This is a genomic window from Brevibacterium aurantiacum (genome assembly GCF_900169065.1).
GTDB classification, from domain to species: Bacteria; Actinomycetota; Actinomycetes; order Actinomycetales; family Brevibacteriaceae; genus Brevibacterium; species Brevibacterium aurantiacum.
In genome coordinates, this window is record NZ_FXZB01000014.1 from 57,672 (window position 1) to 115,342 (window position 57,671).

Sequence of the window (57,671 nt, forward strand, 5' to 3'; positions counted from 1 at the left end):
GGAACCGCCGGAGGAGCCCACCGAGCCGACACCGCCGCCGGAGGAGCCGAGCCCCTCGGATCCGCCACCATCAGATACCGACACACCGTCGGAGCCTGATCCCACGCAGGATGGCCCCTCGAGCACAGCCGCCACCACGAACTGAGCTGACGCCATCTCGAGCTGAACTGGCGGCACTTCAATCTGAGCTGACGGCGCCTCGAGCCGAGGCATCGACTGCCACTCATCTCCGGTTCGCACGCCCGAATCCCTGTGCCCCGAGCAGTCTCCAATAAGAACAGGTTCTTCTTCGGTAAATACTTCGGTCGCCTTCAGCGAACCCACAGAATATTTACCGCGAGACAATTCATCGTGATTTGGGTCACAAAATTTGTTGACATGGGTGTTTAATCGAGTACAGATGTTCAGCATTGTCGAAAAGCGATCACCCCGTAACTCTCGAGTTAATTACTCCCGAGCTCTTTGGGTGTCAGAAAATCGAATTGCATCTGAAACGAGGAACCACTGATGTCAGAAGGCCAAGCAAACCCGATTCCAGATGGGACGAAGCTGCCCCGCAGGGAGCGGAAAGCACTCAAGAAGAAGCGCTTAGATGTACTGACCGGACACGTTAGTCGGTACGGATCGTCGGGATCGATAACGTGCCGTCAATGCTTCGGCACGCACGTACATCGCATCGCGGACGGATTCTGGCGCTAGTACTTCGGCGTCCGTATCAAGCCGCCACACTGCCCACACCGCGTGGCGCAGGTCTTCGAAGGTCACGTCGAGGCGGATCCAATCATCCGGCTCCGGTTCCTCGGCCCGGACAGCGCTGGCATTCTCCAGCAGTTCCTCACGACGTGAGGTCTTGATGCGGACGACGACGGGGATGTGTTTCTCGGAGAGGAACTGTGCGGTGCGCTCGGCCCAGATGCGGTCGAGATCGACCTGCGCGGGGCGTTGCGCTGGTTCGGGGAGCGCTTCGGCGCTGAGCATCCGAGACAGACGGTAAGTCCGATCGTCTCCAGACCTCGTCGCCAGCAGGTAGGTGCGCCCGCGGACGGTGACCAGTCCAATCGGATCGACGGTTCGACGACTCGGTGCTTTACCAGGTGCCGCGTAGTTGAATCGCAGCCGGCGGCCGGTGAGCACCGCGGCTCGGACCTCGCTCATGACGCCGTCGGCCAGGTCTTCGGTGGGGGCACGGCGAGAGAGCAGGTCGGTCTCCGGCTCCACGAGGAACCGTTTGGCCGCATCGCCGAGACTCACCTGGTGCCCCTCGGGCAGCGCGTCGACGACCTTGCGCATCGCCGAGGCTAGCGGTGCGCTGAGGCCGAAGACCTTCTCGCCGCGGTCTGATCCGGCGGTGAGCAGCGCGAGTGCCTCGTCATGGTTCAGCCCGGTCAGTTCGGTACGGAAGCCGGGAAGGAGTGAATAGCCGCCGTGTCGACCACGGTCGGCGTAAACGGGGACGCCCGCAGTCGAGAGGGCGTCGATGTCGCGCAGCACGGTGCGCGTGGACACTTCGAGCTCACTGGCCAGCTGGTCGGCGGTTATTCGGCCTCGCTGGCGTAGCAGGAGCACCAGCGAGACCAGTCGGTCTGCTCGCATGCATCAATCTTTACCAGAAAACACGACACAAGGTGTCGTGATTCGTTGGGAGGCTAGTAGCGCAGCGTCGAGGACGGCGGCCATAGGGCGGCCGGGCGCTGCGGAACGAATGAACGGAGCAGCAATGGAACGCACGGCAGTAAATCCGGTGACGTGGTCGCAGGAGATGGGCTTCAACCAGGGCGAAGTCATCTCAGGGGAGACACGGACGCTGTACATCTCGGGACAGACAGCGATGAGCAAGGATGGTCGGCCCGAGCATGACGGGGACGTCGAGGCCCAGCTCGCGCTGGCCGTGGCGAACCTCGAGGCCGTGCTCGCCGAGGCCGGTATGTCGATGGAGAACCTGGTCCGCCTCAACGTCTACACCACCGACGTGGACGCGATGTTCCCGCACTACGGCGTGCTCGCCGGGAAGCTCGGGGCGGCAGGAGTCGCCCCGACTACCACGATGCTCGGCGTCACCCGCCTGGCGATCCCCGGCCAGATGGTCGAGCTCGAAGGAACCGCTGTCGCATAACGTTTCCCCCTTTTTGAACCTCATCTCGGACGGTCAGCAGGGTAACCCTGCTGACCGTCCGACAGTCCTAAGGAGTCCCATGTCCCACGCAAATGCCGCTCTGACTCCCCGCCACCGCCTCAAAGTCGCTTGCCTGGTCGTAGATGACGGCTGGCCGATCAGCGAGGTCGCCACTCGCTTCCAGGTGTCCTGGCCGACAGTGAAGCGGTGGGTAGACCGCTACGCAAATGGCGAATCGATGCACGACCGGTCCTCGCGACCGAAGACCTCGCCGCACAAGACGCGCAAGGCGACGACGAAGCGGTGCGTGAGCCTGCGCCTGCGACTTCGCGAAGGGCCGGTCCAACTCGCGAGCAGGCTCGGAATCGCGCCGTCCACCGTGCATCGAATCCTCACGACCGCCCGGCTGAACCGGCTCGCATACGTAGACCGCGCCACAGGCGAACCTGTCCGCCGTTACGAGCATGACTACCCCGGGTCGCTCGTGCACGTGGATGTGAAGAAGCTCGGGAACATCCCCGACGGAGGCGGCTGGCGCTATGTCGGCCGCCGCCAAGGCGACAAGAACCGCTCCGCCACCCCAGGCAAGCCCCGCAGCAAGTGGCACAACCCCAAGCTGGGGTACGCGTTCGTGCACACCGTCATCGACGACCACTCCCGCGTCGCGTACACCGAAGTTCACGACGACGAGACCGCCATCACCGCCGTCGCCGTCCTGCACCGGGCGGTCAACTGGTTCGCCGACCGCGGCGTCACCATCGAACGCGTCCTGTCGGACAACGGCGGCGCGTACCGCTCCCTCCTGTGGCGCGACACCTGCGAGGAACTTTCGATCACACCGAAGCGAACGCGGCCTTACCGCCCGCAGACCAACGGGAAAGTCGAGAGGTTCCACCGCACCATGGCCGACGGGTGGGCCTACGCCCGCTGCTACCGCAGCGAGCAGGATCGCCGCGACGCCCTGCAGTCCTGGCTGCACCAGTACAACCAACATCGTCCGCACACGGCCTGCGGCAACCAGCCGCCCTTCTCACGATTGATCAACTTGTCCGGTCAGTACACTTAGAGGCCGACCACTGCATCGTGATCGAGAAGAAATCCATTCGCACCGCAATCGGCGGCACCACAGTCGGCAACTTCATGGAATGGTTCGACTTCGGCGTCTACGGTTACCTGGCAGTCACCATGACCACGGTCTTCACCGAAGGCATGGACCGGCAGATGGGTCTCCTCGTCACCCTGTTCGGCTTCGCGGTCTCCTTCCTCGTCCGTCCTCTCGGCGGCATGGTCCTCGGGCCGCTGGGTGACAAGATCGGTCGCCAGAAGGTCCTCTTCTTCACCATGGCCACGATGGCCACCGCTACCGCGCTCATCGGCGTCCTGCCCACCGCGGCCCAGATCGGCCTGTGGGTGATCATTCCCCTCTACCTGCTCAAGATGATCCAGGGATTCTCAACCGGCGGCGACTACGCCGGTGCGACCACCTACGTCTCCGAGTTCGCCCCCGACAAGTCGCGTGGCTTCTGGGCCTCCTGGCTCGACGTCGGCTCCTACCTCGGCTTCGCAGCCGGTGCAGGCACCGTCGCCATCACCACCGTCATCTCCACGAGCGTCGCCGGAGAGAACGCTATGGTCGACGGCGGTTGGAGGATCCCGTTCCTCATCGCGATCCCCCTCGGTGCCGTCGCCATCTGGTTCCGACTCAAGATCCCCGAGACACCCAGCTTCGAAGCCAACGTGGCCGAGGGCCTCGATGTGAAGGTCAAGGACGACAAGTACGCTCGCCACGGCCTCATCGGCGTCATCCGCCACTTCTGGAAAGAGATCCTCATCGGCATCGCCATCGTCGCCGGTTCACAGACGGTGGGCTACGCCCTCACAAGCTTCATGCCGACGTATCTCGAGGAGACGGTCAAGGTCTCGAACGTCCAGGCGGCCGTGGCCACAATTCCGGTGCTCGTCGTCATGTCCCTGTGCCTGCCGCTGATCGGACGTCTCTCCGACAAGATCGGCCGCAAGAAGGTCTTCCTCATCGCTGCAGGACTGACGATCGTACTGATGGTCCCGGCCTTCGCAGTCATGCAGATCGGCGAGATGTGGGCCGTCGTCATCGCGCTGTTCATGGTGGCTCTGCCGGCCGGCTTCAACATCGGCGTCTCCCTGTTCGGCGGCACCACGCCGCTGTTCAGCCAGGCGCTCATCGACCTCACCGGCAACTCGTACATGCCTGCGTTCTACATCATGTTCTTCTCGGTCATCGCCTTCGTGGCGGTGCTCCTGATGAAGGAATCGGCGCACAGGCCGCTGCTCGGTTCGTTCCCGACAGTCGCTACACACGAGGAAGCGGTCGAGCTCGTTCGCACCCAGGATGACAATCCGGACCTCGATCCGGACACCATGCCGATCCCGGTCGTGAAGGTGTGATCCGCAGTCGCAACAGGACCGCCGAACAGTCCTGACCATCGCCGAGGCGGTCGCTCCCATCCGTGGGGGCGACCGCTTCGTCGTGCACCTCCCAGTCCAGTTCGCTTCCCCGACCTCAGTGGGTAGCTAGAGGTTCTCGGTCCGCCTGAAGTAGAAGAGATTGTCGATGACCAGGGCCTGCGCCTCGGCCGACCGGCCGGCTTCGATGAGCCCGACGAGGTCGACGATCTGCTGTGCCGATTCAGCGTCGACGATGGCGGCGATCGAGTGGGCCGCGAAGACTCGCGACTGGTCACGCAACCGCAGACTGATGTCGGCTGCCCGGCGGCCAAGACCGTGCTCGAGCAGATGCTCGTGGAAGAGTCGATCGGCAGTCATGAAGCCGATCGTGTCGTCCTCGTGCGCCGCTGCCAAAGCGGCCTCGGCGTGCGTGCGAAGATCGCCGAGGGCGGCCTCACTCGCCGCCGGATCCTCACTGGCCCGGGCACACAGCGCGTCGACCGCAGGTCCGGCGAGCAGGGCGCGGATGCGGATGATCTCCTCCAGGTCCTCTCGCGTGACCGGCACCAGGCGGAATCCGCGGTTGGGCACGGCCTCGACTGTCCCCTCGGCGACGAGAGACATCATGGCCTCTCTGACTGGGCTCAGGGACATGCCCAGCTGCTTGGCCAGTCCTGCCGCCGAATAGATCGTGTCCTCGTCGAGGTCACCGGTCGTGATCGCATGGCGAATGACGATGAGCGCGTGCTCCCGCAGCGTCGGGGCCGTCTCAGGTCGAGCTGGGAGCGACGCGCGACTGCCCGACGCGTGGCCTCCCAATGCACGACTGCCCGAGGCCGGGCCCTTCGCTTCAGGTGCTGCTGATTCGCTGGTGACCAAAATTCTCCTTCGATGACTATTGACAGCATAACCACGACGACTCACGATTGAGTGAAGTAATCGGTTATCGACTACTCTCATTTCGATCAAGTCGAATTGAGCTCGTCGACACCACAGCGTGGTCGCCGCGAAGCGGCCACTGTCGTTCCTGCGAAGAAGGAGGAACCTTGTCCCTCGACCCCCTGCTCCAGCCGTTCACTCTGGGTCCGGTTCAGCTCAAGAACCGCATCGTCTCCACCGCGCATGAGCCGGCCTACACCGAGCTCGGAATGCCCAAAGACCGCTACCGCCTCTATCACCGGGAGAAGGCACGCGGCGGAGTCGGACTGACGATGACGGCCGGATCGGCCATCGTGTCCAAGGACTCCCCCGCCGCCTTCGGCAATGTCGACCTCTCCACCGACGAGGTGATTCCCTGGTTGGCCGCCATCGCCGATGACTGCCATGCCGAGGGCACGGCAGTGATGATCCAACTCACCCATCTGGGCCCGCGCAACTCCAACTTCACCGCCGACTGGCTGCCGCTGATCTCCGCCAGCCGCCACCGCGAACCCACCCACCGGTCCTTTACGAAGGCCATGGAAGAGTTCGACATCGAGCGGGTGGTCGACGATTTCGCCGCAGCGACAGCTCGAGTCAAGGCCGCGGGCTTCGACGGCCTCGAATTCCTGCACACCGGCCACCTCGTCGACTACTTCTTCGCCTCGCGATTCAATGAGCGCGAGGACGAGTACAACGGGGACCTGGCAGCCCGGATGCGCTTCCCGCTCCAGATCATCGATGCCATGCGCGGAGCCTCGGACGGGCTCGCCCTCGGCGTTCGCATGTCCGTGCTCGAACAGCTCGAAGACGGGATCACCGAGGAGGCCTCCATCGAGGTGCTCAAGGAGTATGCCGCCCACGGCGTCGACTTCCTCAACCTCAACGTCGGAAGCATCAGCTCCGACAAGGAACTCGCCGAGGCGATCCCAGGCATGGGCACCCCCTCGGCACCCTGGCTCGAGACCTGCCGTCGCGTCCGGCAAGCCATCGACATCCCCGTCCTCCACGCCGCACGGATTGCCGATGCACCCACAGCCCGCTTCGCGATCGAGGACGGCTGCCTCGACCTCGTGGGCATGACCCGGGCGCAGCTGGCCGACCCCTACCTGGTAAAGAAGATCGAGGAAAAGCGGGAGGACGATATCCGCCCCTGCGTGGGCGCGAACATGTGCCTCGACAGCATCTACACCTCAGGCGCCGCGACCTGCATCCACAATCCCGCGAGCGGACGCGAAGCCGATCTGCCCCAGGAAGTCACTCGCGACGTCGAGTCAGGTCCCAAACACGTCGTCATCGTCGGCGCCGGTCCCGCAGGTCTCGAGGCCGCACGAGTGGCGGCCGTGCGAGGGCATCGGGTGACCGTGCTCGAAGCCGACGAAGCGGTGGGTGGTCAGGTGCGAATCGCCGCCCGCTCGCAGCGCCGCCGTGACCTCATCGGCATCATCGACTGGCGAGCGCAGCAGTGCAAGAAGCACGGCGTCGACATCAGACTCGACACCTTCGCCGAGGAGGACGACATCCTCGCGCTGTCCCCCGACGTCGTCATCATCGCCACCGGAGGCGTCCCCGACTCCAGCTACCCCTTCCGCGAGCAGGGTCCGTCGTTCGACGTCTGGGACGTCATGAACGACTGCCTGCGCAATAAGTCCCGGGTCCTCGTCTTCGACGATCACGGCTTCTACCCGGCACTCGACGCCGTCGAACACCTGGCTCGCAATGGCCAAGAAGTCACCTACGTCAGCCCCGAACGCACCATCGGCGTCGACGTCGGATCAATGAACTCCCCTGCCTACCTGCAGGTGTTCTCCGAATTCGGCGTCAAGGTACACCTCGGCGAAAGGCTCGCAGCGAAGCCGAAGATCAACGGCAAACTGGTCACCGCACGCCTGCGCAATGACTACTCGGGCATCGAGACCGAGCTTGAGACCGACGCTGTGGTCGTCGATTTCGGGACGACACCCAACGACGACGTCTACTTCGCGCTCAAGCCGCACTCGAGCAATCACGGTGAGATCGACATCGATTCCTGGATTCATGGTCAACCCCAGCCCGCCCATCGAATCGGCTCAAACCCGTCCACCACCGCCGAGGCGAGCGCTCCCTTCGCGCTCTATCGGATCGGAGATTCCGTCGCCTCCCGCAATGTCCACGCCGCCGTCCTCGAAGGACTGCGTGTGGGGATGGGGCTCTGAGCGGCCACACGCGAGAGCTCAGTGCTCGAGCACGATCTTTCCGGTCGTCGCACGGGATTCGAGTGCGGTGAACGCATCGACCACCTCGGCGATGGAATAGCGGGCGCCAATGCTCACCTTGAGGTCTCCGTTGCGTATCCAGGCGAAGATCTCCTCTGTCCTGCCGCGGATCTCATCTGCGGTGCGGACGTGGTCGGCGACGGTGGGGCGGGTGAGGAAGAGCGAGCCCGAGGTGTTGAGCGTGTTGACGTCGACCGGGTCGACCGGACCGCTGGCGTTGCCGACGACGACGATCGTGCCGCGGGTGCGCACGGCTTTGAGATCATCGTCGAAGGTGGTCTTGCCGACGCCGTCGTAGATGACGGAGGCGCCGATACCGTCCGTGACTTCCAGGGTCTTCTCCGCGAAGTCTCCGTAGCCGAAGACATGGCTCGCGCCGTTCGCCCGGGCGATTTCGGCCTTCTCCGCAGAGGAGGTCGTGCCGATCACTGTGGCTCCCTTGAGCACCGCCACCTGCGTGAGCAGCTGGCCGAGCCCGCCCGCCGCCGCGTGGATGAGCACGACATCACCGGATGTGACCGGATGGGTGTCCGTGGTCAGGTAGTGAGCGGTGATGCCCTGCATGAGAGCGGCAACCGCGGTCTCATCGTCGATGTCGTCGGGCAATGGAACTGCCTTGGCCGCCTGTACGAGAGCGAACTGGGAGAAGCTTCCCTGCCCACCAGCCATCCAACCGACGCGCGAACCGACCTCGAAACCTGAGATACCGTCGCCGGTGGACACGACCGTGCCGACGCCTTCGACTCCGGCACGAAAAGGCGTGGGCAGGGCCTTGCGACGCTGGACCACGTCGAGGAAGTTCACTCCCGAGACGCTCAGCTCGACGAGAATCTGCCCCTCAGCGGGTACCAGTTCCTCGTTGTCCACCTGCACGTAGGCCTCTGGACCGCCGTGTTGTTCAACCTTGATGAATGTCATCGTTGCCTCCTCGAAATCGATGTCGATGTCTGCCCGCGGACGCTCAGCGGAATCGGCGTCGCATCCTCGACTCTGCGGCACAGCTGCTCGCCGACGAGGGCGTGGCTGGACTGACCATGGACGAGTTGGCCAGGCGAGCACAGGTCGGCAAGGGCACTCTCTACCGGAACTTCACCGACAAAGCTGGAATCGCCTCGGCGCTGCTCGACGATCGGGTGCGGGATATGCACGCGCGGATGCTGCAGGGACCGCCGCCGCTGGGTCCGGGTGCGCCCGGCAGCGAGCGACTGGCGGCCTTCGCCGAGGCATATATCAGGCATGTCTCGAGCAACCTCGATCTCGTCCTCCTCACCGAGGACTCAAGTCCGCGCGGACGATTCGACCGAGTGGGCTATCCCTTCTGGCGCCGCCACGTCGAGATCCTCATCGAAGAAGTCCGAGCAGACGATGCGCAGCTGCGCGCCGAGGCGGTCATGTCCGTGCTTTCGGCCACTCAGTTGGAGCAGTGGCTTCGCATCGAAGGACACGATCTCGAGGATCTCATCCCCCGCGTACAGGGGATCGTCATCAGCATCGCAGACAGCTGATCACCGCTCCACGACGAGGTCGCTCAAGGGGGTCGAGCAGCAGGGCAGGAACTTCCCGGCCGCGATCTCCTTGGGCCGGATCCCGCCGGCGTGGTTCATCTCGACCTCGCCGCTGACCAGGACCGACTTGCAGGTTCCACACATTCCCTCTTCACAGGAGGAGGGGAAGACCATTCCGGCTTCGACGGCTGCGTCGAGCACTGTGGTCTCAGGATCGCAGTCGACGTGTTTGCCGCTGGCAGTGAACTCGATGCCGAAACTCGCCAGCGCCGAGCCGCTGCAGACGCCCTCAGCTGCTTGCGAAGCCGAACTGGCCCCTGACACTGGTGCACCCACTGCTTCGGCTACGCGTTCCTTCCGCGCCAGCCGCTCGGCCGGGGTCGTCGCGAACACGAAGGACTCCTCGTGGACCCGAGAGCCGAGCACGCCGAGCTCGTCGAGCATGATCCGGACCGCGGCCATGTAGTCGGCGGGACCACAGACGAAGGTCTCGCGATCTGCCAACTCGGGAACCACCTCGGCGAGGGTATCTCTGGTGATGCGGCCCCGACGACCAGCCCACACCCGGGCCTCTCTCACTTCGGAATCGGACTCTCCCACCTCAGCAGCGGAATCCCGGGAGCACATCGTCACCACACTCACTCCGGGAACCTCGGCAAGCTGCTCGAGTTCAGGTCGGAAGATGATGTCGGACGGAGTGGCCGCATTGTGGATGAGCACGATGTCGGTCGGCGTCCCGGCCTGCCTGGCCAGCAGGGACCGGACCATCGACATGATCGGGGAGATGCCCGAGCCGCCCGAGACGAACAGGTGCTTTTCGGCTGGGTGGAAACTGGTGCTGAACAGGCCGTAGGGTCCGTCGACGTGGATGCGGTCGCCGACCTTGAGCACATCGTGTAAGTAGGTCGAGACCGCGCCGCCGTCCACGCGCTTGATGGTCAGCGTGAATGTGTTCGTCCCGAACGGCGCCGAGGCGATCGAATAGCAGCGTTCACGCTCGAGTTCGGGAATGCGCACCGTCACGTACTGCCCCGGCTCGAAGTCGATCCTGGCCATCCAGGGCGCGAAGAGTTCGAAGCTCTTCACGTTATGCGTGACCTCGGTGATGGACACGCATTCGACCATCCCAGTCAGTTCTGCGTCGGCTTCCGGGGTCGCCGTGCCAAATCCAGGGGCTGTCGTGCCAACGCCGGGGACTGTTGCGAAGCCAGTGTGCAGTGTTTCCTGGTCGATCGTCATCGACTCTGCCCTCCTGTGCTGTTCTGTGCCCTGTGGGCCTGCAGCCGTTCGATATACCAGGTGCAGAACTCCTCGAGGTCGCTCTCCGTGGGCGCATAGGGTCCCGGAACGTAGGCCGGCGACGAGATCCCGCGATGGGCCTTCGCACACAGTGCCGCGTCCTGCTCGTTCGTCTTCACCCACACGGTCGTGAGGTTCTCGACGTCATAGTCGACGCCTTCAACCGCATCCTCATGGACCAGCCACGTCGAGCGCACCAGCGTCCGGTCGGGGCCCAGCGGGACGAGGGAGAAGGTCACCGCGTGATCGCCCATAAAGTGGAACCAGGCGTTGGGCTGCGTGTGCATCGACAGTCGCCCCAGCTCAGGGGTATCAAGATCACCCAACAACTTCGCCGAGGCGGCCCCACCGTCCATCGTGTACGACTCCCCCTTTCCGTCGAGGGCGGCCCGTTCGATCCGGAAGCCGGTAGCTCGGCCGCTGAGCTCTGCGATGAGCTGCGTGGGCAGGTTGTTGCGTTCGCTGTTGACCCGCAGTCTCTCCTCGGCGTCGAGGTAGCGCTGGTAGGCAGGCTTGAGTCGCTTCGGAATCTCCTCTGGGGCGTAGCCATAGGTCGGGAAGAACGTGCAGGTCAGCTCCGGGTGCCCGGCCTCGCAGTGATAGCACTCGCGGTTGTTCTCCATCACGAGCTTCCAGTTGGAATGCTCGATGAGGTCGACCTGGGCTGCGACCTTGGTCTTGTCCAGGGCGTGCGGTTCGATGTAGGGCGCGATCCGCTCGGCCACCTCGGCGAAGTCCTCGGGTGGATTCTGGGCAAGGCAGATGAACACAAGTCCCGCAACGACGCGGACGTTGACCGAGCGCAGGGAGAAGCAGGTGCGATCGAATCCTGGTGCTTGGACACCTGCTGACATGAGGTCGCCCTCGGGCGAGTAGGTCCACTGGTGGTAGCTGCACACGATGTTGCCCACGGACCCATTGGCCTCGGACAGGAGGCGAGCGCCGCGGTGCCGGCAGACGTTGTGGTGAGCGCGGATGTTCTCATCGTCATCGCGGATGATGATGACTGAATAGTCGCCGATGTCGATGGTGACGAAATCGCCGGGCTCTGGCACCTCGGCGGCTGCTGCTGCGAAGATCCACGTCGAGGCGAACACGGCGTCGATGTCGCGGCGGAAGAACTCCTCGGAGAGGTAGAACGGGGCATCCAAACAGTACCCGGGCCGACGCTCGTCGATGAGCCGGTCGGGGTTGTCAGGGTTGTCTGTCCGGGGATCGACTTCAGGTGCCAAAGTCATCGGTGTCACCGCCTCGCTGCGATTGCTGTAGCTGTTGCTGCTGTTGTTGCTCAAGGCCAGTGTCCGCCGGAAGACCTGCGAAGAAAAGCGAATCTTTTTCCACTCGATCGTGCAACAATATTGCATGATTGATCAGCGTCTCCAGGTTCTCCGAGTCCTCGCCGAGGTCGGCACCCTCACCGAGGCCGCACACCGTCTCGGATACACTCCATCGGCCGTGTCCCACCAGCTGCGATCCCTGTCCAAGGACCTGGGTCTGACCATCCTCGAACAGCGCGGCCGGGGCCTGGTTCTCACTCGCGTGGGTCAGCTGCTGCTCGAGCGGACCCAGGAGCTCTTCACCCGATGGGAGGAGATTCGGGGCGAACTCGCCGAGGCGGACGCGGGCAGTCCGATGCGCCAAAGACGCCTGCGCCTGTGCGGCTTCTCAACCGCGGCGGCAACTCTGCTTCCGCCGACTGCGGAGAAGGTGAATGAGCTCTTCCCCGATTCGCAGGTGACCATCATCGAGGCCGAGCCGGAGGAGTGCTTCGAGCTCCTCGTCACCGAGCAGGCCGATATCGCCGTCGTCGTGGCCACGGATCCTCTGCCGCCCCGGAGCGACGTCAGGTTCGAACAGAATGCGCTGGTCAGCGACCGGCTCGACCTCCTCGTCCACAGCGATCATCGTCTCGCTACTCGTTCTGCGGTGTCGCTGAGCGAGGCCGCAGAGGAGAGCTGGATCCTCGACCGCCCGGGCTCCCCCTACTACCGGCTGGTGCGAACGGCATGCGCGGCGGCCGGATTCTTCCCCGAGAACGCCCATCAGTCCCGGGAGTGGGAGACAGGTGCGGCCCTGGTCTCCGCCGGGTTGGGGGTAGCGCTCATCCCTCGGTTGGCCAGGCTGCCCGAGGGCTACGATGTGGCTCGCGTTCCGCTGCGCGGCGACCCGGTCCCGTCCCGGAAGATCCTCACCGGAGTCCGCAGCGGATCGGCCGGTCAGCCGATCATCGCCGCCGCGCTTGAGATCCTCCACGAGGTCGCCGCCTCGGTGGCTCAGCGCGACGTCTGAACTTCACCGGTACATCGGCCAGCCCATGGCCGCATGCCTGATGCGACGACGCTTCTTCGCGGTGCGGACCGTGAGGACGATTCCGGTGGCCAGCGCCGCCAGGGACACGACGCCCACGATGACTGCGGTGATGACGAAACCGGAGGCGAAGTCATTGAAGGCGTCGACGTTGCCACCGCCACCGAACAGGAACAGCACGCCGGGAATCATGATGATTCCGATCGCCAGCAGCACACCGAGGGCTCCCGCCACAATGAGCAGGATCCCCGGAACCACCGAGGGCAGCCGCGGCATGGGGTACTGCGGAGCAGCGTTCGGCGACATCGGGTGCTGTGGCATCGGTTGCTGCGGCACCGGTTGCTGCGGCATTCCGAAATTCTGCTGAGCCATCGTCACATTCGCCCTTCGCCCCAGGAGCTGGTCTCTTGCAATTGTCCTTTGACCACTATGGCTCTCCATCCTATCCGCGCCTCGGCGCTGGGCAGCTGTGCTCATGTGACCAGACGGTGACGCGCTCACCCGGGCTTTCGCATTCCGAAGAGCATTCACACGCCGACCGGAGGTGGCATAAGGTCGAAGACAAGAGGCCAGCTCCCAGGCCGAATCACGAAGGATGTGCACACTGATGGACGAAGTGAAGAACCTCGATGCCGAAGCTGTCTTCGCCGCACTCACCCCCAGCGAGGCTGTTGCTTCCCTGCGAGAGGCACTCGCGGGCGATTTCGATCCCGCCGACGACATCCCCCGCACGATCAGCGACATCTCCGCCGGGAACATGATCTTCATGCCCTCGGAGATCGGCGACTGGGTCGGGGTCAAACTCGCCGGCGTCTCCGTCGGCAACCCCGAACGTGGCCTCCCACGGATCATGGCCCAGTACCTCATGTACAACAGCGCCACCCTCGAACTACGGACCGTCATCGATGGTGCCGCTCTGACGACTCTGCGCACGCCTGCTGTGTCCTTGGCCGCGATCGAGCCCGCACTGAACAGGTTCACACAGCCGGTCAATGTCGTGATCTTCGGCGCCGGACCGCAGGGGACAGGACATGCCGATACGCTCGCCGATGTCCTCACCGTCGAGCTCGCAGATGTCACCTTCGTCGTCCGCTCTCCCGACCAGGTCACCGCCGATGTCCGTGACCGCGGCAAGGTGTTGCAGGCACAGACCGCCGAGGTGGAGGCAGGACTGCGCGCCGCCGACATCGTCGTCACCGCCACCACCTCCAGCGAACCCCTGTTCTCAGCGGATCTCGTCAAACCCGGTGCTGTTGTCATGGCCTGTGGCTCCCACGATCCCCATTCACGTGAGCTGCCAGCCGAGCTCTTCACCTCGGCGCTGGTGATCGTTGAAGACCTCAGCACCGTTCTGCGAGAGTGCGGCGACGTCGTCCTCGCGATCTCCGACGGCGCACTGAACGCGGATTCACTCGTCACGATGAAGCAGTTCAGCAATGGCGAGGTCAGCGCCGATGCGAGCCAGACGGTCATCTTCAAGGGCTCCGGCATGTCATGGGAGGACCTGGCTGTGGCCACGAAGCTGGTCGGCAAAGCATGAGTTCCTCCGCCGAAGGAGCCACGGGAGCCAAGGGCGCCGCGGGGAAGTCAGGTGAGCTTCACCGCAGCATCGGATTGACCGAACTTGTCTTCATCGGTCTGGTGTTCATCGGGCCGGCGGCTGCTGTCGGTGTCTTCGGCACGCTCGACGCCAACTCGGGCGGGGCGGTTGCGCTCGTCTATGTCGTGGCCACGATCGTCATGTCGTTCACCGCGGTCAGCTATATGCGGATGTCGCGGGAGATTCCGCGGGCCGGGACCGTCTTCGCCTACGCCTCGGCGGGAATCGGACCGCGAGCCGGATTCACCGCCGGATGGATGATCCTCCTCGACTATCTGTTCATCCCGTCCGTGGCGTACCTGTTCACGGGCATCGCTCTGAACTCGATCTTCCCGAGCATTCCCGTGTGGCTGTTCACCGGCATCGCCGTCATCCTCACCACCGGGCTCAACCTCGCGGGCGTGAAGATCGCCTCACGGGTGATCACGCTCGTGGTCGTCATCGAAGTGCTCGTTCTCGGGCTGGTCCTCGTGCTCGGCATCATCTTCCTGGCCGCCAATGGACCCAGCCGTGATTGGCTGTCCCCACTGACCGGCGTGGGCGCGTTCTCGATCACTGCTGTACTGGCTGCGGTGTCTGTGGCCGTCCTGTCCTATCTCGGCTTCGACTCCCTGGCGACCTTCGCCGAGGAGGCCAAAGGCGGGCCGAAGATCGTCGGACGCGCCACCCTGGTGTGCCTGATTCTCGCCGGGGTCTTCTTCGTGGCGCAGACCTGGGTCGGCAGCCTGCTCTCGCCGGTCTCCCCTGCCGAGCTGCAGGCCAATCCCGAGTTGGAGGGTGCCGCCTACTACGATGCCGTCGATGCCACCCTCGGGACATGGGTCCACTGGCTGCTGGCCCTGGCCAAGGCCGTCGGTGCGGCATTCTCGGCCATGATCGGACAGGCCGCCGGCTCCCGCATCCTCATGGACATGGGGCGCAAAGGCCAGGTGCCGAAGTTCCTGAGCCAAGTCTCGCCGCGCACCGGTGTTCCGTGGAAGGGAATCCTCGTCGCCGCTGTCGGCAACGTCATCGTTGCCGGTTGGGCCACGACCCGTGCGGACGGACTCGACCAGCTCACGTCCATCGTCAATGTCGGCGCGCTGAGCGCCTTCATCTTCGTCCAGGCCTCAGTGGTCGGCTATTTCCTCGTCAAGCGCAAGGGTTCTGAGACCCCGAGCTGGTTCACACACGGGGCGATTCCGATCATCGGCGCCATCCTGCTCGCCATCGTCTTAGTCAGCGCGAATCCTCTGGCACTGATCATCGGTGCGGTGTGGTTGGCCATCGGCCTCGTCGTGTATCTGGTGCGCAACCGCCGACGAGTGTGACTGGGTCAGACTGCTGACCTCAGTCCTGGAGCCGGGTTGTGCCGTCGATCCCACCCGAGGTGTTGAGCTGCTTGGCATAGCAGTAGTCGGCTCCCAGTCCGTGTGACGAACACCAGGACAGCGCCTCCTCGGGGTCGTCGTATCCGATTCCCACAACGGTGACCCAGAAGTTGTCTTCTTTGAAGCTGGCGAAGTCGCCAGACCACACCAGCTGCACGCGGGGATACTCTTCCCGCAGCTCTTGGTGTTCGGCGAGAATGTCCTTTTCCTTCCAGACTTTCCCCTCGGCCTCCAGGTCCAGCTTCTTCGAGCTCAGCTGCGGCACCCACTTCCCGTTGAGGTCGGCTTTGACGCTGGGTCTGTCACCTTCGATCAGCTGATCGAGAGCCTTCGCGGGGTCATTCGACAGTGATGGTGACTCCGAGGGTTCGGGACTCTCTGAGGGACCCTGACTCGACGAGGCCTCACCTCCCGGGGTCTTCGCATCCGATGAGGCCGGTGCCGCAACCGTGTCACCGTCGGAGTCATTGCCGAACAGAGTCGCTGCGCCCCACCCGATTCCGAGGGCGACGACCACGATGAGAACTACGCCCAGCGCGATGAGCCCCTTCCGACTGCGCGGCTTCCCTGTCTGTGCGGCGGCATAGGGCCCCTGGCCATACTGGGCATTGGGGTTCTGCACCGGCGCCTGCGGTTGCTGCGGGTACTGCTGTTGCTGCGGGGGCTGTTGATATTGGTCTTGCGGGGCCTGCGCCGAAACGGATTCACTCTGTGGGCGCTTCGGCCTGGGGTATGGGGTCGCGGGAGGAGGCACGGGAGTCGCGGCAGGGCCATTACCCCAACCATTTCCGGCATGCTCGTTCGGCTGACCCCAGCCGTTGTCTGACGGCTGTTCTGGCTGCCCCCAGCCGGTATTAGCCTGTTGGTTCCACCCTGAATCCGACTGCTGATTCCACCCTGTATTTGGCTGCTGCTGCGGAGGATTCGAGCCGTGTCCTTGGTGCCCGTTGCCGTTCCACTCAGGGTCGCGGCCACTCCCGGGCGGAGGGGGATTCTCACTCATCAGCGACTCTCGATCTTTCTTTGCGAAATAAGTCAATTTAGACAACTTCGATGGTGCCACAATCCTAATATAGGATTGCCATTACAAAATGAATATAAAGTCGCACATTGACTTATATCCATCTACAGACCCCTCGCCTGCACCGCTGCAGACCCACCCGGATGAAGGACCTGACATGAGCGACTCATCTCACGACGCCAAAGACAACGGAGCCGCGGAAGAGTCGAGCAGCCCTCCCGCTACGGAGCCGAAGAGCACGGAGAATTCGCCCGTCCCGAAGGAGCCCGAATCCTCTCCCGCGGCCGGGTCAGACGCGGACGCTTCTGCCACTGGCTCCGAACCTACTGTTGCCTCCGGATCTACGGCCGGTTCGAAAAGTGACGACCTTGATTCCACAGCGCGATTCGCACCCGGATGGAACCAGAACAACCAGCAGCAGTCCCACCTCTATGGCTCAGAACCGCAGGCCGGATCACCACAGCCGAGGACGGGATCGCCCCACCCGAACTCGTACTACTCTCACTCGGGCAGTCAGCCGAATGGGTATCAGGGAAACCAGCCAGGTGGATACCCCGGCAGCCAGCCAGGTGGATACCCGGGAAACCAGCCAGGTGGGCACATGGGCAGTCAGCCCGGCGGCCACCTCGGCGGTCACCCTCAGGGAGTTCCCTATCCGCAGCCTCCCCAGTACCCGCAGTCCCAGATGTCTCCGTCTGCGGCGAAGTACCTGTCGGCATTCGGACAGGGGGCCACATGGCGCAGCGCCCTGATGCCGCCGGGGCTGGCGCTGCTCGCCGGAATCATTGTCTCGATCATCGTCTCGGCGCTGCTCACCTCGATGAGCGATTTCACCGCTCTCGCTGAAGAGATCGGCTTCAACACCGACGGAATCAGCTATGCGCTGCCCTTCGTCCTGCTGGCAATGTCCCTATTCGGTTCGGCTGTCTTCCGCTTCAGCGTGCAGGCAGGAGACATGGGGCAGGCGTCGGGCAGCCTCTTCGCCTCGGGAGCACCGCTGCTCATCACCATCATCGTCATCGGTGTGCTGTGGTGGTTCACGAAGCGCAGCGAGTTGAAGTCACCGTCACCCAATCGCGGAGTCACCTGGATCCGCATCGGGATCACGACCTTGTCCATGGCTCTCGTCCTGTTTCTTCTCCAACTGATCTTTGCGGCGCGCTTCTCCATCACGGAAAGCGGCGGCATGATCGATCTCGAATTCTCCGCCGTGACCGTCCGTTCCTTCTTCCTGCCGCTGCTCGCCGTCTTCATCACCAGCATCTGTGCAAGGATCGCCGGGCACTTCAAGGGCAGCGAGGCCATCGGCGCCCCCTTCCTACGGTGGCTCGTCCCGCCGATTCTCGTGACGTGGACCCACCTCATCGTGGCCACACTCGCCCTGTCAGTCGTCGCAATCTTCATCATTCCGCTGTCCTTCGACATGCCCTGGCAGACGATCCCAGCGCTCTTCATCAACGTGGGCCTGATCCTCACCCTGCTTGTCCACCTCGGCGGAGTCAGCGCCTCGGCCCAGGGCGACATGATGGGTTACGACTCCGGCGGGTTCTCGGAATCACTGACTATCTTCAGCCGTGAGGCACCCGGGCAGCTGTGGATCGGACTGCTTGCGGTCGTCGCAGCCATTCTCGTCGCAACTCTTGTCGCCACCGTGACTCGCCGTCCCTATTGGACGATCCCCGGCGAGGACAAGCAGCAATGGGCCACCGCGTGGAAGATTCCCTTGGCGTTCTGTGCCATCTGGGGACTGCTTTCCGTCCTGGCGGTCCCCCTCCGCATCCACCTCGAGGGATCTGCCGCAGCTGCCTCGATGTTCGATGGGTTCGGCACCGCCCGCGCTGGCGTCGGCCCTCTGGCCTGGTCGTTCCTCCTCTTCGCCCTCTGGGGCGTTGTCATCGAGGTTCTGTCGAGGACCCTCGGCCCGCGGCTTGTCCTGACCATTCCAGCCATCGCGAAATTCTTCGCTGGACGGGCCGTCCACCCGCACTGGGGCCAGGCTCTGGGCATGAGCGAACCGCGCCATCCCCTCATCCATCCAGATGCCGTCGCTGGACGTGGCCCCGGAGTCGGTATGACAGCTGCCGGCGCTGGCGCTGCTGCTGGTGCAGCTGGTGCCGGTGCAGCAGGTGCGGCGTTTGGCGCTCAGCCAGGACCGTCTGCCCCAACCCCGGGTTCAGCCGCGACTCCCGGAACAGATTCTGCGGGCTATGCAAATGTCCCGCAATCTGGCGCCCCGACTCATGCAGATCCCGGCTCTTACCCGAGCTCAGGCGCCACCTATCCGATGCCTGCTCACCCAGGCGGCTCCCCGAACGGCGCCTATGCCGTGGCTGGCTCGCCCCCACCTCCCGGAACAGCACCGGCCCAACCCTTCAACAAGAAGAAGGCCACTCTGGTCGGCGTAATCAGCGGCTCGGCGGTTCTCGCGATCATCGCGGCACTCATCGTCGTCACGCAAGTCAACGGGAACACGTTCAGCCCCGAAGCCGCCGTTGAGAAGTACTTCTCCGAACTCTCCGATGGCGACGCCGAGGGAGCCTTGAAGATGGCCGACGTCGACGTACCCTCCGAGCAGAGGCAGCTGCTGACGAATGACGTCCTGAGTGCCGCAAAGGCCCTGCCGAAGGACGTCACCGTCGAAGATGCCGAAATCAACGGAAACTCGGCGACAGTGACCGCGACCTACGACGTAGGAGGAAGCAAGGGCACGACGAACTTCTCGCTGCACAAGGCGGGCAAGAAGGCTCTGTTCTTCGACGACTGGAGGCTGCAGGCGCCCGAGCTCTTCTACCTCTCCGTCGAGACTCCCGGACTGAACAAGGTCAAGATCAACGGCATCGATATCGAGACCAGCCAATCTGGCCTCGCGCTTCCGGCTTTCCCGGGAATGTACACCATCGGACTGTCGGAAGAGACCGACCTGGTTTCTGCAGACGAGATCGAGACACGAGCGTTCTTCGCCGAGGAAGGCGACTCGGAAGGGTACGAGCCGGCGCTGCTCGCGGCCCAGCCCACCGACGCATTCCGCACTGAAGTGAACAAGCAGGTCAAGACCCTCATCGACAGCTGTGCCAAGAAGACCGTCGCCCAACCCGACGGCTGCCCGTTCGGCTCCTACAGCGCCGAAAGCTACGACGCGACGAACCTCAATTGGTCAATCTCCTCGTATCCGACGGCCACCGTGGGCGATCCATCGGGCGAAGGCTATTTCGACCCTGAAGAATCCACTGGCCCCAACGGCGGCCCAGCCTGGCCGATCTCGACAGAGTCGACCGGCGAAGCGTTCCTCACCGGAAAATATGACTCGTACTTCGACGAATCGGAGACCTTCGATGACACCGTGACATTCTCGGTCGACGGCACCGCGGAGATCGTCGACGGCAAGGTCGTCATCAACATCGAAGGCGACCCGTACGGGTTCTGATCAGGCGCTGTGCCTGTGCAATAGGTCAAGGCCCTCTGCAACGTACCGTTCGCGATCAGCAGTGGGCACCATGGCACCGCCCGTCACCCACACCAGATGAGTGGCATTGTCCTGCCCATCAGCACTCCACCCTTCACCTTGACCATCACCGAGGTGGTCCATCGTTCGCCACGGAACGGTCAGTCCTGCGGTCGCCGAAGGCTCGACATCGAGTCCTTCGGACTGGTGGAGCACACCGACGCCGGCCTTGATGACCTCGTCGCTGACCGTGGCGAATCCGGTGATCAGGGGGCTGATCACCGGACCGATGAAGCGGGAAGGCCGCGCCACGGCTAGACCATCGGCTGCGGTGCTTCCGCTCAGCCCGATGTCCTGGACCGAGATCTCGCTGTGCAGGCCGGTCCTCACTCCGAGGAACATTGCGGGTGCTTGGCTGGGCTCCACGAAGATGCAGTGCACATCGTCGCCGAAGACCCGCTTCAGGCCATAGGTCACTCCGCCTGGTCCGCCGCCGATCCCGCAGGGCAGGTAGACGACGAGAGGGTGATCGGCGTCGACGATCACTTGCGCATTCTCAAGTTGGTCTTTGAGACGCAGAGCCGCCACCGCGTACCCGGCGAAGAGACTACGCGAGTCTTCGTCATCGACGAAGTGAGTGCGTGGAGCGCCGGCGGCGGATGCTCGACCGGCTGACACTGCTGCCACAAAGTCCCCGGCATGTTCGATAACGTCGACACCGTGGCTGCGCAGAAGTTCCTTCTTCCACTCGCGGGCGTCGGCCGACATGTGCACCGAGGCCGCGAAGCCGAAGGCGGCGCTGAGAATGCCGATGGACAGTCCCAGATTCCCGGTGGATCCGACGACGATCCGGTGAGTTGCGGCGTGCGCACGAAATTCTTCGGAGCTGTAGGTGGAGGGTTGGTTCGGGTCCAGTCCACGCTCGGCGGCGACCGCCTCGGCGTATTCGAGGACCTCGTGGAAACCTCCACGGGCCTTGATCGATCCGCTGATCGCAAGGGCATCATCGCGCTTGAGCCACAGCCTGCCGGGCAGCACGGCGCCGAGGCGGTTGTTGAGATCTCTTTGTACGACATCCGCTGGGACGAGGGGTGACTCAATGAGTCCGCCAGCAGCCGCGGTCTCTGGGAACGTGTCGGCGAACCACGGGGCGAAGCGGTCGAAACGCTGTGCGGCCCGGTCCATGAGGTCGGGGTCCACCCCGGCCTGGCGATCCACACCGGCTTCGAGGTCCCCACTGGCCGACCGATCCACATTGGCGTCGAAATTCGCGGCCATACTCTGAAGCACCTCGGCTGCGGGGTCGAGATCACTGCGCATCCAGGTAGTCGGTTCGCCGGATGCCAGGGACCGGACGACCGGATCGGCAGCATCGAATTCAATCTCAGGCTGTGATTGAGAGGTCATGGGAACAGACTCCGATTCTGCGCGGTGCCGAAGGACTCAACGAATTGATCCTATCTGTGGCCTCAACCCGGGGCTGACCACTCCCCTGGCGCGCACCAGAGCTTCAACGAGCAGCGCTCTGGCGACCCTCGGAATCTCCGTCGCACAATTTGGACAGGCTACCCTTACCAACTTAACGTAGACTTGTGCATGAACGTTGCACCACATCGCTTGCAGAGAGCTTCTCCCCGCAAGCGGCCGCCACGAGTTCCCCGGCACGACGAGGAACGAAGGAGCATCTGTGCCACAAGCACCCATCACCGCCTTCGAGGCCACCGTCATCGGCATCGAAGATCTCAGTCCCGTATTCCGCCGCGTCACCTTCGGCGGCGAGGGCCTCAAGGACTTCGGATGCAGCGGCCACCCGCGTGACCTGCGGTTCAAACTCATCATCCCCTCGGCCGGAGCGCCGAAGCCTGAGTTCGACCTCATCCGCTTCCTCGATGAGCAGGACCCCGATTCTGGTGTTTCTTGGTATCAGGCATGGTTGCAGCTCGATCCGGGTGTACGCGGTGAAATGCGCACCTACACGGTTCGTGAATGGCGCGAGGACGCCTGCGAGCTCGTCGTCGACATGGTCCTCCACACCGATGATCAGGGCCACTCGGGTCCCGCTGCCGCCTGGGCACAGAACGCCGAGGTCGGTCACAGTCTGCACATCATCGGCCCGTCTCGCCGTGCCGAAGGGCCTACTGCCGGGATCGAGTTCGCGCCGTCAGATGCCGACACCATCCTCCTCGCCGGCGATGAGACCGCGGTGCCCGCGATCGCCTCGATCCTTGAGTCGCTCAAGGGCGCCGAGGTGCAGGGAAAGGCAATTCTCGAGGTCCCCAGCGCCGAGGATGTTCTTGAGTTGGATGCTCCCGCAGGGTTTGAGATCCAGTGGCTGCCCCGTGATGACGCTGACCATGGTCAACTGCTCGAGCCGGCCGTCCGTGACGCTGTCCGAGTCGAGAGCCGAGTACTCGCCAAGGTGGGTGCGGGCACCGCGGGGACGACGCCCGTTGAGCTCGACGACGTCAACATCGACGAACAGATCCTGTGGGACGTCCCGACTGCACTGACGCAGGCTGCTCAGGGCAGCTCGAGTGGCACCGATAAACATACCCGCCCGTTCTATGCCTGGATCGCTGGCGAGGCCGGACCCGTCAAACGCCTGCGTCGCTATCTTGTCCAGGAGGTCGGAGTCGATCGTCATCAGATCGCCTTCATGGGCTACTGGCGTCAGGGCAAGGCCGAGGGCTGATCAGCTGCGCCCTGTTCACTTCGAGGACGATCCGCTATGTCCACGCCCTCAGCGATCCGGGGTATCCCCAACAGGATGTCATCGACGGTGCGATCTCTGCCCTTCGTGAACTTGCAAGCGACGACGCCGTCGCTCGGGACTGAAGCAAGGAACGGTGATGCAGGCGCATACAAATGCTGTTGCGCGATGATGTCGCCACGAGGCCGCACTCTCAATCGTCGAAGAGTGTGTCGATGACTTCTTGAGCCACGAACCTCGCATGCAATATCGGCCGCCTCGCCGGATCAATCGATGCCGGCGGAACCCACGCGGGTCTACCGTCTTTGAGCATCACTGTCTCCCAGTCCGATCTGTCCAGAAGGTGGTGATGGGCAGAACAACTCAACGTCATATTATTGACATCCGTTCGACCTTCTTGTGCCCACTCAACAATATGGTGGGCATCGCACCATCCCGGCGGTGCATCACATCCCGGGAACGTACACCCCTGATCACGTGCAGTCAGGACCGCGATCTGTTTCGCATTCGCGAACCGATTCTCCGTGACCACCTGCATCGTCTTCGCCTTCTCCGAAATGAGTTCGAAGAACACCGCCCCGTTCAGGCCATTGCGAACCAGTTCACTGATCGGGACCGGATTCTCGGTACCCGTGGTCCCGGTACCGGTTCCGTTCGCGAGGTCTTCGGCCTTCGCGGTGACGACTAACGCGTATTGGGCGCCTTGGCCGGTACGAGTCATGTCGATCCTGGAGATGAGAGTCGCGAAGCGTTCGTAGATCCACTCCTGAGCACTCAACCGCTGCCCGGTCATGTCGACGAGGGTGCCGTCTTCTAAGACACCCGACTCGCTCACATCCGATGCGCTGTTGTTGCTGTTGTTGCTGTTGGTGTTTGCGATTTTGGTTCGCGCTGTCAGCAGCCCGTTGAGTTGCCCGCCCGTGACGGGGTCGAGGAGACCCGTGAGTTCCCAGTCACCGTTGTCACGGGCATGCATGGTGACCTTGTACATGGACCGGTCTGTGGCATCGATGGGTTCTTGACCATCGGGATCAATATGGGCCAGGATCCGAGCGAAGATCGCTCGCAGGTCATGAACCCGCACACTGGGTGCTTTTTCCACGAGTGTTGTTTCGGCGTAGTCACGGTTGGCTTGGCTGGTCCAGGTGGGCAGTTTCTTCAAGCAGTCCTTGATGACCGTGGCCTGATCGGCGGAGAGTCTGCCTTCGTTGAAGGCATCAGCGACCTTAGGAAACAGCGGTGCTTGTGGCTGCCCTGTCAGAGTCACCCGTCCGCCGAGGTTTTTGGCCATGTCGGTGCGGCGGTTGGCTTCGCGGCTGGTGATGTTCAACCTGTCCTGGATGAGGGCCTTCGTTGTTTTAGCACCATAATCAGTCGGTGTTCCCACTCGTTCACACACAGCCAACGCCAGAGTCGACAGGGCTTCGTTGACTCGGTTCAGGGCTTCGAGTCCGTCGATGAGTGTGATCGCGTCATCGGGACCCATCAGCCGGTCAAAGGTCCGTAGCCCGTCCTTGAGCCCGCTGAGTGCGGTGAGGCTGGTCGTGACTTCGGGAGCAAAACGTGAGAGATCGGTCCATTCCTCGCTCGAGAGCAGCGGGTGAGGACTTGGAGTACTTTCATCGTCGGGCACCGCTTCATGAACGTCGTCGGTCTCGTCATCATCAGCGGATTCCGCACTGTCGACTGCTGCTTCTACGGCCTCGTTCGCCGTATCGGGTTCACCGGTGGGTACGGCGGCAAGTGCTTCGAAGGTTTTGGCGAGGGGGTGACCGGTGAGGTCGAGGTTGGAGTCTTTGAGCTGGTCGAACAACGTCAGCTCATCATCAGAAGACACATCAGCTGCGTCTGGACCCGTGGCGGCATCACTGGAATCGGAGCGTGGGTCACGCTTTTCCGGGTTTCCTGGGGTGCGGTCGGGGGTGAGAGTCATGGTACTGAAGTCCATTCGCCAACATCGTCGTTGCTCTTCTTTCAATTATACATTTATTTTGACCATTTGCACCTTCTTTTTCGAATCTTGTTCGATCATGATTTGATTCTTGTACCTATTGATGGCCCATAAATCTTGGGATGTTCGCAACGCCCCAGGTCAGAGAGCAGCACGAACACGCTCGCAGACACCCCTTCCCCGACAGCCGGAGTTCCACAAAAATGTGCACACAAAAAAGCCGCGACATTGTGAAACCACAATGTCGCGGCTCTCGAAGCCACACGTCTACTGCCCCGGAGGTCTAACGACACAGGCGCCGACTATCCCCGGCCACAGCCACCTCAACGCCAGCACGCCAGCCCTGACCCAACCCCTCAGAACGCGCTGAGCATCTTTCCGGGGTTGAGGATCCCCTGGGGGTCCAGGGCATTCTTCACAGCGATCTGGATCCGCTTCGAACCCTCGTCGAGTTCATTGTTCAACCAGTCGCGCTTGAGGAAGCCGACTCCATGCTCACCGGTGATCGTGCCGCCCAGCTCAAGGCCGATGCGCATGATCTCGCCGAAGATCTCCTGCGCCTGCGCGGTCTGCTCCGCATCGCTGGCATCGAAGAACACAGACGGGTGCGTATTGCCGTCGCCGGCATGAGCCACCAGTGCGATCATCAGCCCCGAGGATTCCTGCAGCTCTTTCAACCGGTCGCAGAACTCGGGCATCGCCGTGCGCGGCAGGCACACATCGTCGAGCAGCTGCCCTCCCCCATGACCATTGGCGAACTTCTCATACGCGGGCTGGATCATCCGTCGTGCAGCGATGAGCGCGGCCGAGTCGGTCGGATCGTCGGAGTACGCAACGTCGAGTGCACCGCAGGCTTCGGCTACCTCGGCGAATTGGGCCATGACTGCCTGCGAATCCGCAGGATTCTGGTCGACCTGCATGATGAGCATCGAGCCCGCGTCGCCGTCGAGGCCGAAGTCACCGAATTCGTTGAGCATCTTCAGGCTGGAGGAATCGAGGAATTCCATGAGGCTCGGCACGCCGCCTGCACCCATGAAGTCCGCAACCGTCTGCAGGCCGGAGCGCTCGTCGGGGAAGGTCGCGACCGCGGTGAATGGGTCGGGCAGCTTCGGAATCAGGCGCAGGGTCGCCTCGACGACGATGCCCAACGTGCCTTCGGAGCCGACGAACAGGTGGCGCATGTCGAGTCCGGCCACGCCCTTCGCTGTTTGCGGGCCCAGCTTCGTCAGCGTGCCATCGGCCAGAACAACGGTGAGGCTGCGAACATAATCCCTGGTCACGCCATACTTAACGCAGCACAGGCCGCCCGCATTGGTGGCGATGTTCCCACCGATCGATGACAGCGCGACCGACCCCGGATCGGGCGGGTAGGACAGTCCGAAGGGTGCGAGATGATCCTTGAGGTCCTGGTTGATGATTCCGGGCTGGACGGTGACGAGTCGTTCGGCCTCGTTGACGGACACGACGTCCTTCATCCGCGAGACGTTGAGCAGGATCGCCCCAGGTGAGCCGTTCGCTCCACCCGAGATCCCCGAGCGGGCACCCTGCGGGACGACGGGCACTCCATACTCACTGGCGAAGCGCATGACTTCCTGAACATCGGCCGCCGAGGTGGCCCTGACCAGAGCGATCGCCCCTTCGTGGGGGCAGAACAGCGCCTCGTCACGGGCGTGGGCCTCGATGACGTCGGGATCCGTCGTCAGCGCCCCTTCACCCAACCGCGCCGCCAGCGCTTCGAGTTCGGCCGGTCCCACACTGGTCTGGTTCTGTACTGTCATGACATCCTTCCGAACGGAACTGCCGGGGTGGTCACGACCGCCTCGGCGACTGTCTGCTTGTGACGATCGAGCCCATTCGGCCCTACTTCGTCATCTCCGGATTCACCTTATCCGGCGCGGGAGCGGACTTGAGGATGAGGGTGACGATTCCGGCGGCGACCATGGCGGCGCCGACGACCCACATGCCTGCGTTCTGGGTTCCGGTGAGCTCGGCGAGTCCGCCGGTGATGTAGGGAGCGAAGAATCCGGCGGAGTTGCCCAGCGAATTGATCAGCGCGAGACCTGCCGCGGCTCCGGCACCGGCGAGGAAGGTCTGCGGCAGGGGCCAGAAGGTCGGAAGGGCCGCGCAGATGGCCATGCAGGTGATGGTCACCGCGATCATCGTGGTGAACGGCGAGCTCAGGTACAAGGCAATCGGGATCGTGACGCCGCCGATGAAGAGCGGAATCGCGACGTGCCAGACGCGCTCATTGGTCCTGTCCCCATGCCGGGACCAGAAGTACATAGCGAAGGCACCGAAGACATAGGGAATGGCCGTGATGAAGCCGATCTCGACGATCGAGTATTCGACGCCGAAGGTCTCCTGGAAGCCGGAGATGATGGTCGGCAGGAAGAAGCTCATCGCGTAGAGGCCGTAGACCATGCCGAAGTAGACGAAGGACAGCGCCCACACACGAGGCTGGAGCAGGGAGCGGCGGACCGGGTAGTGGAAAGTCTCGGACTTGCCCTTCTCCTCGGCGTCCATCTTCGACTGCAGCCAGTTCCGCTCCTCAGCCGAGAGCCATTTGGCATCGCGGGGGTGATCGGTGAGGTAGAAGATGCACATGATGCCGAGCAGGACCGCGGGCACGCCCTCGACGATGAACATGAAGCGCCAGCCGGCGAAGTTCTCGAAGATCGAATTGCCGCTCGAGATCAGCCACGAGGACAGTGGGGAGCCGATGACGCTGGACATCGGGATCGCGAGCATGAACAGCGCGGTGGCCCGTGCGCGCATTGATGAAGGGAACCAGTAGGTGAGGTAGAGGATGACACCCGGGAAGAATCCCGCCTCGGCGACACCGAGGAGGAACCGCAGGAAGTAGAGCCATCCGTGGCTGGGCACGAACGCCATCGCCGCTGCCACGAGGCCCCAGCTGATGAGAATTCTCGCGAGCCAGATCCGAGCGCCGAACTTGTGCAGCGCGAGGTTCGAGGGCACCTCGAGGAGGAGGTAGCCGAAGAAGAAGATGCCGGCCGCGAACCCGAACTGGGTGGCGGTCATCGCGAGGTCTTCGTTCATGCCACCCGGGCCCGCGATGCCGAGATTGGTGCGGTCGAGGTAGTTGATGAAGTACATCGCGATGATGAACGGAATCAACCGCACCGTGACCTTTCTCAGGGTCCGTTTCTCCATCGCGGAGTCACTCGGCGGTTGTTGGCTCACAGGTGGGTTCACCTCGGATGACATGTGATCTCCCTCGATCAGGCTGAAGCCGGGATTACGGCTCTCGGCACACTACGTCGAACACATTACGTCAGCTTTCGCTCAGGATCCTAGAGATCGGCTCCAAAGTGCCAAATATCGGGACGCAGGTGCTGACGACCGCCCGCCGGGCCTAGGATTGACCCCAAGAACCAGAGGAGGACGCACCATGCAGCCGATGACCGAGCTCGATGCCGATTCCCTGCGTGACTACTATCGGAAGTTCGCCCGATTCGAAGCGAGCGGCACTTCACCGATCTACGCCGCATGGGCCGCAGGCGTGGCCGAGGATGACGAGATCATCGCACTGCTCCTCGAACTGCCCAAGCCCAAGCGTCAGGCCAACCTTCTCTTCGCAGCTGCCCGCCACCTCGGCGCCGGTGAGGGTGACTACCCAACCTTGCGGACCTGGCTGCTCGAGCATTGGGAGCTGACACGGGATCTCATGCTCGCTCGGTCGACGCAGACGAACGAGGCCGGCAGGTGTGCGGTGCTGCTGCCGGCATTGGCGCGGATCGAGGGGCCCATCTCTCTCATCGAGGCTGGGGCTTCGGCGGGCTTGTGCCTCTTCCCGGATCGCTACAGCTACGGCTTCCGCACCGATGCCGGGACTGTGACCCTTCACCCCGACACCGGCCCCAGCCAAGTCAAACTCGACTGCGCACTGGTCAACGCCGAGGCTCCAGACCGCCTCCCCAAGGTCGCATGGAGGGCCGGGATCGACCTCAATCCACTCGACATCACCGATGCTGACCAGCGGAGATGGCTGCAGTCACTGATCTGGCCCGAACATGATGCCCGACGAGACCGGCTGACCGCTGCGGCAGAGACCGCGGCCGCCGACCCGCCGAGGTTGGTCGCCGGGGATCTGCTCGAGACCATCGAATCCCTCATCGCCGAGGCCCCCGCCGACACTCAGGTCGTGGTCTTCCACAGCGCAGTCCTCGCCTATGTCCCAGCCGCCGAACGCGAGCAGTTCGCCGAGCTCATGGCCTCACGTTCCGACGTTGTGTGGATCAGCAACGAGGGTGCTGGGGTCCTCCCCGAGATCGGCAGCCAGGTGCCCGGTGAACCCGACGGACGATTCGTCCTCGCCGTCGACGGTGAGGCGATCGCTCTGACGGGGCCGCACGGTCAGAGCTACGAAGGGCTCTGACCGCCGAGGCGGGCCCGCATTTTGGCGCTGGCCTCGTTGAGTCCGACGATCTCGACGTGCTTGCCGTAGTGCTCGTACTTATCGGTCACGGAGTCCAAGGCTGCGATCGTCGAGGCGTCCCAGAGGTGGGACTGGTGCATGTCGATGACGACGTGATCGGGATCCTCGGCGTAGTCGAACATCGTGTACAGGTCGTTGGAGGAGGCGAAGAACAGCTCGCCGTCGACGGTGTAGCGGGCGCTGGGCTTCCCCTCTGAGTCGACGATCTCGCGGTTGACGCTGACGAAGTGCGCCACCCGATTGGCGAATGCGACCATCGCTACGAGCACCCCGAGGATCACGCCGATCGCCAGGTTGTTCGTCCAGACGGTCGCGATGACGGTGACCAGCATGACCGTGGTCTCCGATTTCGGCATCCGCTTGAGAGTGCTGGGGCGAATGGAGTGCCAGTCGAAGGTTGCCCAGCAGACGAAGATCATGACGGCGACCAGTGCAGCCATGGGGATCAGTGCGACGATGTCGCCGAGGACGACGACGAGGATGAGCAGGAAGACTCCGGCGAAGAACGTCGAGATCCGCGTCCGAGCCCCCGAGGCCTTCACATTGATCATGGTCTGGCCGATCATCGCGCAGCCGCCCATGCCGCCGAAGAAACCGGTGACGATATTGGCCACACCCTGCGCCCAGGACTCACGGGTCTTGTTCGAACGGGTGTCGGTGACATCGTCGACGAGCTTGGCCGTCATCAGGGATTCAAGCAGGCCGACGAGGGCCATCGCCAGCGCGTACGGGGCGATGATCTGCAGCGTCTCGAAGGTCAGCGGCACGTGCGGAATGAAGAGGCTGGGCAGAGACTCGGGCAGCTCACCCTTGTCCCCGACATTCGGCACGTCCCAGGCGAAGGTCACGACGAGAACAGTCAGGACCACGATGGCGACCAGTGGTGCCGGCACGATTGAGGTGAAGCGCGGGAGGACGAAGACGATGATGAGGCCGAGCAGGCACAGGGGGTAGACCAGCCACGGGACGCCGATGAGTTCGGGCACCTGGGCTATGAAGATGAGAATGGCCAGGGCGTTGACGAATCCGACCATGACCTGGCGCGGAATGAAACGCATCAAGCGCGCCACTCCGACCAGCGCCAGAATCACCTGGATCACGCCGGCCAGGATGACTGTGGCGATGAAGTAGTCGGTGCCGTGCGAGGCCACCAGTGGTGCGATGACGAGTGCGACTGCGCCGGTCGCCGCGGAGATCATGGCAGGACGTCCGCCGAGGATCGCCACGGTCACTGCCATCGTGAATGATGCGAAGAGTCCGACCCGCGGATCCACCCCGGCGATGACGGAGAAGGCGATCGCCTCCGGAATGAGCGCCAATCCGACGACGAGGCCGCCGAGAATCTCGGTCTTGAGCCACCCGGGCCGCTTCAGCGTCCGGAGCACACTTTGGCGCTCTTCCGGCGTCGCGGAGTGCTGTGCACTGTCTGGGGGCAGGGTGGTGGACACAGGATTCTCCTACGAACAGGGAGGAATGGGAGACGATGCGGTGAGTGTGAGCCGTCGGCTGCTGGCCGTCGGTAGCGAACTATCGGCTGCGAACTGACGGTTGCCGACCGTCACGAACCTTCACGACACGTCAGAGTTCGAACTCAACCTTAACGTTGCGTTAAAGTTGGTGCAAACCGAATCGTGTGGTGGTTGCCGCGCGGTACGAGCCGCGCAGCTGGGCCGCACGGTGGAACCAGAGCGATACCGCAACTGGATGGCAGAAAGACGTGACGAATCACAGGCGACGAGAGGGCGCGAGGGATGCACATCGGCGAGATGACGGAGAAGTCGGGCCTGTCCTCACGGACGCTGCGCCATTATGAAGACATCGGCCTCATCCCCGCCACCGGCAGAACCGAGGGCGGCTTCCGGGTCTACACCGACGAGGACTTCCGGCGCCTGATGACGATCCGCCGCATGAAGGCCCTGAGCTACTCCACCGCAGAGATGGGCGAACTGCTGGCTCATCTCGACATCCTGGAAGGCGACTTCCCCGATGCGGAGCGGGAGGAGGCTCGGCGCAATCTGCTGGCGCTGCTCGACGACGCCGATGCCAGGCGGGAGAAACTCGCCCGCCAGGTCGAGCGTGCCGACGAATTCCTCGGCATCCTCCGCGACCGCCTCGGCTGAGGTGCGACGATCAGCCGGACACCTCGTCACCCGCTCGCGAAAAGTACAGAGGTAGAGCCCAGACCAGCAACCTTCACGCCCAGCCGACGACCAGCCGGGCCGCCTCGGCGGGGATCATCGGGTCCACCCCGGTCAGGTCGGCGAATCGGCGCAGACGGTTGGCCACGGTATTGCGGTGGCAGAACAGCTCGGCAGCGCTCTCCGCGATGCTGCCCGAGCGCAGATAGGTGTGCACCGCCTCGACGAGACGTTCGCGCTCGGCCGCACCGCAGACGGCGAGCGCCCGCTCGACGTCGGTGACGATGGAGTTCCCGGCGGCGTTCAGTGCCTGTGCGGCAAGTCTGGCCCACCCGCGCTCCCAGGTCATCGCCCCCACCTCATCAGCGGTGAGCAGCTGCGCCAGGTCCCGTGCGGTCAGCGCTGACCTACGCAGGGATCCGATTCCGGGTGCCTTGACCAAGCCCACCCGCGCCTCGGCGAGGCGATGTGCGATCGCCTGCAATCGTGAGCCTGAGAGCTCCGGAGAGCGAGTGAAGGCGATGAGCACATCGCCGAGGTGGTGGGTGAACATGGTCCCGCCCGCGCGCTCGTGTTCGGAGATGAGCACCCGTAGCGCCGAGGTGTCCTCACCGCGTGCGGCCACGACGAGCAGTGGTCCGTCTGGATCGAGGCCCAGCGCCGAGGCGATCGTGGACAGGCGTTCATCCGTGGGGTTGTGATCGTCGAACAGTCCCGCAATGAGTCCCTGCCTCACCGAGGACTCCTCTTCCCGCATCCGCTGCCGCTCTGCCGCGTAGGCCTGCTGGACCTGGGAGACGTATTCGTCGACGGTGGAGAGCACAATCCCGGTGTGGCGGATGACGAGTTCAGCGTCATCCTGCGTCGCAACCCGGGTCAGAGCCTCCCACAGGACGTTGAAGTCGTGCCGGATCGCCGTCATCAGGGCCTCCAGCGGAATTCCTGCGCGGGCGCGGGAGACCCCGACCTCCGTGGACACCGCCACCGGACCGTCGAAGCCGCCGGCGCGCAGCCCCTCGACGAGCGACTGGAATGAGATGAGCCCCGTCCGCTTCAGTTCCGAGACCGGAATCGGGGCTGGATCGTAGCCGGGGACCCTGACGACTCGGGACATGAACCGGTCGGTGAGCTCCTCGAGATCCAGGGCGTCGAGGAGCTCGATCCAGCGCCGCCGGTCACCAGGCAGGGGCTGATCTTTGAGCTGTCTCTCGTGATGTGGAGGCATCGTTCTAGACTATGTGCAGATGCACAATCAGCGACAGAGATCCCGGGGCAAAAGATGCTCGAAATCGTGCGATCCCACTCTGTAGTGTTCTAAGGTACAAGACCCAGCCCTGCCCTCGATGGAGAGACACATGAGTCACAACGACCCCACAGCTGCCGCGGAGTACTCCGCAACGCATGAACTCAGCATCAAGGATGCCAATAAGGTCGCGCTCGGAGCCCTCTTGGGCACCGCGCTCGAATGGTATGACTTCTTCCTCTTCAGTGCCGCTGCGGCCCTCGTCTTCAACGTGCAGTACTTCACGAGCGAGAATGCGACCGCTGCTGCGCTGGCGTCCTTCGCCACCTTCGGCGTCGGCCTCGCCGCACGCCCCATCGGTGGTCTCATCTTCGGCCGCATCGGCGACAAGCTCGGTCGCCGTCGGGTCCTCATGGTCACGATTGTCGGCATCGGCATCGTCACCGGCCTCATCGGTGCCCTGCCGACCTACGCCGCCATCGGCTTCGCGGCCCCGGTGCTGCTCGTGCTCCTGCGCATCCTGCAGGGTCTGTTCGTCGGTGGCGAATGGTCGGGCGCCATGACTCTCGTCGTCGAGAACGCCCCACTTCACCTGCGCGCACGCTACGCCGCGATTCCGCAGATCGGCTCGCCCATCGGCACGATCCTGTCCTCCGGCGGCTTCTTCGTCATGACACTGCTGCTGTCTCAGGACAGCTTCAACTCCTGGGGCTGGCGCATCCCGTTCCTCGTCGCGATCCCGCTCCTCCTCGTCGCCGTCTACATCCGCAGCCGCCTCGAGGAGTCACCGGTCTTCCGTCAGCTCGAGGAGGCCGATGAACTCGAGAAGAGCCCCGTGCGCACCACCTTCCGCGACAGCTGGAAGCAGATCATCGTCGGCATGGCCGCAGCCCTCCTCGGCGTCGGCGGCTTCTACCTCGTGACCGCGTTCTGCGTCTGGTACGGCGTCAACGTCCTCGGCTACGACGATTCGCTTCTGCTGTTGGGCAGCATGGTCGCCGCCGCCGTCGAGATCTTCTGCCTCATCTGGGGCGGCGCGCTCGGAACGAAGTACGGGGCCAGCAAGGTCATCCTCTGGGGTGGAATCGCCTCGGCGGTGGTCTCTGTTCCTGCCTTCCTCATGTTCGCATCAGGCAATCCGGTCCTCGTCGTCATCGCGATGACCTTGGCCGTCGGCACGCTGTCGCTGCCCTACGCCGCATCGGGCACCGTGATGACCGGCCTGTTCCCCGCCAGCACCCGCTACACGGGTGTCGCCCTGGCGCAGAACGTCGCCGGCATGCTCTCGGGCTTCATTCCGCTGCTCGCCACCGGGTTCGTCGCTGCGGCGTCCGATCATTGGTGGCCGGCCGCGGCGATGCTGGCCTTCCTGTCGCTGTTCACGGCCTTCGCCGGAGCCATCGCCCCACGTCTGAGCGTCGACCTGCCCGGCTTCAAGCACTGAGCAATGCTCGCCGAGGTGGTCGACCGTGCGTACGGCCGACCACCCGCGCGACAGCGTCGCCTCACCACAAGCACGAACACCACCAGCACCTGCAACTGCACTCACCTTCGTGAAAGGACCCACGCGCATGTCCCGTTCGGCCGGTCACCACATCGTCAACACCCTGGAGAACGCCGGAATCGAGCGGGTCTACGCCGTTCCCGGTGAGTCCTATCTCGACGTCCTCGACGGACTCTACGACTCCTCGATCGAGACCGTCGTGTGCCGCCAGGAGGGCGGTGCCGGGTTCATGGCGCTGTCCGAATCGCGGCTGACCGGCCGCCCCGGAATCGCCATGGTCACCCGTGGTCCGGGTGCTGCGAACGCGATGATCTCCGTGCACACCGCCTACCAGGACGCCACCGCGCTCGTCCTCTTCGTCGGCCTCGTGCCCATCGCCGATCGTGCTCGGGAGTCCTTCCAAGAATTCAGCCTGGCCGAATGGTTCTCCTCGACGGCGAAGAAGGTCATCATCGTCGATGATGAGGATCGCGCCGGTGATCTCACCGCCGAGGCGATGCGCATCGCGGCCTCCGGTCGCCCCGGTCCCGTGGTCGTCGGCCTGCCCGAGGATGTCCTCGTGCGCATGACCGAGGCACCGGACACGAAACCTGCACCGATTGCCGAACCGCAGCCCTCGGACGCGGATCTTCAGTCGCTGACCACACGTATTGCCGCAGCCGCGAAGCCCACCTTCGTCCTCGGTGGGGACGGCTGGCACGAGGGCCACGGGCACGACCTGCTCGACCTGGCCGCCTCGGCGGGAATTCCGGTCTTCTGCGATTGGCGCGCCTACGATGCCGTTCCCCACACCGGCCCCGCCTGGGCCGGCTGGTTGGGCTATGGCCGCGCCGAGGCGGTGGCGGCCGGTTACGGTGACGCCGACCTGCTCGTGTTCGTCGGTGCCACCCGATCCGATGTCGCCAGCGACGGCTACACGCGCGGCTTCGACGCGGAGACCGTCATCGTCGGCCTCGATCCCGAGGCAACGCAGCATGCCGGGCGCATCGACCAGCAGATCCTGGCCTCCCCACGCAGCTTCGTCACGGCGCTGACCTCGAGCGATGCCGCTGCTCTGCGCGGCGAGCGCACAGATTTGTGGATGACGTCGTGTTCCGATGTGCAGTCCAAGGTCGCCGCACACCGTCCCGACGCCGAGGTGGCCGGCGCCGTCCCTCGCACCGGCGTCGATCTCGGGGTGGCGTTCGGAATCCTCGACGACCGCCTCGGCGGGGAAGCCGTCCTGACGTACGGGGCGGGCAATGCCACGATCTGGGGCCACCGCTTCATCCAACACCGTCGGCCCGCGAGCCTCGTCGGCGCCCGCAACGGTGCGATGGGTCTGGCCGTTCCCGGTGCGGTCGCGGCTTCGCTCGTCTTCCCAGAGCGTCGCGCGGTCGCGGTCTGCGGTGACGGTGACTTCTTCATGAACGGCCAAGAGCTGGCCACGGCCTTCGCCCACGGGGCGAGTCCGCTGGTCATCGTCGTCGACAACGGTGTGTACGGCACGATCGTCCAGCACCAGGTCAACCACTATCCGGGCCGACCCTCGGGCACCCGCATGGTCAATCCCGACTTCGCGACCTGGATGTCCTCGTTCGGCGGGCACGGCGAACGCGTCGAGAAGACCGAGGACTTCGAGGCGGCCCTCGACAGGGCACTGGCCGCTGATGGCCCGGCACTCGTCCATGTCCTCATCGACTCCGAGCTCATGCCCCCGTCCGCTGACGAGATCTCGGCCTGACGATTCCTCGAACTCCCACGACCTTCCCCACACCTTCGCAAAGGACGAACAATGACGCAGACTCCCCACCCGCAGACACCAGACTCTAAGACACCCAGCTCACTTAATCCAGCTCCCTCACCAGCGACGACGCGGGCTGACCTTGACGACGAATTCCTCGCCGACTGGTCCGTGCACTCTCGTTTCGGAGCCGTCGAGGGCACGAACGGCGTCGACCGGCAGGCGGCGAGCGCGGCCGATGGTGAGCAGCGGAAATGGTTCGCCGAGCTGTTGGAGAAGCACGGGTTCAGCGTTCACCGGGATGCGATCGGCAACCAGTTCGGGCTGCTCGAACTCGTCCCCGGCGCCCCGTATGTCCTCACCGGCTCGCACATGGACTCGCAGCCCACCGCCGGACGATTCGATGGTGCCTACGGGGTCATGTCCTCGGCCCACGCGTGCTTCGCGGTCGCCGATGAGCTGCGTGCGGATCCGTCGAAGGCGAAGTACAACCTCGCCGTCATCAACTGGTTCAACGAAGAGGGCTCACGCTTCAAACCGTCGATGATGGGCAGCAATGTCTTCACCGGCAAGGCCGAACTCGAGGCCGCACTGGCCACGACCGACCCGCAAGGTGTCACCGTCGCCGAGGCACTTGACGCGATCGGTGAACGCGGTGACTTCACCGCGCCGGAGATCGCGGCCTATGCCGAAATCCACGTCCAGCAGGGCCGCAGCATGGAAGAAGACGGGGTCACGATCGGCCTCGTCAACGCCACGTGGGCCGCTCACAAGTATGAGTTCCGCGTCACCGGGGAGCAGGCCCACAGCGGTTCGACGCTGATGAGTGACCGCCGCGATGCGCTGCTCGGTGCCGCCCGCCTGGTCGTGGCCGCCCGTGACCTCGTCGACGATTTCGATGCGGGTGCGCTGCACACCGCGTGCGGTGAGCTCAACGTCTACCCGAACTCCCCCGTCGTCGTCGCGAGTGAGGTCGGGCTGCTCCTCGACCTGCGCTCCCCCAGCGCCGAGGTGATCGCCGCCGCCCATGACTCCCTCATGTCCACGGTCGCCCGGGTCCGCGAGGAGGTCGGGGTCGACATCGAGATCGTCGCCGAACACAGCTGGGATCAGAACCCGTACTCCGAGGACGGGGTCGAGCTGGCACGGTCAGCGGCCGAGGACCTGGGACTCACCTCGGCGAGGGTGATGACCGTGGCCGGCCACGACTCGACGAACATGAAGGACACCGTGCCCACGGTCATGCTCTTCGTGCCCAGCGTCGGCGGGGTCTCCCACAGCCTGCAGGAATTCACGAAGGACGAGGACCTCGTCTCCGGACTCCATCACCTCACCGAGGTGGTGCGACGGCTGGCGGCCGGCGCGCTGGGGTGAGCGCTCGTCACAGGCCTTTCAGGCGGTAGGGCACGAACGCGTCGTCCTGGTCGTAGGGGTAGGAGATCTCTCGAGCCACGGTTTCGGTCGAGCCGCCTTCTTCGATGCCGTAGTAGGCGGTGTGCTCGTCGTTGGCCCACCCGTTGAAGATGGCGACGTGCCCGTTGGCGCCCTCTGTGCCAGGGCCGCCCTTCATGAGGACGTCGCCTGGCTTGAGGTCTTCTTTGTCGATGGTCTCGGCGAAGTCGGGCAGGGTCACCGTGTTCTCGCTGGCGTCGAGTCCCCAGGCCATGGAGACGAAGCCGGAGCAGTCGGTACGGTATTCGTTGCCCTGTGGGTCGGGGTGATAGCCGGTCATGTCGTAGGGGACCTGCTGGTCGACCCAGGTCTGTGCACGATCGATGATCTCGTCGCGTGCTTCATCCTCGGTCTGCTGTGTCTGGTTCTGCTGGTTCTGACTCTGCTGGTTCTGACTCTGCTGATTGCGGACCTGGTTCTGCGATCCGGCTTCCGGGGCTGCCTGCGCAGGGGCGCTGACCAGGGCGGTGCCGCCGGCAACGAGTCCGACGGTCAGTGCAGTGCTTGCGAGTGTGCGTGTCACCTTCATGAGATCTTCCCTTTCTCAACGTGGCTGAATCGCTGTGTCTGAATCGCTGTGTCGTTGTCGTTTCAGTGCGCGGGTGTCGCTCAGATGATCGCGTCGACATCCTGGTTATCGGCGACGAGCTGGGCAGCGAGCGTCTCCCACTTGTCGTATGCGTCCGGGTAGGCCGATCCTTGGACGGCCTGAGCGGCTTGTCCTGGGGTCATCGAGTCCCATCCCTGGATCTGGAGGAGTCCTGGATTCGGGCACAGAGGATTGACTCCGTAGAAGGCCTTCGATGCGTAGACAGGGTCCGTCACCTGGGCCAAAGTTCCCCAGCTCACCGAGGGGCACTGCTGGAACAGGCCGGCAGAATCACGGTCGCCGCCGTCGAGGTTGAGCAGACTCGACTCCTGCAGTGCCGTCATGACGGCGATCTTCTGGGCCTCGGTCGAAAGGTCAGCACCCTTGCCGACGGCGATGATGATGCGTGCATTGTCGATCTGGACCTGGCTGAGTGCCGTGGAGTCCTGGGTGCTGGGGACCTTGCCGCCGTCGAGCGCCTTGCTGGCGAATGGAGCTGCCTCGGGTGCTGGGGAGTTCGGCTGCGCTGATGCGGCGGTCGCCATCGAGGCACCACCGGCGATGAGGATTGCTGAAAGAGTTGTCACTGCGAATGCACGCTTGAGTTTCATCTGTTCTGACTCTCCTATGATTGCGAGCGAGAGGTACGGGTCGGTCTGTGGTCTCGCTCACGCTCCACCCTTTCGGAGTCAGGTGGTGGGTTTCAACGAATGCGTTCTCAACGGCAGTTGAACACTCCTTGTCCCGAGATCAAACTCGGAATTCGGAAGTAGCCTTGCTCCATGGACCCAACGTTGCCCAAGGACGTCGCATACGCGGTCGGTGCTTATCTGCGAAGCGCCGACCAACTGTTGCCGGGTGCGGTCACCGCATGCGCAGTCGGTGGTTCCATCGCCCTTGATGCCTACCGACCGGGCCGCAGCGATATCGATGTCATCGCCGTCCTCAGCGATGAGTGGAAGGGTCACCGAAGCCTCATGGCACGCCTGCGGCTTCTGCACCTGTCGCAGGTGCCTCGTCTGACTGCCCGTGCTGCCCGCGGTATGGGGTTCAGCGCCTGCTGCAACACCGTCTTCATCTGGGAGTCCGAGGTCGCGCATCCAGTCACCCAGATCCGACCGGTCGCGTCCCACGTCGGCGAGGTCTTCGACTCTCACGGTGCTTTCGACGTCAATCCGGTGATCTGGAAGGAACTCGTCGACGGAGGCATCTCCATCCGCGGCGGCCCTGTCTCGGACTGGGGTCTCGACCCGGAGCCCGGTGAACTCCGCAGCTGGGTGGCCCGCAACCTCCGCGAGTATTGGGCACCGCTGGCTGACAGCGCCCACAGTGGCCGACGCCGCCTATCAGCGGGAACTGTGGAGTGGTGCCTGGTCGGGCCGGCGCGAATGCACCACACCCTTCTGACCGGGGAGATCATCAGCAAGGAGGCCGCCGGAAGGCGTGCGCTCGAGGCTTTCCCCGACCACTCGGCGATCCTCGAGGTGGCCCTCGCCCGACTGCGAGGCGCCCCGCTACCGGCAAACCCACCTCGTGATCAGTGGCGCGGCCTGACTGCATCGGCGATGAGGTCGATCATCGCCGACTCCCCAGCCGACGACCTCACTTGATATCGTCGACGTCCTGGTTCTCGTCGACGAGCTGAGCTGCCAGCGGTTCCCACTTCGCGTACTCGTCAGGGTAGGCCGAGGACTGCACGTCCTGCGCGGCCTGGCCCGGGTCGATGGTCTCCCAGTTATCGATCTGAGTCAGGCCCGGATTGGGGCTGTCGGGGTTGACTCCATAGAAAGACTTCGAGGCGAAGACGGGATCCTCTACCTGTTCGGCCGATCCCCAGTTCATCGAGGGACGCTGCTGGAACGCTCCGACGGAGTCCCGGTCCCCGCCGTCGAGGCTCTGCAGGCTCGACTCCTGCAGTGCGGTCATCACGGCGATCGTCTGGGCCTTCTCCGACAGGTCCGCGCCCTTGCCGACGCCGATGATGGTGCGGGCATTGTCGATCTGCTCGGAGCTGAGTTCCTCCGGATCATCGATGCCCACGGCTGCGCCGGCAGCCTGGCCCTGACCGGCGTCCGAGGCGTTCGCGCTCGGCTGGTCGACGGCTCCTGAGATCGGATCGGCCGAGGCCGAGGTCGCCGCAGCCAGGGAGAGACCCCCTGCGATGACGGCAGCTGACAGTGCAGTCACCGCAAATGTGCGCACGCTTTTCATCTGTTCTCACTTTCCTGTTGGATCGGGCGAGCTGCCCTGACGGCGTCCTGGTTAGTTCCGGTCCACGTCTGTCTCCTGCTTTCGGCACAGGGATGCTCCGGTAAACGCCTCACACCACACTGTCGGACACAGGAAGTCGGTTCAATGCCGAGAGGCTCATAGGTGGCTTCGTCTCGCCGCAACGAATCGGGAGGGATTCGTGATCATCAGCTCAGAATTCGCTGACCGCTCTGCGGCACCATGCGCCGCCCGAACTCGCCCGTGACCCGGGTCTCGGTCTGCCCATCGGGTCGTTCGCAGGTGCGATTCAGACTCCATTCAGGCCGCCGATCTCCTACCGCACGACCTCGCGTGAGGTGTTGTCGATACGGCGGGTCCAACCGCGACCGTCGAGGTATTCGAGCAGGGGTATGACGACGCGACGCGTGGTGCCCAGAGCCTTACGAGCAGCGCTCGTCGTGAACGGCTGGTCCAGTCCCGCAAGCAGCCGCATCGCCTGTGCGGGTGTCCGTGGTGACACGACCACACCATCGCCGAGGCGCAGGAGTCGTCCCGCGGACTCGGCGACAGCAAGCTCCCGCACACCCAAACGAAGCTCTCGCAGGTCATCAGCTTCGGGGGCGGCAAAGGGATTGGCCGCCAAGCGTCGTTCCACTTCGGCGACACCCGCCTCGGCAGGGCCCAGATCCGCGGAATGCCCGGGAGGGCGGACCATACCCTTGACTGTCTCCAGGCCGGCGCGGGAGGCGATCGCGGCGACGAGTTCGCGATTATGATCACCGGGCAGCGAAGGGTCGAGGCGGCGCAGCTCTTCAGCCAATGCCTTCTCGGGGACGCCAGCTGCCAAGGGCTCTGCCGCCAGCTTCGCCTTCACGATGGACGCGGCCGCTTCCACCCAGTTCTCGAGGGTCGGCCGGTGCACGAGCCATCCCCCGGACGCATTCACCACAGCGTCAGACAGGTCCTCGGGCACACTCAGACCGAAGCGCACCAATCTGGCCCGTTCGACGGCTCCCCGGCGGGCCACCTCGGCGAGGATATCCCCGGTCTCCGGACGACCTTCCAGCTCACGGGCTCGCCTGGTGCCGGCGCCTCGGCGGCTGAGTTCGGGTGGGTCGACGTCGAGGACGACGACTCCGGCGAAGACGTTGCGGCTGCCGGGGCTGCGCAGGACGATCCGGTCCGTGACCTGCAGCGGCAGCGGGCGTTCGAGCGTGAGGCGGGCGTGGTCGCCGTCGAAGGGCCGCATGTGCACCGGGACCGCGGCGGTGCCGATGTGGAGCATAAGCCCGTGCACGCCCTCATCGAGGAGTTGGCCCATGGTCCGGCGCACGTCGATGACCTCGACGATCGGCCACGCATCGTCACTGATGAGAGCGTCACCGCGGTGGATATCATCGGCTGCGACGTCACGAAGATTCACGGCGACACGGGCACTGGGGACGACCACCTCGGCGGAGGAGTTCCGGCTCTGCAGACCGCGGACGGCCGTCGCCTCGTCCGAGGTCTCCCCGACGAGGCGCAGACGATCACCGGTGCGAAGGGTGCCGGCCGTGAGCGTGCCGGTGACCACGGTGCCGGCGCCCTTGATCGTGAAGGCGCGATCGACCCACAGCCGCAGTCGGGCCTCGGAGTCGGGGGCAGGAGCCTCGGCGGTGACAGCATCGAGCGTCGCGACGAGTTCGTCGAGACCGTCCCCGGTGGTCGCGGAGACGGTGAGCACCGGAGCATCAGCCAGCGGTGTGCCCCGCAGTTCGGCTCTGACCTGGGCCTCTGTCGCTGGGAGCGACTCGGGGGCGAGGTCCGCGCGGGTGATGACGACGAGGCCGCGGGTGATGCCCAGCGCGGTGATCGCGTCCCGGTGGTCACTCGACTGGGCCTGCCACCCCTTGTCCGCTGCGACGACGAGGCACACGATGGGGGCCGGGCCGACGCCTGCGAGCATGTTCGCGAGGAACTTCTCATGCCCAGGAACGTCGACGAAGGCGAGCTCCCGCCCGGACGGCAGCGTCGTCCAGGCGAAGCCGAGGTCGATCGTCAGACCCCGTTTCCTCTCCTCTGCCCAGCGGTCCGGTTCCATCCCGGTCAGGGCGTTGACCAGGGTGGACTTCCCGTGATCGACGTGGCCGGCGGTTGCGAGAACGTACATCTCAGGCATGGTTCCCACGAGCTCGGTTCACGGCCTCGCCGACTAGATCGTCATCGGCTTCGGGGACGCAGCGCAGGTCGATGAGGCATCGTCCCTGGTGAACTCGGGCGACGACTGCCGGGTTGCCGAGGCGCAGCGGGCGGGCGAGCTCCTCGGGCATTTCGACGGCCCAGCCGGGAAGGGGAACGCCGGGGGCTCCCCCGCCGCCGACGCGCCCGTCGTGGGCGACAACGGTCCCGGAGACGAGGCCAGCCAGGCGCTCAGAACGTTCCCTGAGCCGATCGACGTCGATGTGCAGAGCGTCCTGGACCGGGTTCTCGGTGTTCGCGACCGTGGCCTCGATTGCGGCCAGCGTGAGTTTGTCGGTGCGCATCGCCCTGGCCAGGGGGTGCTTCGCGATGCGCTGCACGGCATCGCTGCGGCCGAGGATGAGTCCGGCCTGCGGTCCGCCGAGGAGTTTGTCGCCGCTGACGATGACGACATCGGCTCCGGCGGCGAGCGCACTGGCGATGTCGGGCTCATCGGGCAGGTAGGGGTCGGGTTCGAACAGTCCGCTGCCTAGATCGGCGATGAGTGGGAGTTCATGGTCGTCGGCGAGTTCACGCAGCGCAGCGATCTCGACGGAGGCGGTGAAGCCTTCGACTCTGAAATTGCTCGTGTGGACCTTGAGCAGGCTTGCTGTTCGATCGGTGATTGCCTCGGCGTAGTCGTCGAGATGGGTGCGGTTCGTCATGCCGACTTCCCGAATCCGGGAACCGGTCGTCGCCATGAGATCGGGCAGGCGGAAGCCAGCACCGATCTCGATGAGTTCCCCGCGACTGACGATGATCTCGCCTGCCACCGACGCGTCGCTCGCACCGGCAGAACCGTCGTTTCCTGACATCTTGTCACCGCGCAGCGCAGTGACCGCGAGCAGCAGCGCAGCGCCACCATTGTTGACGATCAGTGCGTCGTCGGCTCCCGGGCAGGCTCGCAGAATCGCCTGCTTCGCACCGATCCCCCGCTTGCTGCGTCGACCGGTCTCCAAGTCCATCTCGACATCGACGTAGCCGGCCGCACTGGCCACGGCCCGTCGCGCCGGTTCGGACAGAGGAGCGCGGCCGAGGTTGGTGTGGACGATGATTCCGGTGGCGTTGAGCACCGGGGTCAGTGAGGAGGCCGAACGGGAACTCAGGTGTTCGATGACGGTGGGGACCACCTCGGCGACGGGGATCTCACCGGCGCGAGCGGCTTTCTGAGCTTCGACGATGATCGCCCTGATCGTCGACTGGCTCAGCCTCTCACCTGCGGTGATGACCTCCGGGAGGTCGAGGAGGTGATCGGTGCGCGGAATGCTGCGCCGCGGATCCGTATGGGCCAAGGCTGCATTCTCCTTCACTGCGGTCGAGCGCGACGACACCGACGATGCTGGTGGCGGAGGCGGACGGGAATCGAACCCGCCAGACCGAGATACTCGGTCTCACCGGTTTTGAAGACCGGGGAGCCCACCAGGACTCGGACGCCTCCGTGAAGAATCCTACCCCGGCGTGCAGGGCCCCGGCTCCCCGCCTGGACAGGGACAACGCTGATTGTGTCCACACTGACCTCCGGGAGAGGCTTCTCGCCTCGAACGCAGAATGCTAGCCTGAAAGTGGAGGGGCGGCGCGCTCTCCGATGTCGAAGGGGACATCCATGCCGATCGGCTACATCATCACAATTCTCATCATCGGGGTGTGCACATTCACCGCCCTGATCAGGGTCACGCGCTTCGGAATCCTCGCCTTCTACCTCACGATGGTCATCAACGAGATCCCGCATCTGGCAGCACTCCTCCTCGTTTTCTCCACTGTCCTGGCACTCAGCGAAGGCGATCTGCACGGTCTTCTCGGATCCGTGCTGCTCATCGTCGCGGGGCTCGAGTTCGTCGGTCTCCTCGAACTGACCAGGCGAGCAACCCGTGCCCGGTCAGTGGTCGCCTCGACCGCTGCCGACCACGGTGTGCAGATCAGCAACGATGCGGCTCAAAGCTGGATACGACCGCTCGTCGTCCCGGTGCCTCTGCGGCCAGGGGCGGTCAAACGAATCGGACGCTTGCCCTACGGCGATCATCCTCGCCAGCGCCTGGACGTCTACCGGCACAGGAACGGTGATCTGTTCGGCCCGATCCTCGTCTACTTCCACGGCGGCGGCTATTCCTCCGGAAGCAACCGGAATGAGGGCCGCGTCCTACTTCATCGTCTGGCCGTTCAGGGCTGGACGTGCATCAGCGCCACCTATCGCCTGCGGCCCGACGCGGGATTCACCGACCATCTCGACGATGCGCGCACTGTCCTGCGATGGGCCCGGGACAACTCCGAGATCCACGGCGGCGATGTCACGAGGATCGTCATGGCCGGCAGTTCGGCCGGCGCACATATGACCGCGATGACCGCGCTGGCTCCTCCGAGTTCCGCCGAGGCGGTGCCGCGGATCGCTGCCGCTGTGTGCTTGTACCCGTGGATCGGTCGATATTTCGGCCGAGGCGAGGACGAGTCACAGCCGTCAACGCCTCTGGCTCTTGACCCCTCAACGGCACCGCCGATATTCATCGCACACGGTGATCATGATTCCTGGGTTCCTGTCGAAGAAGCTCGAGCCCTGTACGACCACATTCGCACCGGGTCGCCGAACACGACCTGGTACGTCGAGCTGCCCGGCGCCCAACACGCCTTCGATGCTCTGTTCTCCTGGCGCAATGCCGCCATCGTGGACGGCATCGTCGCCTTCCTGGAACCATCGGCGATGCCAATGAACTGACCGATTCACGCCGATGAAAGGACACATCATGTCGGATTTCACTTGGGATCCGAACACCTACCTCGACGTCATGGCCGAGGAGATCCCCGACTACCGACGGCTCCAAAGTGAGCTTGCCGCAGCCGTCGCCGAGGCGGATCCGCGCACGATCCTCGACCTCGGGGTGGGCAGCGGGCTGACCGCCAGACGGGTCGCCGAGGCACTGCCGCAGGCACACATCCACGGCATCGACGAAAGTGAGGAGATGCTGGCCGGTGCCAGGAAGGTTCTCGATCATCACCGCAGCACGCTGAGCCTCGGGCGGCTGGAGGATTCGCTGCCGAACGGTCCCTTCGACCTCGTCATGTCGACGCTTGCGGTGCATCACCTCGGCGGGGAGGGGAAGGCCGATCTGTTCTCACGGATCGCACGGGTCCTTGTTCCTGGCGGCCGGTTCGTGCTCGCAGATCTCGTCGTTCCACCCGATCCGGCAGATGTGATCACGCCGATCGACGGGGTCATCGACACCCCCAGCCCGCTGGCCGAACAACTCGATTGGCTGAGCGAGGCAGGGCTGACACCTCGCGTGGCCTGGCAGCACCGGGATCTCGCGGTGGTGGCAGCAGACATGGTCGATTGACAGACGGCGCACCCTTCACCCCCGCTTTCACTCTTCTGACCGAGTTCACTCAGGGTTTGCTCAGGTGTTGTCATGGTCGCCTTAGGCTAGCCGGGTCTCCCCGCTGTCTTTCCAGAAAGACCCCATGTCTTCACGCATCCTGCCTTCGTCGAGTCATGCCGCGTTCACCAGGTCATTCGTTCTCGTTCTCGCAGTGATCGCTGCACTCCTCGCTCCGGGGGCGATGGGTCCGGGCGGACTCCTGGCCACCTCGGTGCCGGCGAGCGCTGCCCCGCCCAGCGATGAGGATCTGGGCAAAGACGGGTCGGTCCTCCGCTCCTCCGAGACGAAGCGGGTCGCACCGGGCCTCGAGGTCACGGACTTCTCGCGTCTTGAGGACGGCGGCTGGAACAACGGAAACGTTCTCACCGCCGATCTCACCACGGACTCCCTGTCCCTCGACGTCCGCGACACCGGCACAGTCGCCAGCCACGACACCACGAGCGAGATCATGAAGGGAGGCAAGAACGGTGAGAAGGCAGTCGCAGCGGTCAACGGTACGTTCTTCGATATCAACCACTCCTATGCCCCCATCTACACCTCGGTGAGCAGGAACGGAATGCGGATCGGCTCTCAGACTCCCAAACCGGCGTTCACCCTCGCCGACAAGAAGGCCGCCGTGACGATGCTCTCAGCGGCGGGCACAATGACCGCCGACGGGGAAGAGACAGACCTCGGTGGGCTGAACAATCCGAACCTGTCGAGCGATGCGATCGGCGTCTACAACGAGGTCTGGGGTGACTACTCCCTCAACCGGCCCGTCGGCGGACCCGATGCGATGGCAGAGGAGGTCGCGCGGGTCACCGTCGTCGATGGCGCCGTCACGAAGTCCTCCGGGATGATCGACGAGGCCGGGGATCCGGACGTTCCCGAGAACGGCCAGGTCCTCCTCGGACGTGACTCGGGAGCGAAGACTCTGTCTGAGCTCGAGGTCGGCGACGAGGTGGAGATCGAGATCGGTCCCAGCGAGAACGTCGACCTGGGCATCGGGGGAAGCCACCAGGTCCTCAAGGACGGCGAAGTCCCCGATATGGGCAAGGACAGCTTGGTGACCACCGCGCATCCGCGCACTGCCGTAGGCATCAGCAAGGATGGATCCGAACTGTTCGTGGCCACGATCGACGGTCGCAGCGAATCATCGGGTGGAATGAGCCTCGACGATATGGGCGAGTTCTTCTCCGACATCGGCGCTCACAACGCCATCAATCTCGATGGCGGCGGTTCGACGACGATGCTGGCACGCGAAGCCGGAGCAGATGCGCCCGCGCTGCAGAATGACCCCTCCGACGGAGAGGAACGCTCGGTCGGCAATGCCCTCGTGTTCTACTCCGATGCGCCGGCACAGACCATCAACGACGCACAGATCGAGCCCGTCATCGAAGACGAGGACTCCGTGTTCAAGGGACTCCACCGCAGCGTCGAGGGCACGGCTCTGGGAGCGAACCTCGAACCGATCGCCGCTTCGGGCACCTTCTCTGCCGACGGAGGCGTCTCGGTCGCGGACTCGGATGAGGAGACCGCCCGCGTCACCGGCGACTCGACCGGGACCGGCAGGGTCTCCTACCAGGTCGACGGACACACGGCGCGGCAGGACCTGCGCGTCCTGGGCGAGGCGATCGGCCTGCAGCCGAGCACCCGCGCGATCAACCTCGAGAAGACGGGCGCGAGCGAAAAGGTGCGCGTCGAGGGCTTCGACTCCGAGGGCCGACGCGCGCTCATCGAGCCAGCGGACATCGACGTCGAGGCCACCGACGGACTCCACGTCGAAGACGACGGAACGGGCGGCCTCGTCGTCAATGCCGCGGGCGAATCCCCCACAGGATCGGTCACACTCACCGTGGGCAAGGCGAAGACGACGATCCCGGTGACCGTCGGCACGGAATCCACTGAGGTGCTCGACTTCTCCGACCTCTCCGCGTTCACAGACGCCTCGGACCGCGCGACGGGCTCATTCACACAAGGAGAGCCCACCGATGACGGCAAGCCGAGCATCGACCTCTCCTATGACTTCACCACCTCCTCGGCGACCAGAGGCTACTACCTCGTCCCGAAGGAACCGGTGCCGGTCGAGGGCAACACCTTGGCCTTCGAGATGATGCTCCGCGGCGACGGCTCCGGTGCCTGGCCCCGACTGCAGGTGAAGACCGCCGACGGGACGACGACGAACATCGACGGGGACCATCTCACCTTCGACGGCTGGCAGAAGGTGCGCTTCACCGTGCCCGCCGGCCTCTCGCAGCCACTGACCCTCGAGCGTATCCGCTTCATGGAGACTCGATCGGCCGAGAAGTACATGGGCGAGATCTCGATCGCCGACCTGCGCGCGGTCTCCACCCCTCAGACCGATGACCCGAAGACGCAGACAATCCACGATCCGGCCCTGCTGAGCACCGGCTCCGTCGCGGGCCGACCCCAGCAGGTTGCCGTGATGAGCGATGCCCAGTTCGTCGCCACAGATCCCGACTCAGAATCGGTCGAGGGCGCGCGGCGGACCTTGCGTGAGATCCGCAGGGCCGACCCGGATCTTCTCGTCATCAACGGCGATTTCGTCGACGAGGCCTCACCTGCCGACTTCGAGCTCGCCGAGTCGATCATCGCCGACGAGTGGACCGAGGACATCCCCTACATCTATGTCCCCGGCAACCACGAGATCATGGGCGGCGAGATCGAGAACTTCGAATCCGCGTTCGGATCACCGACGACTGCCAGGACCGTCGGTCGCACGAAGGTGCTCACCCTGAATTCCTCGGCCGGGTCCCTGCACGGCAGCGACAGCGAGCAGCTTCGTGCACTTGAGGATGCCCTCGCCGAGGTGGATGAGAGTGATCATCTCACCGGCATCACCGTGTTCTTCCACCATCCTCCGCAGGATCCGCTGCCGTCGAAGACGAGCCAGCTCGGCGACCGTCGTGAGGCCGCGGAGTTGGAGAAGAAGCTCGGCGAATTCCGGGAGAGCAGCGGAAAGTCTGCCGCGGTGATCAACGGCCACGTCGGAGTCTTCCACGGGGCTGCAGTCGAAGGAGTCTCGTACCTCATCAACGGCAATTCAGGGAAGAATCCGGCGGGCACGCCTGCCACCGGCGGATTCACCGGATGGACGATGCTCGGCATCGACCCCGGAGTGGGTGAGGTCGGAGATAATCCGAGCACCGCCGACCGCGTAGGTTGGCTGGCCGCAGAGACGAAGCCGCAGGTGGACTCCATCTCCGTCGATGCACCGACATCGATGGTGACCGGACAGTCAGCCGATATCTCCGCCGAGTTCACCCAGGGTGAGCGCACAGTGCCCGTCGGCTGGCCGGCAACGGCACAGTGGGGCGGAGACGGTGTCGTCATCGATGCCGGCGCCGAGGCTGATATGCAGAAGGCGACAGGAGCGAAGGTGCACGCCGAGGCGGCTGGATCCTCGGCACCCGAGGCAGCCTCCGAGGTGATCCGGATCAATCCGGCCACTGGAGAGATCACCGCCGAGAACCCCGGCACCGCAGTCGTGGAGGTGACTGTCAACGGCAAGACCGCGAAGACCACGGTCGAGGTCGCCGGAGACGGACCGCCTACCGGTCCAGGCGATGACAAGGGTGATGAAGATGCCGAAGGGTCTGACAACGGAGCCGATGAGGACGGGGCTTCTGCAGGGTCAGAAGACGGCACATCTGCTGCGTCGGATGACGGCGGCGACGAGGCGAACGGTTCGGGCAGTGCGGACAGCTCGGACTCTGAAGTGTCTGCTGGCGGCTCGGATGACAGCAGCTCATCCGACGATGGCTCTGATCAATCCGGCAACAGGGACGGTTCGGCGAGTGATGGCTCCGCGGCGAGCGGCAATGCCGATCCAGGGTCGAATTCGGACGGTTCGGGCGACGGAGGCGGAGACCTGCCGAGAACCGGCGGACCGGTGCTGCTGACGGCCGCTGTGGGCGCTCTGCTGGTCATCGGCGGACTCGTCATTGCGAGGTTCGCCCGTGCCCGCCTCGGCGGTCGGTCGGGGAACCGCCACTGATGCATCGTCGGTGCTGCCTCGGCGATCAGGCAGCGCCCGATCATGGTCGAATGAGCACCTGTAGCACTGGTCTCACCTCGGTGTTAGTCTCGCGGTATGACTGCCACCCAGGAACGTCTGACCTCATTCGCCCACGGCGGAGGCTGTGCTTGCAAGATCCCGCCCGGCGAGCTCGAAGAGGCGGTCAAGGGCCTGACTGGCCAGCCCGGTGCCGATGTCCTCGTCGGCCTCGACGACGGGGACGATGCCTCTGCCGTCCGGGTCCGCGATGACCTCGCGGTGCTCTCGACAGCCGACTTCTTCACCCCTGTCGTCGACGATGCCTACGACTGGGGTCGGATAGCGGCGGCGAACGCCCTGTCCGATATCTACGCAATGGGCGGGACGCCGATCACGGCGATCAACCTCGTCGGCTGGCCGCGCGAGAAACTGCCGATGGAACTGCTCACCGAAGTTCTTCGCGGAGGCCTCGACGTCGCCGCCCAGGCGAAGTGCCCCGTCGCTGGTGGGCACTCGATCGACGATCCCGAACCGAAGTACGGCATGGCGGTGACCGGCATCGCCCATCCCGATGAGCTGATGCGCAATGATGCCGCCGAGGTGGGCCTGCCGTTGACTCTGACGAAGCCCATCGGTGTGGGAATCCTCAACAACCGGCACAAGCAGACCGGCGAATACTTCGCCGAGGCCGTCGCGACGATGACCGAGCTCAACCGCGACGCTGCGCAGGCGGCAGTGGCTGCCGGTGTGCGCGCGGCCACCGATGTCACCGGCTTCGGGTTGCTCGGCCACCTGTTCAAGATGTGCCGTGCATCGGGCGTCGGAGCGGTCATCGACGCGGCTTCGGTACCCCGCCTCAGCGGAGTCGATCAGTCGATCGCCGACGGGTACGTCTCCGGCGGAACTCGTCGGAACCTCGACTGGGTGCGTCCCAGCCTCACCGCCGACGACTCAGTGAGCGAGGATGACATGCTCCTCCTCGCCGATGCCCAGACCTCGGGCGGACTGCTGGTCGTCGGCGAGATCCCGGGACAGCCGATCATCGGAGAGATCGTCATAGGCTCGGGTGTGCACGTGCAGTGAAGTTGGCACGTCACCTCGGTGTCGTGGTGGCGGTAGGAAGCAGGGCCGAGGGGTGGACCTCAGCGTGCAGGATCGGGCTTCGGCCTGAACCGTTCGTGAGCAGCTGTGAGTAGATCGACCAACTCCCACCGGCCCACTTCCAGCGGCTGGTTGAGAACGATCCTCTCCCCCTGAATTTCACGCGTGAGGAATGAACGGCGCGTCGACCGCCTTCCTGATCCCGAGGCGAACGCGACGTTGACAGCGGGGAAGGACGGGGATTCCGGGCGATTGCCGAAACTCGCTGTCGTCACGCTGTCGACAACCGACCACGTCGCATGGTGCACGGTCTCTTCCCCGCTCTGTCCGTCGCGAATGAGTTCGAGGCTCTCCGGCGTGAGCTCGAGACGGTAGTCCTGCTGATGACGTCTGACGATGAGCATCGGGGACACCAAACCGAAGAGGATCAAGAGCACGACTGCGCACAATGCTACGAATCCGTCGGCGCCCAACACCAGAACGAGCAGTCCGAGCAGACCAAGCGCCACGCTGCCGATGAGACGTCCGACGTAGGCGCCGGAGGACGCGCGGCCGATGACAAGCCGACCGTTCTTCTCGATGGACTCCAGTCGTATCGCGACTCTCTCACCCTTCGAGGCCCCTGCGGGGAAAATCAGTGATGACTCGTCCGCGGACTGCCGGGACTGCCGATACCCCGGCGCCTCATCGCTGCCCGTCATGTCTTCCATAAGCGCCCCATGAGTCCAGACTACGACAGATGTGCGGGGCTTCACGCTGAAACAAGATCAATGACCTGGTCGACCGTGCGGGCGTGCACGTTCGTTCATGCGGGGCCCCGCATCCACTCGGTCCGAACGACCGTCTAGGCGATTCGCTCCACTTGTGTCATCCGCCCGCCGTCGGTGAGGAGCGGCAGATTCAGCGCGGTGTGACGTCCTCATCCCGGAAGCGCCTGAATCCGCTCACGAAGAGCCAGTAGACGAAACCCATGATGGGCGCCACGAGCAGTGTCTGCCACCACGAGAACATGCCGTTGCGCCGGTCGGCGAGCAACTCTTTGACGGCAACCTTCATAGGTTCCACACGTTACTGCACGTGCATTATTGTGCAACATGTGTTGTCGGAAATTCCGAGCATCCCTCACCGTTGACGCCACAACGCACCACTGCGGCACGTGGTAGTGCTGCTCCCAGTGAGGACTTCCACCCGCTGTCCGCGTCAGGGGGGGGTGCCGCTTACACCCCGGTCGTGATCGAGTCGCCTGTGATGCCGCGGGCGCGGCGCTCTTCGAGGCGAGCGCGCTGCGGTTCGACGACGTGGCGCGGATCCTTCGTGGATTCGATGCCGGCTTCGAGGACCCCGAATCGCGTGTACGCCGAGGCGGCTGCGAGTGCTGTACCGGACACGACCGAAAGCGCACGCAGCGCTGTTCGAGTCTTCCAACCCGCACCCTTCCCCAGCCTCTTTGCGAACGCCCTGGCCCCCACCTCGGCGGCGGCTGTTCCGATCGCACCGGCGATGAGCAGCTTCTCCGCCCGGTGGAGCTTGTGGCCGGGTTCGCCCTCTTCGAGAGGATCCACCTCGGCGGGGTGCATGCCCTTCTTCATCCGATCCATCGTGATCGCCTCTCCGGCGGCACCGACCAGAGCGAGCAGGCGTGCCGGTCCGTTCTCCCGCACGGGAGCCAGAGCCATCGCAGTGCCTCCGGCAGCCACTGCGGCCGAGGACACGAAGACGTAGGAGAGACCATTGCGGCCAGCAGCGTTCCAAGTGGGGACCGCGGTGTCGCCGAGGAGCGCTCCGGTGTACGCGGCCAGAGGAGTGGCGAAGAGTGCCGACTCGAGCGCGGCAGGAGTCTCGAAAGCATGGAGAATTCGACGCAGCGGCCCCAGCGGAAGCCGCAGACCGGTCAGCCGGTCGACTTCGATCGCGGCAAGTACTCCCGAGCCGACGCCGAATCCGGAGAGGATCCAGGTGCCCAGGCTCATGGGCGAGCTGACTTTGAACACGCGCATCATGTTGAGGAAGCGTTCGGGACGGCCGAGGTCGGCCACGAGTGCCGCTCCCCCGACGCCGGTCGCGGTGATCGCCGTGAGCCTGGTGGCGATGCGCAGACCCGGGCGGTCGCTGAACTGGGCGCCGAGGCCCAAGAGGCTCGAGCCGCCGGCCAAGCCGCCGAGGAACAGGTAGAGCGCGATCTCATCGCCCCATGGCGGAGCCTTGACGATGGCACGTCCGTAGTAAGAGGAGAATTCGACATCCTCGACCATCGGCATCTCACGGTTGCCGTCGGCCCCGCTGTTCTTCCAACCCTGACCGCCGCCACGGCCACCGGGGCGACCGCCTCGGCGACGTTTCTTCCGGCCCCGATCGAGCTCAGGTGGGCGGTAGGAATCGTACTCGGATGTGCTCAACGCTGGCTCCCGAGGAACGCGAGTCCGGCGGCTGCGACCATGCCGAGTGCGGCCATGCCTGCCTTGGCATACATCTGCGGCAGGTCCTTCGTCGGCACCCGCGGATCCGGGGGCAGTCCGTAGACCTCGGGTTCGTCGAGGATGAGGAAGACCGATCCGGTTCCGCCGACGCCGTCGTTCGGGTTGGCGCCGTACAGGCGTGCCTCGGTCATGCCCTTCGCGTGGAGGTCGGCGACGCGGGTGTGGGCCTTGTCGACCATGTCGTCGTGGTCGCCGAACTTGATCGACTCGGTCGGGCAGGTCTGCGCGCAGGCCGGGTTATCACCCTCGACGAGGCGGTCGTAGCAGAGCGTGCACTTGTTGGCCGTGTTCTTATCCGGCACATCCATGTCCGCGGCCTTGCGATCGTCACGGTCGGTAGGGGTGTTGATCGTGCCGTCATCGCGGCGTTCGATGACGCCGAAGGGGCAGCCGGCCACGCAGGTGCCGCAGCCGTTGCAGACATCGTTCTGCACGACGACCGTGTCGAATTCCGTGCGGAAGAGTGCACCCGTGGGGCACACGTCGAGGCAGCCAGCGTGGGTGCAGTGCTTGCACACGTCTGAGGACATCAGCCAGCGGAAGTCAGCGGTGTCCGGTGGCGTCGTGTCGAGCTTGGCGATGTCCTCCGGGTCGCTCGGGCTCAGGGCTCCTGGTGCCAGCAGGTCGATGCCCATCGGCGGTGTCGTGGGTAGACCACCGCCAGTGGCACCGGCCCCGTTGGATCCGGATTCCGCGGCGCCCAGTGCGCCACCGAGCGGCTGCGTTCCTGAGTTCTCGTCCGTGCGGGGTCGGATCGTCGGCATGCCGAGGTTGACGAGTTTCCGTCCGGATTCGCGGGCGGCTTCGATCCGCTCGGAGTCCTGTTCGATGAAGGCGACGTGACGCCAGGTGTTGGCGCCGAGGCTGCCCGTGTTGTCATACGAAGAGCCGAGGAGTTCGAAGGTGCCGTCCTGCGGATTGTTGTTCCACTCCTTGCAGGCGACCTCGCAGGCCTTGCAGCCTATGCAGATCGACGTATCGGTGAAGAACCCTTTGCGCTCGTGCGCGGAGCCGTGCCAGTGCCCGTCCGCAACGGCGTCGTTCTCGACAGTCGAAGTCGACATCAGTCCTCCTCCTCGTTTCCTCTATTGTCCACGGTAGTCGTGTCAGCAGCCTCGTCCTTTCGGCCGCTGATGTCACGTGCACCCTCGCCGAGGTTGCCCTTCTGAGCGCTGTCCGCATCCTTGCCGATGTAGCCACGGTCCGGATCCCCGTCGGTCGGGTCCCCGTCGTCCGCGCGGTTCGCGCCCACGGTCTCGGTCCTGTTCTCGTCGATGGAATCGGCGGGTCGAAGATCGACACGACCCGAGCGGTCGTCGGCACTGTCGGTCGCTTCTCTTCCGAAGGTGCGCCCGGGGGTGACACCGACGGCGGAGTCGCCGCCGCGATGCGGATGCCCGCCCTTGCTGGCCGCAGAATCAGCGGCGAGCGACTCGGCGACCACCGCGTCGGAGACGGTGACGAGCTGGTTGCCCGATTCGGGACTCAGCCCGGCCTCTCGCTGATACTTCTCGACGAAGTCGACGAGCTCGGGTCCGCGCGGACGCCTGCCCGGCATGATCGTTCCGGCCACGTACTTGCTGTTCTGGATGAACACGTTGGGGTCCATCGTGACACCCAACAGGTCATTCGCAGAGTCGCCTTCGACCGTGGCATCCCCACCTACACCCCAGTGATAAGGCAGGCCGATCTGGTGGATGGTCTTCCCGCCGATCGTCAGCGGCGTCATTCGCCTGGTCACAAGCACGCGGGCCTCGATGGCTGCGCGCGGGGAGACCAGAGTGGCCCACCCATAGGGCTCCAGGCCCACCTCGGCGGCGAGCTCTGGCGAGATCTCGCAGAACATCTCGGGCTGAAGTTCTGACAGGTAGGGCAGCCACCGAGACATGCCACCGGCGGTGTGGTGCTCGGTCAGACGGTAGGTCGTGAACACGTAGGGGTAGACCTCGGAACCGGGATTGCCGGCACCTGGCGCGGACAGGTTGTCCTCACGGCGCATGACCAGGCGCGTCGGTGAGCTCTGCTGATCGTAGAGCGGGTTGGCAACCGTCGATTCCTGCGGTTCGTAGTGTGTGGGCATCGGTCCGTCGACCATGCCGCTGGGTGCGAACAGCCAGCCCTTGCCATCGGCCTGCATGATGAACGGATCATCTCCGTCAAGATTCGCAGGTCCGCCGTGGGCCTGATCCGATCGGGCCGAGGGTGCGCGATCGATCGGGAAGTCGGGCACATCCTTGCCCGTCCACTTGCCGGATTCCTCGTCCCACCAGACGAATTTCTTCCGCTCCGACCACGGGGTGCCATCCGGTGCCGCCGAGGCGCGGTTGTAGAGGATGCGGCGGTTCGCCGGCCACGCCCAGGCCCATTCGGCGGCGGTCTCGTCCTGCTCTGTGCGGGGCTTGCGCCGGGCGGCCATGTTCTGCCCGCCGGCGTAGATGCCCGCGTAGATCCAACAGCCGCCCGCGGTAGAGCCGTCGTCGGTCATCTGGTTGAAGTTGTCGAGCGGCTGCCCGTCCTTCTCTCCACCGACGTAGTAGCCGTTGATCTCGGCCAGCACCGATTCGGGGTCGACCTCGCCCTCCTCGTCGACCGGGTAGTCCCAGGTCATGTCGAGGAGCGGACGGTCGCGAGGGTCGGTCGAGTCCTTCAGCTTCTCTCGCACTCGCTGACCGAGTTCGAAGAAGAAGTCGAGTTCGCTCTGTGCGTCACCTGGCGGGTTGACGGCCTTGTGCCGCCACTGAACGAGGCGCTGCGTCTGCGTGAAGGTGCCGGCCTTCTCCGTGTGGTTGGCTGCGGGCATGAAGAACATCTCGGTCTCGATGTCCTCGGTTGTGAGCTCACCGCTGGCGATCTCCGGACCGTCCTTCCACCAGGTGGCGGACTCAATGAGCCGGAAGTCGCGGACGACCATCCACTTCAGGTGGCTCATCGCCATGCGCTGCATCCGACCGTTGGCTGATCCCACGGCCGGGTTCTGGCCCAGCAGGAAGTAACCGTCGACACCATCGTTGAGCATGCGGACCTGCGTCTGATAGGTGCCGTGGGCGCCGTTGATCTTCGGCAGATAGTCGTAGGCGAAGTTGTTCTCCTTCGTCGCCGCGTCGCCCCACCACGCCTTGAGCAGGTTGGTGGCGTAGCTGCGCCCGTTGGCCCAATAGCCCTTATGGGTCTCCGGGGTGCCCACAGCGGCGACGTAGTCGTCGAAGGTCTCGTGAACTCCTGCACTGGGCATCGGCAGGTAGCCGGGCAGCAGGTTGAACAGGGTCGGGATGTCGGTCGAGCCCTGGATCGTGGCGTGCCCGCGCAGAGCCATGATGCCGCCGCCAGGTCGGCCCATGTTGCCCAGCAGGAGCTGGAGGATCGAGGCGGTGCGAATGAACTGCGCGCCCAGGGAGTGCTGGGTCCAGCCCACCGCGTAGGCGAAGCAGGTGGTGCGTTCGCGTCCGGAGTTCTGGGTCACGGACTCGACCAGATATTCGAAGTCGGCGGGTTTGATGCCGCAGTTCTCGGCCACCATCTCGGGTGTGTACCGGGAGTAGTGACGCTTGAGAATCTGGAACACCGACCTGGGGTCGCTCAGGCTCTCATCCCTGACCGCCCGGCCTGCTTCGTCGGTCTGATACGACCAGGTCGAGTTGTCGTAGGAGTTCGTGTCTGGGTCGAATCCGGAGAAGAGACCGTCCAGGTCCTCCGTGTCCTGATAGTTCTCGCTGATGAGGTTCGTGGCGTTCGTGTACGCACGCACGTACTCGTCGAAGTGCAGACCTTCGCTCAGGACACGGTTGATGAGCGCGCCCAGCAGCACGATGTCAGAGCCGGCCCGGATCGGGACATGCTTATCGGCAATCGCGGTGGTGCGCGTGAAACGAGGATCGACGTGGATGACGCGTGCACCCCGGGCCTTGGCCTCGGTCACCCATTGGAAGCCCACTGGGTGGCACTCGGCCATATTGGATCCCTGGATGATGATGCAGTCCGCATTCGCCATATCCTGGACGGGTTGTGTGGCGCCGCCTCGCCCAAACGAGGTTCCCAAACTGGGAACCGTGGCGGAGTGTCAAATACGCGCCTGGTTCTCGATCTGTATCGCCCCGGCCGCGGTGTAGAGCTTCTTCGCGAGGTAGTTCTCCTCGTTGTCGATGGTCGCCCCGCCGAGGCTGGCGATCCCCATCGTGCGACGCAGCGGGTGGCCCTTGTCGTCGAAGTCCTCCCAATGCTTGCGGCGGGCTTCGATGAAGCGGTCGGCGACCATATCGATGGCGGTGGGCAGATCGAGC

43 protein-coding genes, 1 tRNA gene and 1 pseudogene (2 of these 45 cut by a window edge) are annotated in these 57,671 nt (G+C 64.4%); 21 read left to right on the forward strand and 24 right to left on the reverse strand.

Going from position 1 to position 57,671, the window contains the following annotated elements; all coding sequences use genetic code 11:
• Positions 1 to 145, forward strand: partial view of an RNA polymerase sigma factor gene (locus tag BAUR9175_RS11000; RefSeq protein WP_101583747.1) — the end only. It extends 1,700 nt beyond the left edge of the window; the window shows 145 of its 1,845 coding nt (coding positions 1,701-1,845); the start codon falls outside the window, past its left edge; its stop codon occupies positions 143 to 145.
• Between the two features lie 443 nt (positions 146 to 588).
• On the opposite strand, the gene BAUR9175_RS11005 is transcribed toward BAUR9175_RS11000, so the two are convergent.
• A complete protein-coding gene (locus tag BAUR9175_RS11005) occupies positions 589 to 1,593 on the reverse strand; it encodes a helix-turn-helix transcriptional regulator (RefSeq protein ID WP_101583749.1) in 1,005 nt (334 codons plus the stop codon).
• Positions 1,594 to 1,717: 124 nt separating this feature from the next.
• On the opposite strand from BAUR9175_RS11005, the gene BAUR9175_RS11010 reads away from it, so the two are divergent.
• The 3 genes from BAUR9175_RS11010 to BAUR9175_RS11020 all read left to right on the forward strand — a co-directional run bounded on the left by BAUR9175_RS11010 (position 1,718) and on the right by BAUR9175_RS11020 (position 4,537).
• Positions 1,718 to 2,113, forward strand: a complete 396-nt coding sequence (locus BAUR9175_RS11010) for a RidA family protein (protein WP_012832594.1) — start codon at positions 1,718 to 1,720, stop codon at positions 2,111 to 2,113.
• Positions 2,114 to 2,192: 79 nt separating this feature from the next.
• Complete coding sequence (locus BAUR9175_RS11015) at positions 2,193 to 3,179, forward strand: IS481 family transposase (RefSeq protein ID WP_101583789.1); 987 nt, start codon at positions 2,193 to 2,195, stop codon at positions 3,177 to 3,179.
• A gap of 17 nt (positions 3,180 to 3,196) precedes the next feature.
• The gene (locus BAUR9175_RS11020) at positions 3,197 to 4,537 is read left to right on the forward strand and encodes an MFS transporter (protein WP_257944318.1); all 1,341 of its coding nucleotides are present in this window, start codon (positions 3,197 to 3,199) and stop codon (positions 4,535 to 4,537) included.
• 126 nt (positions 4,538 to 4,663) lie between these two features.
• On the opposite strand, the gene BAUR9175_RS11025 is transcribed toward BAUR9175_RS11020, so the two are convergent.
• Positions 4,664 to 5,416 carry a GntR family transcriptional regulator gene (locus BAUR9175_RS11025; protein WP_226824089.1) on the reverse strand — a complete coding sequence of 251 codons (753 nt, stop codon included), beginning with the start codon at positions 5,414 to 5,416 and terminating at the stop codon, positions 4,664 to 4,666.
• 167 nt (positions 5,417 to 5,583) lie between these two features.
• Between BAUR9175_RS11025 and BAUR9175_RS11030 the strand changes: the two genes are divergently transcribed.
• A complete protein-coding gene (locus tag BAUR9175_RS11030; RefSeq protein WP_096146128.1) occupies positions 5,584 to 7,650 on the forward strand; it encodes an oxidoreductase in 2,067 nt (688 codons plus the stop codon).
• A gap of 18 nt (positions 7,651 to 7,668) precedes the next feature.
• Here BAUR9175_RS11030 and BAUR9175_RS11035 read toward each other — a convergent pair whose 3' ends face one another.
• Positions 7,669 to 8,628, reverse strand: coding sequence for a quinone oxidoreductase family protein (locus BAUR9175_RS11035; protein ID WP_101583792.1), 960 nt, complete (start codon positions 8,626 to 8,628; stop codon positions 7,669 to 7,671).
• Here BAUR9175_RS11035 and BAUR9175_RS11040 point away from each other — a divergent pair.
• Positions 8,622 to 9,215, forward strand: a complete 594-nt coding sequence (locus BAUR9175_RS11040; RefSeq protein ID WP_101583793.1) for a TetR/AcrR family transcriptional regulator — start codon at positions 8,622 to 8,624, stop codon at positions 9,213 to 9,215. The two genes, BAUR9175_RS11035 and BAUR9175_RS11040, sit on opposite strands and share 7 nt — an antisense overlap.
• Here the strand turns inward: BAUR9175_RS11040 and BAUR9175_RS11045 are convergent, their stop codons facing one another.
• Entirely contained in the window at positions 9,216 to 10,454 is a 1,239-nt protein-coding gene (locus BAUR9175_RS11045; protein ID WP_101583751.1) for an FAD-binding oxidoreductase, read from the reverse strand.
• A complete protein-coding gene (locus BAUR9175_RS11050) occupies positions 10,451 to 11,806 on the reverse strand; it encodes an aromatic ring-hydroxylating oxygenase subunit alpha (RefSeq protein ID WP_257944319.1) in 1,356 nt (451 codons plus the stop codon). The genes BAUR9175_RS11045 and BAUR9175_RS11050 overlap by 4 nt, the downstream gene beginning before the upstream one ends.
• A gap of 70 nt (positions 11,807 to 11,876) precedes the next feature.
• Between BAUR9175_RS11050 and BAUR9175_RS11055 the strand changes: the two genes are divergently transcribed.
• Positions 11,877 to 12,803, forward strand: a complete 927-nt coding sequence (locus tag BAUR9175_RS11055) for a LysR family transcriptional regulator (protein WP_096168498.1) — start codon at positions 11,877 to 11,879, stop codon at positions 12,801 to 12,803.
• Between the two features lie 3 nt (positions 12,804 to 12,806).
• On the opposite strand, the gene BAUR9175_RS11060 is transcribed toward BAUR9175_RS11055, so the two are convergent.
• The gene (locus BAUR9175_RS11060; RefSeq protein WP_125188558.1) at positions 12,807 to 13,172 is read right to left on the reverse strand and encodes a hypothetical protein; all 366 of its coding nucleotides are present in this window, start codon (positions 13,170 to 13,172) and stop codon (positions 12,807 to 12,809) included.
• 256 nt (positions 13,173 to 13,428) lie between these two features.
• Here BAUR9175_RS11060 and BAUR9175_RS11065 point away from each other — a divergent pair, with 256 nt between their 5' ends.
• Positions 13,429 to 14,361, forward strand: a complete 933-nt coding sequence (locus tag BAUR9175_RS11065; RefSeq protein WP_096168499.1) for an ornithine cyclodeaminase family protein — start codon at positions 13,429 to 13,431, stop codon at positions 14,359 to 14,361.
• Positions 14,358 to 15,731, forward strand: coding sequence for an APC family permease (locus tag BAUR9175_RS11070; RefSeq protein WP_101583753.1), 1,374 nt, complete (start codon positions 14,358 to 14,360; stop codon positions 15,729 to 15,731). The genes BAUR9175_RS11065 and BAUR9175_RS11070 overlap by 4 nt, the downstream gene beginning before the upstream one ends.
• Positions 15,732 to 15,750: 19 nt before the next feature.
• On the opposite strand, the gene BAUR9175_RS11075 is transcribed toward BAUR9175_RS11070, so the two are convergent.
• On the reverse strand, positions 15,751 to 16,413 hold the full coding sequence (locus tag BAUR9175_RS11075; protein WP_240513655.1) for a hypothetical protein: 663 nt from the start codon (positions 16,411 to 16,413) through the stop codon (positions 15,751 to 15,753).
• A 556-nt stretch (positions 16,414 to 16,969) separates the two neighbouring features.
• On the opposite strand from BAUR9175_RS11075, the gene BAUR9175_RS11080 reads away from it, so the two are divergent.
• Positions 16,970 to 20,236 carry a hypothetical protein gene (locus BAUR9175_RS11080; protein WP_257944320.1) on the forward strand — a complete coding sequence of 1,089 codons (3,267 nt, stop codon included), beginning with the start codon at positions 16,970 to 16,972 and terminating at the stop codon, positions 20,234 to 20,236.
• Here BAUR9175_RS11080 and dsdA read toward each other — a convergent pair whose 3' ends face one another.
• Positions 20,237 to 21,661, reverse strand: coding sequence for a D-serine ammonia-lyase (dsdA, locus tag BAUR9175_RS11085; RefSeq protein ID WP_096146133.1), 1,425 nt, complete (start codon positions 21,659 to 21,661; stop codon positions 20,237 to 20,239). It abuts the gene before it with no gap.
• A 280-nt stretch (positions 21,662 to 21,941) separates the two neighbouring features.
• Between dsdA and BAUR9175_RS11090 the strand changes: the two genes are divergently transcribed.
• Positions 21,942 to 22,946: a siderophore-interacting protein gene (locus tag BAUR9175_RS11090; RefSeq protein WP_101583755.1), complete on the forward strand. Its 1,005-nt coding sequence runs from the start codon at positions 21,942 to 21,944 to the stop codon at positions 22,944 to 22,946.
• Between the two features lie 211 nt (positions 22,947 to 23,157).
• Here the strand turns inward: BAUR9175_RS11090 and BAUR9175_RS11095 are convergent, their stop codons facing one another.
• The 3 genes from BAUR9175_RS11095 to BAUR9175_RS11105 all read right to left on the reverse strand — a co-directional run bounded on the left by BAUR9175_RS11095 (position 23,158) and on the right by BAUR9175_RS11105 (position 28,143).
• The gene (locus BAUR9175_RS11095; RefSeq protein WP_257944321.1) at positions 23,158 to 24,897 is read right to left on the reverse strand and encodes an HNH endonuclease signature motif containing protein; all 1,740 of its coding nucleotides are present in this window, start codon (positions 24,895 to 24,897) and stop codon (positions 23,158 to 23,160) included.
• A 374-nt stretch (positions 24,898 to 25,271) separates the two neighbouring features.
• Entirely contained in the window at positions 25,272 to 26,693 is a 1,422-nt protein-coding gene (locus BAUR9175_RS11100; RefSeq protein ID WP_096168425.1) for an FAD-binding oxidoreductase, read from the reverse strand.
• An 82-nt stretch (positions 26,694 to 26,775) separates the two neighbouring features.
• Positions 26,776 to 28,143, reverse strand: coding sequence for an MFS transporter (locus BAUR9175_RS11105; protein ID WP_226823915.1), 1,368 nt, complete (start codon positions 28,141 to 28,143; stop codon positions 26,776 to 26,778).
• 184 nt (positions 28,144 to 28,327) lie between these two features.
• Here BAUR9175_RS11105 and BAUR9175_RS11110 point away from each other — a divergent pair, with 184 nt between their 5' ends.
• Positions 28,328 to 29,314: a DUF2332 domain-containing protein gene (locus BAUR9175_RS11110; RefSeq protein ID WP_244223230.1), complete on the forward strand. Its 987-nt coding sequence runs from the start codon at positions 28,328 to 28,330 to the stop codon at positions 29,312 to 29,314.
• Here the strand turns inward: BAUR9175_RS11110 and BAUR9175_RS11115 are convergent.
• Positions 29,299 to 30,822 (reverse strand): SulP family inorganic anion transporter, encoded by a 1,524-nt coding sequence (locus tag BAUR9175_RS11115; RefSeq protein ID WP_371860676.1) that lies wholly within the window; start codon positions 30,820 to 30,822, stop codon positions 29,299 to 29,301. The genes BAUR9175_RS11110 and BAUR9175_RS11115 overlap by 16 nt on opposite strands.
• Positions 30,823 to 31,125: 303 nt before the next feature.
• Between BAUR9175_RS11115 and BAUR9175_RS11120 the strand changes: the two genes are divergently transcribed.
• Complete coding sequence (locus BAUR9175_RS11120; RefSeq protein ID WP_009882829.1) at positions 31,126 to 31,494, forward strand: MerR family transcriptional regulator; 369 nt, start codon at positions 31,126 to 31,128, stop codon at positions 31,492 to 31,494.
• A 73-nt stretch (positions 31,495 to 31,567) separates the two neighbouring features.
• Here BAUR9175_RS11120 and BAUR9175_RS11125 read toward each other — a convergent pair whose 3' ends face one another.
• The gene (locus BAUR9175_RS11125; RefSeq protein ID WP_009882828.1) at positions 31,568 to 32,737 is read right to left on the reverse strand and encodes a PucR family transcriptional regulator; all 1,170 of its coding nucleotides are present in this window, start codon (positions 32,735 to 32,737) and stop codon (positions 31,568 to 31,570) included.
• Positions 32,738 to 32,867: 130 nt separating this feature from the next.
• Here BAUR9175_RS11125 and BAUR9175_RS11130 point away from each other — a divergent pair, with 130 nt between their 5' ends.
• The 3 genes from BAUR9175_RS11130 (at position 32,868) to BAUR9175_RS11140 (ending at position 37,356) form a co-directional block, all read left to right on the forward strand.
• Positions 32,868 to 34,199 carry an MFS transporter gene (locus BAUR9175_RS11130; RefSeq protein ID WP_101583759.1) on the forward strand — a complete coding sequence of 444 codons (1,332 nt, stop codon included), beginning with the start codon at positions 32,868 to 32,870 and terminating at the stop codon, positions 34,197 to 34,199.
• 127 nt (positions 34,200 to 34,326) lie between these two features.
• A complete protein-coding gene (locus tag BAUR9175_RS11135; protein WP_101583761.1) occupies positions 34,327 to 35,982 on the forward strand; it encodes a thiamine pyrophosphate-dependent enzyme in 1,656 nt (551 codons plus the stop codon).
• Positions 35,983 to 36,033: 51 nt separating this feature from the next.
• Positions 36,034 to 37,356 (forward strand): M20 family metallo-hydrolase, encoded by a 1,323-nt coding sequence (locus BAUR9175_RS11140; protein ID WP_096160175.1) that lies wholly within the window; start codon positions 36,034 to 36,036, stop codon positions 37,354 to 37,356.
• A 7-nt stretch (positions 37,357 to 37,363) separates the two neighbouring features.
• On the opposite strand, the gene BAUR9175_RS11145 is transcribed toward BAUR9175_RS11140, so the two are convergent.
• Positions 37,364 to 37,963 (reverse strand): NlpC/P60 family protein, encoded by a 600-nt coding sequence (locus BAUR9175_RS11145; protein ID WP_101583763.1) that lies wholly within the window; start codon positions 37,961 to 37,963, stop codon positions 37,364 to 37,366.
• A gap of 80 nt (positions 37,964 to 38,043) precedes the next feature.
• Positions 38,044 to 38,634, reverse strand: coding sequence for a hypothetical protein (locus tag BAUR9175_RS11150; RefSeq protein WP_101583764.1), 591 nt, complete (start codon positions 38,632 to 38,634; stop codon positions 38,044 to 38,046).
• Positions 38,635 to 38,805: 171 nt separating this feature from the next.
• On the opposite strand from BAUR9175_RS11150, the gene BAUR9175_RS11155 reads away from it, so the two are divergent.
• Complete coding sequence (locus tag BAUR9175_RS11155) at positions 38,806 to 39,633, forward strand: aminoglycoside adenylyltransferase domain-containing protein (RefSeq protein ID WP_009882820.1); 828 nt, start codon at positions 38,806 to 38,808, stop codon at positions 39,631 to 39,633.
• On the opposite strand, the gene BAUR9175_RS11160 is transcribed toward BAUR9175_RS11155, so the two are convergent.
• The 4 genes from BAUR9175_RS11160 to BAUR9175_RS11175 form a co-directional block, all read right to left on the reverse strand.
• Positions 39,626 to 40,234: a hypothetical protein gene (locus BAUR9175_RS11160; RefSeq protein ID WP_101583766.1), complete on the reverse strand. Its 609-nt coding sequence runs from the start codon at positions 40,232 to 40,234 to the stop codon at positions 39,626 to 39,628. The genes BAUR9175_RS11155 and BAUR9175_RS11160 overlap by 8 nt on opposite strands.
• 334 nt (positions 40,235 to 40,568) lie before the next feature.
• Entirely contained in the window at positions 40,569 to 42,383 is a 1,815-nt protein-coding gene (gene selB, locus BAUR9175_RS11165) for a selenocysteine-specific translation elongation factor (protein ID WP_180959233.1), read from the reverse strand.
• A gap of 1 nt (position 42,384) precedes the next feature.
• Positions 42,385 to 43,743, reverse strand: coding sequence for an L-seryl-tRNA(Sec) selenium transferase (selA, locus tag BAUR9175_RS11170; protein WP_096146142.1), 1,359 nt, complete (start codon positions 43,741 to 43,743; stop codon positions 42,385 to 42,387).
• Between the two features lie 51 nt (positions 43,744 to 43,794).
• Positions 43,795 to 43,889 (reverse strand) — tRNA-Sec (locus BAUR9175_RS11175).
• A 165-nt stretch (positions 43,890 to 44,054) separates the two neighbouring features.
• On the opposite strand from BAUR9175_RS11175, the gene BAUR9175_RS11180 reads away from it, so the two are divergent.
• From BAUR9175_RS11180 to selD, 4 genes are all read left to right on the forward strand, one after another.
• Complete coding sequence (locus tag BAUR9175_RS11180) at positions 44,055 to 45,158, forward strand: alpha/beta hydrolase (RefSeq protein WP_180959234.1); 1,104 nt, start codon at positions 44,055 to 44,057, stop codon at positions 45,156 to 45,158.
• A gap of 28 nt (positions 45,159 to 45,186) precedes the next feature.
• Positions 45,187 to 45,777 (forward strand): class I SAM-dependent methyltransferase, encoded by a 591-nt coding sequence (locus tag BAUR9175_RS11185; protein WP_096158910.1) that lies wholly within the window; start codon positions 45,187 to 45,189, stop codon positions 45,775 to 45,777.
• 124 nt (positions 45,778 to 45,901) lie between these two features.
• Positions 45,902 to 49,816, forward strand: coding sequence for a phosphodiester glycosidase family protein (locus BAUR9175_RS11190; protein WP_101583770.1), 3,915 nt, complete (start codon positions 45,902 to 45,904; stop codon positions 49,814 to 49,816).
• A 96-nt stretch (positions 49,817 to 49,912) separates the two neighbouring features.
• Positions 49,913 to 50,899 carry a selenide, water dikinase SelD gene (gene selD / locus BAUR9175_RS11195; protein WP_096160171.1) on the forward strand — a complete coding sequence of 329 codons (987 nt, stop codon included), beginning with the start codon at positions 49,913 to 49,915 and terminating at the stop codon, positions 50,897 to 50,899.
• 59 nt (positions 50,900 to 50,958) lie between these two features.
• On the opposite strand, the gene BAUR9175_RS11200 is transcribed toward selD, so the two are convergent.
• The 5 genes and pseudogenes from BAUR9175_RS11200 to fdnG form a co-directional block, all read right to left on the reverse strand.
• Positions 50,959 to 51,627, reverse strand: coding sequence for a hypothetical protein (locus BAUR9175_RS11200; RefSeq protein ID WP_133066548.1), 669 nt, complete (start codon positions 51,625 to 51,627; stop codon positions 50,959 to 50,961).
• A gap of 190 nt (positions 51,628 to 51,817) precedes the next feature.
• Positions 51,818 to 51,973 carry a hypothetical protein gene (locus BAUR9175_RS19375; protein WP_180959235.1) on the reverse strand — a complete coding sequence of 52 codons (156 nt, stop codon included), beginning with the start codon at positions 51,971 to 51,973 and terminating at the stop codon, positions 51,818 to 51,820.
• Between the two features lie 161 nt (positions 51,974 to 52,134).
• Positions 52,135 to 53,313, reverse strand: coding sequence for an NrfD/PsrC family molybdoenzyme membrane anchor subunit (gene nrfD / locus BAUR9175_RS11205; RefSeq protein ID WP_101583772.1), 1,179 nt, complete (start codon positions 53,311 to 53,313; stop codon positions 52,135 to 52,137).
• Entirely contained in the window at positions 53,310 to 54,458 is a 1,149-nt protein-coding gene (locus BAUR9175_RS11210) for a 4Fe-4S dicluster domain-containing protein (RefSeq protein ID WP_101583774.1), read from the reverse strand. Before BAUR9175_RS11210 ends, nrfD begins: the two co-directional genes overlap by 4 nt.
• A gap of 398 nt (positions 54,459 to 54,856) precedes the next feature.
• A pseudogene (gene fdnG, locus BAUR9175_RS11215) lies at positions 54,857 to 57,671 on the reverse strand (formate dehydrogenase-N subunit alpha); its annotated part runs 347 nt beyond the window's last position; the annotation flags it as partial.

Coding starts and splice junctions, on each gene's coding strand:
- BAUR9175_RS11060 (WP_125188558.1), bottom strand. CDS start 13,172: ATGCCGCAGCAACCGGTGCCGCAGCAACCGATGCCACAGCACCCGATG.
- BAUR9175_RS11070 (WP_101583753.1), top strand. CDS start 14,358: ATGAGTTCCTCCGCCGAAGGAGCCACGGGAGCCAAGGGCGCCGCGGGG.
- BAUR9175_RS11130 (WP_101583759.1), top strand. CDS start 32,868: ATGAGTCACAACGACCCCACAGCTGCCGCGGAGTACTCCGCAACGCAT.
- BAUR9175_RS11180 (WP_180959234.1), top strand. CDS start 44,055: ATGCCGATCGGCTACATCATCACAATTCTCATCATCGGGGTGTGCACA.
- BAUR9175_RS11210 (WP_101583774.1), bottom strand. CDS start 54,458: ATGTCGACTTCGACTGTCGAGAACGACGCCGTTGCGGACGGGCACTGG.
- BAUR9175_RS11065 (WP_096168499.1), top strand. CDS start 13,429: ATGGACGAAGTGAAGAACCTCGATGCCGAAGCTGTCTTCGCCGCACTC.
- BAUR9175_RS11150 (WP_101583764.1), bottom strand. CDS start 38,634: ATGAAACTCAAGCGTGCATTCGCAGTGACAACTCTTTCAGCAATCCTC.
- BAUR9175_RS11190 (WP_101583770.1), top strand. CDS start 45,902: ATGTCTTCACGCATCCTGCCTTCGTCGAGTCATGCCGCGTTCACCAGG.
- BAUR9175_RS11010 (WP_012832594.1), top strand. CDS start 1,718: ATGGAACGCACGGCAGTAAATCCGGTGACGTGGTCGCAGGAGATGGGC.
- BAUR9175_RS11095 (WP_257944321.1), bottom strand. CDS start 24,897: ATGACTCTCACCCCCGACCGCACCCCAGGAAACCCGGAAAAGCGTGAC.
- BAUR9175_RS11005 (WP_101583749.1), bottom strand. CDS start 1,593: ATGCGAGCAGACCGACTGGTCTCGCTGGTGCTCCTGCTACGCCAGCGA.
- BAUR9175_RS11135 (WP_101583761.1), top strand. CDS start 34,327: ATGTCCCGTTCGGCCGGTCACCACATCGTCAACACCCTGGAGAACGCC.
- BAUR9175_RS11125 (WP_009882828.1), bottom strand. CDS start 32,737: ATGCCTCCACATCACGAGAGACAGCTCAAAGATCAGCCCCTGCCTGGT.
- selB (WP_180959233.1), bottom strand. CDS start 42,383: ATGTACGTTCTCGCAACCGCCGGCCACGTCGATCACGGGAAGTCCACC.
- BAUR9175_RS11200 (WP_133066548.1), bottom strand. CDS start 51,627: ATGGAAGACATGACGGGCAGCGATGAGGCGCCGGGGTATCGGCAGTCC.
- BAUR9175_RS19375 (WP_180959235.1), bottom strand. CDS start 51,973: ATGAAGGTTGCCGTCAAAGAGTTGCTCGCCGACCGGCGCAACGGCATG.
- BAUR9175_RS11100 (WP_096168425.1), bottom strand. CDS start 26,693: ATGACAGTACAGAACCAGACCAGTGTGGGACCGGCCGAACTCGAAGCG.
- BAUR9175_RS11040 (WP_101583793.1), top strand. CDS start 8,622: ATGTCATCGTTGCCTCCTCGAAATCGATGTCGATGTCTGCCCGCGGAC.
- selD (WP_096160171.1), top strand. CDS start 49,913: ATGACTGCCACCCAGGAACGTCTGACCTCATTCGCCCACGGCGGAGGC.
- BAUR9175_RS11140 (WP_096160175.1), top strand. CDS start 36,034: ATGACGCAGACTCCCCACCCGCAGACACCAGACTCTAAGACACCCAGC.
- BAUR9175_RS11145 (WP_101583763.1), bottom strand. CDS start 37,963: ATGAAGGTGACACGCACACTCGCAAGCACTGCACTGACCGTCGGACTC.
- BAUR9175_RS11015 (WP_101583789.1), top strand. CDS start 2,193: ATGTCCCACGCAAATGCCGCTCTGACTCCCCGCCACCGCCTCAAAGTC.
- BAUR9175_RS11105 (WP_226823915.1), bottom strand. CDS start 28,143: ATGTCATCCGAGGTGAACCCACCTGTGAGCCAACAACCGCCGAGTGAC.
- BAUR9175_RS11035 (WP_101583792.1), bottom strand. CDS start 8,628: ATGACATTCATCAAGGTTGAACAACACGGCGGTCCAGAGGCCTACGTG.
- BAUR9175_RS11045 (WP_101583751.1), bottom strand. CDS start 10,454: ATGACGATCGACCAGGAAACACTGCACACTGGCTTCGCAACAGTCCCC.
- BAUR9175_RS11120 (WP_009882829.1), top strand. CDS start 31,126: ATGCACATCGGCGAGATGACGGAGAAGTCGGGCCTGTCCTCACGGACG.
- BAUR9175_RS11185 (WP_096158910.1), top strand. CDS start 45,187: ATGTCGGATTTCACTTGGGATCCGAACACCTACCTCGACGTCATGGCC.
- BAUR9175_RS11080 (WP_257944320.1), top strand. CDS start 16,970: ATGAGCGACTCATCTCACGACGCCAAAGACAACGGAGCCGCGGAAGAG.
- BAUR9175_RS11110 (WP_244223230.1), top strand. CDS start 28,328: ATGCAGCCGATGACCGAGCTCGATGCCGATTCCCTGCGTGACTACTAT.
- dsdA (WP_096146133.1), bottom strand. CDS start 21,661: ATGACCTCTCAATCACAGCCTGAGATTGAATTCGATGCTGCCGATCCG.
- BAUR9175_RS11160 (WP_101583766.1), bottom strand. CDS start 40,234: ATGAAAAGCGTGCGCACATTTGCGGTGACTGCACTGTCAGCTGCCGTC.
- BAUR9175_RS11055 (WP_096168498.1), top strand. CDS start 11,877: ATGATTGATCAGCGTCTCCAGGTTCTCCGAGTCCTCGCCGAGGTCGGC.
- BAUR9175_RS11155 (WP_009882820.1), top strand. CDS start 38,806: ATGGACCCAACGTTGCCCAAGGACGTCGCATACGCGGTCGGTGCTTAT.